The 52,090-nt window shown below is 54.7% G+C and carries 43 protein-coding genes, 1 tRNA gene and 1 pseudogene; 32 read left to right on the top strand and 13 right to left on the bottom strand.

All coding sequences use genetic code 11. From position 1 onward, the window contains the following. The 3 genes from HQL76_12920 to HQL76_12910 form a co-directional block, all read left to right on the top strand. The coding region (locus HQL76_12920; GenBank protein MBF0110066.1) for a PD-(D/E)XK nuclease family transposase at positions 1-752 on the top strand (752 nt) is incomplete at its 5' end. A 556-nt stretch (positions 753-1,308) separates the two neighbouring features. Next, positions 1,309-1,722, top strand: a complete 414-nt coding sequence (locus HQL76_12915) for a nucleotidyltransferase substrate binding protein (protein MBF0110065.1) — start codon at positions 1,309-1,311, stop codon at positions 1,720-1,722. Further along, a complete protein-coding gene (locus HQL76_12910; GenBank protein ID MBF0110064.1) occupies positions 1,719-2,033 on the top strand; it encodes a nucleotidyltransferase domain-containing protein in 315 nt (104 codons plus the stop codon). The genes HQL76_12915 and HQL76_12910 overlap by 4 nt, the downstream gene beginning before the upstream one ends. A 22-nt stretch (positions 2,034-2,055) precedes the next feature. On the opposite strand, the gene HQL76_12905 is transcribed toward HQL76_12910, so the two are convergent. Then, positions 2,056-2,352: a YciI family protein gene (locus tag HQL76_12905; protein ID MBF0110063.1), complete on the bottom strand. Its 297-nt coding sequence runs from the start codon at positions 2,350-2,352 to the stop codon at positions 2,056-2,058. Positions 2,353-2,516: 164 nt separating this feature from the next. Here HQL76_12905 and prfB point away from each other — a divergent pair. The 7 genes from prfB (at position 2,517) to HQL76_12870 (ending at position 9,861) form a co-directional block, all read left to right on the top strand. Beyond that, positions 2,517-3,618, top strand: a protein-coding gene (prfB, locus tag HQL76_12900) for a peptide chain release factor 2 (protein ID MBF0110062.1) whose coding sequence is annotated in 2 segments (ribosomal slippage) — positions 2,517-2,585 and positions 2,587-3,618 — 1,101 coding nt in all. Because the reading frame shifts where the segments join, the coding sequence is not laid out codon by codon here. A gap of 51 nt (positions 3,619-3,669) precedes the next feature. Further along, positions 3,670-5,163, top strand: coding sequence for a lysine--tRNA ligase (gene lysS / locus HQL76_12895; protein ID MBF0110061.1), 1,494 nt, complete (start codon positions 3,670-3,672; stop codon positions 5,161-5,163). 5 nt (positions 5,164-5,168) lie between these two features. Then, on the top strand, positions 5,169-6,416 hold the full coding sequence (locus tag HQL76_12890) for a lipoprotein-releasing ABC transporter permease subunit (protein MBF0110060.1): 1,248 nt from the start codon (positions 5,169-5,171) through the stop codon (positions 6,414-6,416). Continuing rightward, the gene (locus HQL76_12885; protein ID MBF0110059.1) at positions 6,409-7,125 is read left to right on the top strand and encodes an ABC transporter ATP-binding protein; all 717 of its coding nucleotides are present in this window, start codon (positions 6,409-6,411) and stop codon (positions 7,123-7,125) included. The genes HQL76_12890 and HQL76_12885 overlap by 8 nt, the downstream gene beginning before the upstream one ends. 29 nt (positions 7,126-7,154) lie before the next feature. Then, positions 7,155-7,829, top strand: a complete 675-nt coding sequence (locus HQL76_12880; protein ID MBF0110058.1) for a site-2 protease family protein — start codon at positions 7,155-7,157, stop codon at positions 7,827-7,829. 157 nt (positions 7,830-7,986) lie between these two features. Beyond that, a tRNA-Val gene (locus HQL76_12875) sits at positions 7,987-8,061 on the top strand. 174 nt (positions 8,062-8,235) lie between these two features. Next, a complete protein-coding gene (locus HQL76_12870) occupies positions 8,236-9,861 on the top strand; it encodes a glycosyltransferase family 39 protein (protein MBF0110057.1) in 1,626 nt (541 codons plus the stop codon). A 66-nt stretch (positions 9,862-9,927) separates the two neighbouring features. Here the strand turns inward: HQL76_12870 and HQL76_12865 are convergent, their stop codons facing one another. The 9 genes and pseudogenes from HQL76_12865 to HQL76_12825 all read right to left on the bottom strand — a co-directional run bounded on the left by HQL76_12865 (position 9,928) and on the right by HQL76_12825 (position 16,339). Next, positions 9,928-10,665 carry an SDR family oxidoreductase gene (locus HQL76_12865; GenBank protein MBF0110056.1) on the bottom strand — a complete coding sequence of 246 codons (738 nt, stop codon included), beginning with the start codon at positions 10,663-10,665 and terminating at the stop codon, positions 9,928-9,930. Beyond that, a complete protein-coding gene (locus tag HQL76_12860) occupies positions 10,662-12,104 on the bottom strand; it encodes an FAD-binding oxidoreductase (protein ID MBF0110055.1) in 1,443 nt (480 codons plus the stop codon). The genes HQL76_12865 and HQL76_12860 overlap by 4 nt, the downstream gene beginning before the upstream one ends. Continuing rightward, complete coding sequence (locus HQL76_12855; protein MBF0110054.1) at positions 12,038-13,522, bottom strand: glycosyltransferase; 1,485 nt, start codon at positions 13,520-13,522, stop codon at positions 12,038-12,040. The genes HQL76_12860 and HQL76_12855 overlap by 67 nt, the downstream gene beginning before the upstream one ends. 163 nt (positions 13,523-13,685) lie before the next feature. Beyond that, a complete protein-coding gene (locus HQL76_12850) occupies positions 13,686-14,015 on the bottom strand; it encodes a type II toxin-antitoxin system HicB family antitoxin (protein ID MBF0110053.1) in 330 nt (109 codons plus the stop codon). 219 nt (positions 14,016-14,234) lie between these two features. Next, positions 14,235-14,480 (bottom strand): hypothetical protein, encoded by a 246-nt coding sequence (locus HQL76_12845; protein MBF0110052.1) that lies wholly within the window; start codon positions 14,478-14,480, stop codon positions 14,235-14,237. Between the two features lie 61 nt (positions 14,481-14,541). Beyond that, a complete protein-coding gene (locus tag HQL76_12840) occupies positions 14,542-14,622 on the bottom strand; it encodes a type II toxin-antitoxin system HicA family toxin (GenBank protein MBF0110051.1) in 81 nt (26 codons plus the stop codon). A 167-nt stretch (positions 14,623-14,789) separates the two neighbouring features. Further along, a complete protein-coding gene (locus tag HQL76_12835; protein ID MBF0110050.1) occupies positions 14,790-15,056 on the bottom strand; it encodes a helix-turn-helix domain-containing protein in 267 nt (88 codons plus the stop codon). Beyond that, a pseudogene (locus HQL76_12830) lies at positions 15,053-15,364 on the bottom strand (transcriptional regulator). Before HQL76_12830 ends, HQL76_12835 begins: the two are co-directional and overlap by 4 nt. 258 nt (positions 15,365-15,622) lie before the next feature. Beyond that, positions 15,623-16,339, bottom strand: a complete 717-nt coding sequence (locus tag HQL76_12825; protein ID MBF0110049.1) for an N-acetylmuramoyl-L-alanine amidase — start codon at positions 16,337-16,339, stop codon at positions 15,623-15,625. A 149-nt stretch (positions 16,340-16,488) separates the two neighbouring features. On the opposite strand from HQL76_12825, the gene HQL76_12820 reads away from it, so the two are divergent. From HQL76_12820 to leuD, 8 genes are all read left to right on the top strand, one after another. Further along, positions 16,489-18,177, top strand: a complete 1,689-nt coding sequence (locus HQL76_12820; GenBank protein MBF0110048.1) for a cyclic nucleotide-binding domain-containing protein — start codon at positions 16,489-16,491, stop codon at positions 18,175-18,177. A 195-nt stretch (positions 18,178-18,372) separates the two neighbouring features. Beyond that, a complete protein-coding gene (locus HQL76_12815) occupies positions 18,373-18,882 on the top strand; it encodes a cyclic nucleotide-binding domain-containing protein (GenBank protein ID MBF0110047.1) in 510 nt (169 codons plus the stop codon). Between the two features lie 10 nt (positions 18,883-18,892). Then, on the top strand, positions 18,893-20,788 hold the full coding sequence (tadA, locus tag HQL76_12810) for a Flp pilus assembly complex ATPase component TadA (GenBank protein MBF0110046.1): 1,896 nt from the start codon (positions 18,893-18,895) through the stop codon (positions 20,786-20,788). A gap of 103 nt (positions 20,789-20,891) precedes the next feature. Next, complete coding sequence (locus HQL76_12805) at positions 20,892-21,320, top strand: DUF1640 domain-containing protein (GenBank protein MBF0110045.1); 429 nt, start codon at positions 20,892-20,894, stop codon at positions 21,318-21,320. A gap of 75 nt (positions 21,321-21,395) precedes the next feature. Then, the gene (locus HQL76_12800; GenBank protein ID MBF0110044.1) at positions 21,396-23,273 is read left to right on the top strand and encodes a propionate--CoA ligase; all 1,878 of its coding nucleotides are present in this window, start codon (positions 21,396-21,398) and stop codon (positions 23,271-23,273) included. A 223-nt stretch (positions 23,274-23,496) separates the two neighbouring features. Further along, positions 23,497-24,750: a 3-isopropylmalate dehydratase large subunit gene (locus HQL76_12795; protein ID MBF0110043.1), complete on the top strand. Its 1,254-nt coding sequence runs from the start codon at positions 23,497-23,499 to the stop codon at positions 24,748-24,750. Between the two features lie 55 nt (positions 24,751-24,805). Continuing rightward, the gene (locus HQL76_12790) at positions 24,806-26,050 is read left to right on the top strand and encodes a 3-isopropylmalate dehydratase large subunit (protein ID MBF0110042.1); all 1,245 of its coding nucleotides are present in this window, start codon (positions 24,806-24,808) and stop codon (positions 26,048-26,050) included. Next, positions 26,050-26,526 carry a 3-isopropylmalate dehydratase small subunit gene (gene leuD / locus HQL76_12785; GenBank protein MBF0110041.1) on the top strand — a complete coding sequence of 159 codons (477 nt, stop codon included), beginning with the start codon at positions 26,050-26,052 and terminating at the stop codon, positions 26,524-26,526. Before HQL76_12790 ends, leuD begins: the two co-directional genes overlap by 1 nt. Before the next feature lie 385 nt (positions 26,527-26,911). Here leuD and HQL76_12780 read toward each other — a convergent pair whose 3' ends face one another. The 3 genes from HQL76_12780 to HQL76_12770 all read right to left on the bottom strand — a co-directional run bounded on the left by HQL76_12780 (position 26,912) and on the right by HQL76_12770 (position 32,923). Then, positions 26,912-28,060 (bottom strand): IS4 family transposase, encoded by a 1,149-nt coding sequence (locus HQL76_12780; GenBank protein MBF0110040.1) that lies wholly within the window; start codon positions 28,058-28,060, stop codon positions 26,912-26,914. A gap of 618 nt (positions 28,061-28,678) precedes the next feature. Then, positions 28,679-31,456, bottom strand: coding sequence for a hypothetical protein (locus HQL76_12775; protein MBF0110039.1), 2,778 nt, complete (start codon positions 31,454-31,456; stop codon positions 28,679-28,681). A gap of 54 nt (positions 31,457-31,510) precedes the next feature. Then, on the bottom strand, positions 31,511-32,923 hold the full coding sequence (locus HQL76_12770) for a phenylacetate--CoA ligase family protein (GenBank protein ID MBF0110038.1): 1,413 nt from the start codon (positions 32,921-32,923) through the stop codon (positions 31,511-31,513). Positions 32,924-33,210: 287 nt separating this feature from the next. On the opposite strand from HQL76_12770, the gene HQL76_12765 reads away from it, so the two are divergent. The 14 genes from HQL76_12765 (at position 33,211) to HQL76_12700 (ending at position 51,931) form a co-directional block, all read left to right on the top strand. Then, entirely contained in the window at positions 33,211-34,626 is a 1,416-nt protein-coding gene (locus tag HQL76_12765; protein MBF0110037.1) for a UDP-N-acetylmuramate--L-alanine ligase, read from the top strand. Positions 34,627-34,629: 3 nt separating this feature from the next. Then, a complete protein-coding gene (murB, locus tag HQL76_12760; protein ID MBF0110036.1) occupies positions 34,630-35,568 on the top strand; it encodes a UDP-N-acetylmuramate dehydrogenase in 939 nt (312 codons plus the stop codon). 46 nt (positions 35,569-35,614) lie between these two features. Beyond that, entirely contained in the window at positions 35,615-36,601 is a 987-nt protein-coding gene (locus tag HQL76_12755; protein MBF0110035.1) for a D-alanine--D-alanine ligase, read from the top strand. After that, positions 36,583-37,272 (top strand): FtsQ-type POTRA domain-containing protein, encoded by a 690-nt coding sequence (locus tag HQL76_12750; GenBank protein ID MBF0110034.1) that lies wholly within the window; start codon positions 36,583-36,585, stop codon positions 37,270-37,272. The genes HQL76_12755 and HQL76_12750 overlap by 19 nt, the downstream gene beginning before the upstream one ends. 180 nt (positions 37,273-37,452) lie before the next feature. Then, entirely contained in the window at positions 37,453-38,691 is a 1,239-nt protein-coding gene (gene ftsA / locus HQL76_12745) for a cell division protein FtsA (protein ID MBF0110033.1), read from the top strand. Positions 38,692-38,739: 48 nt separating this feature from the next. Then, a complete protein-coding gene (gene ftsZ, locus HQL76_12740; GenBank protein MBF0110032.1) occupies positions 38,740-39,960 on the top strand; it encodes a cell division protein FtsZ in 1,221 nt (406 codons plus the stop codon). 426 nt (positions 39,961-40,386) lie between these two features. Continuing rightward, the gene (locus HQL76_12735) at positions 40,387-41,322 is read left to right on the top strand and encodes a UDP-3-O-acyl-N-acetylglucosamine deacetylase (protein MBF0110031.1); all 936 of its coding nucleotides are present in this window, start codon (positions 40,387-40,389) and stop codon (positions 41,320-41,322) included. Between the two features lie 135 nt (positions 41,323-41,457). Continuing rightward, positions 41,458-42,030 carry a DUF4390 domain-containing protein gene (locus HQL76_12730; GenBank protein ID MBF0110030.1) on the top strand — a complete coding sequence of 191 codons (573 nt, stop codon included), beginning with the start codon at positions 41,458-41,460 and terminating at the stop codon, positions 42,028-42,030. Continuing rightward, positions 42,027-44,273 carry a HAMP domain-containing protein gene (locus tag HQL76_12725; GenBank protein MBF0110029.1) on the top strand — a complete coding sequence of 749 codons (2,247 nt, stop codon included), beginning with the start codon at positions 42,027-42,029 and terminating at the stop codon, positions 44,271-44,273. Before HQL76_12730 ends, HQL76_12725 begins: the two co-directional genes overlap by 4 nt. Further along, on the top strand, positions 44,270-45,646 hold the full coding sequence (locus HQL76_12720) for a sigma-54-dependent Fis family transcriptional regulator (protein MBF0110028.1): 1,377 nt from the start codon (positions 44,270-44,272) through the stop codon (positions 45,644-45,646). The genes HQL76_12725 and HQL76_12720 overlap by 4 nt, the downstream gene beginning before the upstream one ends. A 43-nt stretch (positions 45,647-45,689) precedes the next feature. Next, positions 45,690-46,532, top strand: coding sequence for a UTP--glucose-1-phosphate uridylyltransferase GalU (galU, locus tag HQL76_12715; GenBank protein MBF0110027.1), 843 nt, complete (start codon positions 45,690-45,692; stop codon positions 46,530-46,532). Positions 46,533-46,738: 206 nt separating this feature from the next. Next, positions 46,739-50,245 (top strand): PAS domain S-box protein, encoded by a 3,507-nt coding sequence (locus HQL76_12710; protein ID MBF0110026.1) that lies wholly within the window; start codon positions 46,739-46,741, stop codon positions 50,243-50,245. Positions 50,246-50,327: 82 nt separating this feature from the next. Next, positions 50,328-50,681, top strand: coding sequence for an Hpt domain-containing protein (locus HQL76_12705; protein ID MBF0110025.1), 354 nt, complete (start codon positions 50,328-50,330; stop codon positions 50,679-50,681). Continuing rightward, on the top strand, positions 50,678-51,931 hold the full coding sequence (locus HQL76_12700) for a DUF1015 domain-containing protein (GenBank protein ID MBF0110024.1): 1,254 nt from the start codon (positions 50,678-50,680) through the stop codon (positions 51,929-51,931). Before HQL76_12705 ends, HQL76_12700 begins: the two co-directional genes overlap by 4 nt. The last annotated feature ends 159 nt before the right edge of the window (positions 51,932-52,090 follow it).

Here is a 52,090-nt window from a genome sequence, read left to right as displayed (position 1 = left end):
ATCTCAAGATCAAAAACACCCGGGATGAGATTGTCATCGTTGAATTGCAATATGAACGTGAGTGGGACTATCTACAGAGGTTACTCTTCAGCACCGCCAAGGCCATCACCGAACACATGACGGAAGGAAAACCTTACGCCAGTGTCATCAAGGTCATCACCATCAGCATTCTCTATTTTGATCTGGGGCACGGCAGCGATTATGTTTATGTAGGCAACACTTCTTTCAGGGGGTTGCACACCCAGGAAGAACTGGCTTTGGACGAGGGGCAGAAGGCATTGTTTCAACGCCCTTCGGTAGCCGCTATTTTCCCAGAGCACTATTTGATCAAGGTGAGAAATTTTGATGATGTCGCCCGCGACACCCTGGACGAGTGGGTCTATTTTTTGAAAAATTCCGATATCCGTGATGATTTTACGGCTCGTGGACTGAAAAAAGCAAAAGAAAAACTTGACATCCTGCAATTGCCAGAGACAGAGCGCAAGGCCTACGAACGTTATCAGGAAGAACTGCATGACCAGGCAAGCTTTGTACTCTCCACCTATGGTGCTGGTCAATGGGAAGGACGGCAGGAAGGACGGCAGGAAGGCGAGGCCAAAATATTAACTCGCCAGCTACAACGCCGCTTTGGCGATCTGCCCGCATGGGCTAACGAAAAAATAGCCATGGCCGAACCGCCTTTATTGGAGGAATGGAGCCTTCGTATCTTCGATGCCCAGTCCTTGGGCGATGTTTTCTCGGACAAGACGTGACAACGTTTTCCAAGAAAAGTTTGCGCAGATTTCCGGTAACCAATCGATACAAGGCGAACCTTATCTTCCTTGGCCCTGGACATGGTTCTGACCATATCGGAAAATATTTTTTATTATCAATGTCGTGAACATTTCCAACACGCTCAATCGACAACCGAAACGGATTCGGAATTTTTCCATGCTGCACTACAACATAAATGGAGAATGTTCCGTTTTCGGTATCATTTGCTCCGGGGAAACGATGAAGGACTGAATTGAGTATGGTGTCCATGGAATCCAGATTGCGGTAGGAAAATGAATATACTGTCCCCGGGATTCCGGTTGTCCCCGGGATTCCGTCGTCGGCGGGTTGGTCCTTTCCCAATGGCTGACCCTGTACATCACCCCGGTGATTTTTCTCTATCTCGAAAAAATCCGTCCCTACATTGATCCCAGATTGCGCATCGGGGACAATCGGACGGATACTGCAACATCATGAAAACTCATTCCATACCGGAACATTTCCCGGTAACACCCAAAAAACAATGCCCGGTTACATGGCCAATGGGAAAGGCACATGGAAGACATCCGTTGGAAACAGCGTTTCGACAACTTTGACCGTGCCTTCGTATTGTTGCGGGAGGTACAGGACCGGGGCATGGCATCACTTTCGCGACTCGAAAAAGAGGGAGCGATCCAACGCTTCGAGTTCGCTTTCGAGTTGGCATGGAAAACCCTTAAGGATTATCTGGAAAGCCAGGGAGTCGTGATCAAGGAGGCGACACCCCGCAAGGTGCTCAAGGAAGCGTTTTCCGTGGGTATTCTGGATGACGCCCAGGTGTGGATGGACATCCTGCACCATCGAAATTTGCTTTCCCACACGTATGATTTCCAGATTTTCGACGAAGCCCTGACACAGGTTTCCGAACGTTATTTCGTGGCGTTCGACCATCTGCATGAGTTTTTCCTGATGCGGTCGGTGGCGTCATGACCGACACAGGCTTGAGCGTGCGGGAGATTGCCTTGATGCGCACGGTGTTCCGGCAAGTGCCGGAGATTCGAGAGGTGATTGTTTTTGGCTCCCGCGCCAAGGGCAACTTTCGACCCCATTCGGATGTGGATCTGGCCCTGGTGGGTATGGCGGACGGGCTCAGTGCCGAAGCGGTGGCCGAAGCCCTGGACCAGCTGCCCATTCCCTACACGTTCGATGTCAAAGCCTTCGATGGCATACGTTATCCGCCACTTCTGGAACACATTCGTCGGGTTGGCGTGCCCATCTACCGGCAAGAGGAACACGGATGATCCACGGAACGGATCCGTCCCCTCATCCAGCTGCGGGACCGAAAACCTTCTTGAATGGTTTGACCGCGACAGAGGAATAGACCCCGGCTTGAATATAGGGATCGGCGTCGGCCCATCGTTGCGCCTCCTCCAGAGAAGAAAAATCGGCGACGATCAAACTTCCCGTGAACCCCTCCCCCGCCTCGCGGGGAAACGGTCCCGCCACAAGCAGCCGCCCCGCCCGCTGCAACGATTCAAGCCGCTCCAGATGGGCCGGACGTACCGAAAGACGCTTTTGCAGACTGTCGGGAACATCCTCTCCGATGATGGCATACAGCATCTTGATGACTCCTTTCGTAATGGCTCGTAAAATGGAGTGTAGGGATGGCGTTCCTTTTTTTCAAGAGCGCAGGATGACGAAACACGGCAAGAAATGATAGACTCCGTCACGCACAATGGTAGGAGGTCAAGATTGGCTCATGTCAAGACGAAACGGCGATCATCATGGATGAAAATATTGAAAAAATCTTCGACGCCATCCAGGAGAAGCTGGTTCTCCTAAGGGGGCATCTTTGACTACGAAAACGGAAAGAAACGGCTTGAAGAGGTCCAGGCACTGAGCGAAGACCCGTCGTTGTGGAACAAACCCGATCAGGCACGCATCCTGATGCAGGAAAAAAGCCGCCTTGAAAAAACCATCGGCGAATGGGAAAGCCTGGGACGGGAACTCGCCGACAACCGGGAACTTTTCACCCTCGCCAGCGCCGAATCGGACCAGTCGGTCCAGGAGGAAATCCATCAAGCGGCCCGAGACCTTCTCGCCCGGGTGGAAAACCTTGAACTGAAACGAATGCTTTCCGAAGAGGCGGACATCAACAATGCCTTTCTGGAAATCCATCCCGGAGCGGGTGGCACCGAATCCCAGGACTGGGCCGAGATGCTCCTGCGCATGTACCTGCGCTGGTGCGAAACGCATGGATATGCCACGGAGATCCAGGATTATCAGGCAGGAGAGGAAGCGGGATGCAAATCGGTCAGTGTCCGCATCGAAGGTGAGTTCGCCTATGGCTATCTGAAGACCGAGGGTGGCGTTCACCGCCTGGTTCGGATCAGCCCATTTGATGCCGCCGCCCGGCGCCATACCTCCTTCTGCTCGGTGTACGTCTATCCCGAAATCGATGATTCCATCACCGTGGAGCTTTTCGACAAGGATATGCGCATCGACACCTTCCGCGCCTCGGGAGCGGGAGGACAGCATGTCAACAAGACCTCCTCCGCCATCCGCATCACCCATTATCCCACCGGCATCGTCGTTCAATGTCAAAGCGGTCGGTCGCAGCATCGCAACAAGGACGAGGCCATGAAAATGCTCCGGGCGCGGCTGTATCAACTGGAACTGGACAAACGTCAGGCCGAGGCCCAGGCGATCAATGATGCCAAGAGCGACATCGGCTGGGGCCATCAGATCCGCTCCTACGTCCTGCATCCCTACCGGATGGTCAAGGATCTCAGGACCAACGTCGAAAAAAGCAATGCCGACGCCGTTCTGGATGGCAACCTTGATGAGTTTATCCGTGCCGCACTGGCGCAAAGGATCTCCGGCTGATCCGTCCAACCCCGATCAAGCGGACCGATTTATTTTACAAAAGGGAAGTCCATGTCCAAGGAAGAAAACGCCCAGATTCTCGTGCGCCGGGAAAAACTCGCGACGCTTGTTCAGATGGGCATCGAACCCTATCCCAACGAATTCCGGCCACAACAATCACTGGCCGAGGTCCTGTCCCGGCATGGTCCGGAGCAAAACAGCGAAACCCTGGCCGCCACCCAGGTCCGTGTCGCCGGACGGATCATCCTTTATCGTCATTTTGGCAAACTGGTCTTCGCCACACTGCGCGATGCCACCGCCGACATGCAGGTCGCTGTACAGCGCGACGAAGTGGGAGAACAACTGTATGCCCAGGTCTTCCGCAAATTCGATGTCGGCGATTGGATCGGGGTCGAAGGGGCGATGTTTCGCACCAAAACCGGTGAATTGACGGTACGGGTGGCCCGATTTCAACTGTTGGCCAAGGGACTGCGGCCACTGCCCGAAAAATGGCATGGCCTTGAAGACATCGAAACCCGCTACCGCCAACGCTATCTGGACCTGATCGTCAATCCCGAAGTCCGGACCCTGTTCAAGAAACGTTCCCGCATCATGCGCATCCTGCGCGACCGCATGGAAGAACAAGGGTTTCTGGAGGTCGAAACACCCATGATGCACCCCATCCCGGGAGGTGCCGTGGCAAGGCCGTTCGTCACCCATCACAATGCCCTCGACCGCAACCTGTACCTGAGGATCGCCCCCGAACTGTATCTGAAAAGGCTGATCGTCGGTGGATTCGACAAGGTGTTCGAAATCAACCGCAACTTTCGCAATGAAGGTCTATCGACCCGGCACAATCCTGAATTCACCATGATGGAATTCTACCAGGCCTTCACCGATTATGATGAACTGATGTCCTTCATCGAACGTTTGATTGGCCAGGTTGTCGCCGAGGTCAATGATTCAAGCCTTGTGGTCGAACATCAGGGGCGCCGAATCGATTTCACCCCTCCCTGGCCGCGGCTGACCCTGGGCGAAGCATTGGTGCGCCACGCGGGCGTCAGCGCCGATCAGGTCACAAGCCGCGACGGTTTGATGGAATTGGCGGCCCGATTCGGTCTGGATACGACGAAGGAATGGGACGAGGGCGTTCTTCTGTTGGAACTGTTCGAGGAAGCCGTCGAGGAAAAACTGATTCAACCGACCTTCATCAAGGATTACCCGGTTTCCGTGTCCCCCCTGTCGCGGCGCTCCGTGCATAACCCCCTGGTCGCGGAACGATTCGAACTGTTCATCGGTGGCTGGGAGATTGCCAACGCCTTCTCGGAATTGAACGATCCCCAGGACCAGGCGGAACGTTTCCATTCCCAGGTGCGCGCCAAGGATGCGGGCGATCTGGAGGCCATGCACTTCGATGATGATTACATCCGCGCCCTGGAATACGGAATGCCCCCGACCGGCGGCGCGGGGATTGGGATCGATCGCCTGGTGATGCTCCTGACCGATTCCGCCGCGATTCGCGATGTCATCCTGTTTCCGCAGATGCGCTCCAGGGATTCAGGGTAGATGCCATGCGTATTCATCGTTATGAATGGTTCATTGGGCTACGCTATCTCCGGGCCAAACGGTCGCAGCACTTCATTTCGGTCATCACCTTTCTTTCCATGGGAGGGATCGCCCTGGGCGTCGCGGCATTGATCGTGGTATTGGCGGTGATGACCGGATTTCGGGAAGAATTGCAAAAACAGATTCTTGGTGTGACGGGACAAATCAATATCCGTTCCTATTCGGGATCGATCACCCGCTATCCCCCCCTTCTGGAAAAGGTCCGCGCCCATCCACGAATCACCGGAGCGGCGCCATTCATCGCCGCTCATGCCATGATTCAAGGGGCGAGAACCTCCCTGGGAGCGGCCCTGAGAGGGATCGATCCCACTTTTGAAAAAAATGTTTCCGCCCTCCACCGCAACCTGATCCATGGCCGACTGGAAGATCTGGCCGCGTTCGGAATCATACTCGGCAAGAACCTGGCATTGAATCTTGGCGTCGAACCGGGAGACCACGTCGCCGTCATCACCTCCGCGGGCAATGTCACCGCCATGGGCACTCTGCCACGAATGAAGCGGTTCAAGGTGGTGGGATTGTTCGATTCGGGAATGCATGAATACGATTCGTCCCTGGCCTACATCCATCTCGAAGATGCCCAAACCCTCATGAGGATGCAATCCGATGAGGTCAGCGGCATCGACCTCATGACCCCCGACGCCAATCTGGCTTTCGAAATCGGCCATGAATTGTCCCGTCAACTGGATCCAACCTTCGTCGTGCAGGATTGGATGCAGATGAACCGCAACTTCTTCAAGGCATTACAGGTCGAAAAGGCCACCATGTTCACCATCCTGTTTCTTGTCGTGGTCGTTGCCGCCTTCAACATCATTTCCTCCCTGATCATGGTGGTGATGGAAAAAGGAAAAGAGATTGCCATTCTGAAAACCATGGGGGCGACCTCGGCGGGCATCATCGCCATTTTCCTGATCAACGGCGGGGTCATCGGGATTACCGGAACCTTGTCGGGAATGGGATTGGGATTGCTTCTGGCCTTCAATCTGGAGGCGGTTTTGGGACAGATCGAAAAAATATTTTCGATCCAAATCCTTCATGGCGATGTCTACTACATCGATCATGTCCCCTCGGTCGTTCTGTGGAATGATGTCGGCTGGATCGTCGCCATCAGCCTGCTCTTGAGCCTCGGCGCCGCCTTGTATCCCGCGTGGCGCGCGGCGGGGGTCGATCCGGTGGAGTCCTTGCGCTATGAATGATCATCCCCTCCTGGAGGCCCAGGGATTGACCAAAAGCTTTTCCTCGGGATCACGTCTGACCGAGGTGTTGAAAGGAGTGGACCTGACACTTCATTCCGGAGAGATGTCTGCCCTGTTGGGGGTTTCGGGTTCGGGAAAAAGCACCTTGATTCAAATTCTCGGATCCCTTGATCGTCCCACAAGTGGTCACGTTTTTCTCGATGGCGTGGATGTGTTCTCCCTGGGATCCAGGGAATTGTCACGACACCGCAATCGAAAAATCGGCTTCATCTATCAATTTCACCGACTGCTGCCCGAGTTTTCCGCCATCGAAAATGTCGCCATGCCGTTGTTGATCGGACGCCTGCCCCGGAACCAGTCCCTGGCGCGGGCGGAAGAATCCCTTTCCCAGGTGGGACTCACCCACCGACTGCACCATCGTCCGGGTCAACTCTCCGGTGGGGAGCAGCAACGGGTCGCCATCGCCCGAGCCATCGTCACCAACCCCGTGCTGTTGCTGGCGGACGAACCGACGGGCAATCTGGATCAGGCAACGGCAACGCAGGTCTTCTCACTCTTGAAGACCCTCAACCGGACCATGAGCCTGACCTGCCTCATGGTAACGCACAATGGTGATCTGGCCAAACAGTCGGACCGTTGTTTCCATCTTGAAAACGGTAACCTGGTCATCGACCGCGACAAGATTCCCGCAAACATTCCCGACCGGTAATGGTTCGAAGTTTCTCGGAGAACTGCATCATGATGACCACCAGCCAGATCATCACGGGAATCATCACCTGGGCCCCAGGGATCGTCCTTGCCGTAACCCTCCACGAATGGGCCCACGGCTTCGCCGCCACCCGATTCGGCGACCCGACCCCTGCCGCCTATGGACGTTTGACCCTCAATCCACTACCCCACATCGATTGGCTCTGGAGCATCGTCATTCCGGTCGTCATGCTGGTCACGACACTGGCAACGACCGGGCATCCGATCGTCTTTGGCGGGGCCAAACCGGTCCCGATCAATCCGGGAAACTTTTCCCCGAACTCCTTCCGTCTCGCCCTTCTCTCGGTGGCAATTGCGGGACCGGTCATGAATGTCCTCCTGGCGACCATCTGTGCCCTCCTGTTTCGGATGGTCTTTTTCCTCCCCCCCTTCATGATCGATCCCCTCGCCTCGATGCTGATGGCGGCCATTCAAATGAATGTGCTGCTCGCTGTTTTCAACATGCTTCCCGTCCCCCCCCTCGATGGTGGCCGGGTGACCACGGCGATCCTTCCCTTTCCGCTCAACCGCAAGCTGGCCCGGATGGAAAAATTCGGCCTGCCGATCATCATCATTCTTGCGTTTTCGGGCAGCCTTGGCCCCCTCCTCCAAACCCCCATGCACTGGTCCCTGACCTTCTTCTACTGGCTCGCCGGACTGGACTGAACAATGAACATCAAACTTCCTCGCGCCCGGATCACGTTTTTCCATTGACTTTAAGACCTGAAACGTTAGAATCTGTGCGGATAACGGCGTTCGGATACCATGGCAATTCATGCTGCGACAGAGTCTGATTCGACCCATGCTTCGGGCGGATCACAGCGGGCGGTTAGCTCAGTGGGAGAGCACTACCTTGACACGGTAGGGGTCAGAAGTTCAACTCTTCTACCGCCCACCATCTTGTCCTGGAAATTGCGTCAAATACCTTCTTCGTTAAGCTCCGTCACTCCAGATTTTCTGCCGCCAACATAGCCATATGGACATCCGGAAATTGTATATGCCCTGGTGGATTGGTTTGCGGTCACATGCCTGAATCATTCCTGGTCGTCAATCATATTGGAGCAGGCCATTAATGAGCCTTCGAAAGATCATTTTTTTCGCTGTATTTTCGGGGTTGTTTTGCTTATCGACAGCCATAAAATTTATCGGAATCGATGATCCTTTTTTTGGGGCCCACCAATTCAGGCAACTTCATACGCTATCCAATATCGATTCCTATGAAGATCATGATGTTGATTTTCTTAAGTACAAAATAAATTATGAACCGTGGCCTTCCAACAAACTTTACGAGGCACCCCTGTTTCAATATTCCATGTTCTTGCTGTCGAAGTATACTGGCGAAACGCTGATCACCTCACGAACGGTTAATATATTCTTTGGGATTATTACATCATTATTTGTCTTTTATATCGGAAGAATCTTATTTAATACTGTGGTGGGATTATATGGCACATTATTTTACTTGGTGTCGCCAATCAGCCTGTTATTCCATCCATCGGTTCTCCCGGACATCTTATCGGCACTCTGTGGGACGGTCGCTTTCTTTCTTCTTGTCCAGATTACTCGCGGTGACAACCATAAAGTAACAGTCTTTCTGTATATATTGACAGGTTCCATGGCAGCAATGATCAAGGCTGTCTATTTGTTTCCTGTCACGTTATTCTTTCTTTTTCATTTTTTCCAGTCTATCAAGAGGGACAATTTTCTTGGATCGGTTGTGGATTATTTTAAATACAATTATTTGGTTGTATTATACACATCTATTATTTTTCTTTCTCTCGTTGCATGGATTGCCGTGACCATCCTCCATGATGGGAATTCCATGGTCCTCCTCCACGCTGGAAAAATCGAGCCCAATGCCCTCAAATTAATCAAGACACTCCTTTCCAGGATCCTGCTGGATCTCGGAAATCCCTTCGTATTCCTATTATATTCAATTGGGATTCTATCACTCATCAAGATAAAGAAATCCCCTGAGAATCTTGTTCTTCTGACCATTGTACCAGTGTATTACTTCATGTTTCCAATAAACTACCCCCATGAATACTACTCCGTTATCCTCGTACCCTTTTTTGCCACGGTTGCCGGGTGTGGTGCGCACGATGTCGAAAGACTTCTGGAAACGAATCATCTAATCAAGAGCGGCTCAAATATTCGTGTTATTTTTGTCACGATGGCGGCGTTTGTTTCCTTCTTCCTGTTTTTCAAAGACAACATATTTAGCATTTTTTCTTCATCAAAAAGATACCATGAAATATCCCAGAAGGTAGGGAATATCCTTGAGAAGCATCAGTACGCCTATCTTTTTATGAATAGCGATGCAAAATTTCCCGATGACGACCCGTTTTACAAAGCCACGGATTTCATGGCCCGAATTACCAAGAGGAAGTTTCTATCCAGTGAATGGAACCTGGATTCCAATAAAGAAGCGCGGAAAGAAATTTTGATACAGAATTATTATGGAAGGGAACCGGCGATCATGTATGCCCTTGGACAGTATGGTGGGGTTAATGTCGTTGAGGAAGCCGGAGTTGGAAATGCCCTTGATGTCCTGGGAGATGAACTCTATGCCCATTATAGATATATCATCTTTTATAAATTTGATCGTTCCGCAACCATGGAAAAATTTCTTAAACAAAATTGCTGCAAGCGTATTATCGAGTCAGACGACTGGTTGGTTTACGATACAAAATCCTGATTTCACTTGTTGACCCGAAGCAATTCCAAACACATCCTGGATTCGGATCCATCTCATGGGTGAAAATTATAGGGAAAGGCGTTTGAACAGCCACTCTGGAAGATGCTGAATCACCCACATAATCCAGCGCCAAAACCATGGGGTATAACAAATCTCCCTCTTCGAGACAACCGCTTCATGGATGTCCCGGGCGACCTGTTCGGGTTGGGCCCACAACAGCCCCTTACTGTAGGAAGCTGTCATGGGTGTATCCACAAAACCCGGTTTGATCGTAACCACCGTAACCCCCGAGGCGTGCAACCGATTGCGTAAACCTTGGAGAAAAGTCGAAACCATCGCCTTGGCAGCGCCGTAAACATAATTGCTCTGCCGACCCCTGTCTCCAGCAACTGACGAAATGACGGCAATGGTACCATGTCCTTGGGCTTCAAAATGGTTTGCGCCATGTGTGAGCAGAGAGAGAATACTCAAGGCATTGGTTTCCAAGGCCTGACGTGTCGCTGTCCACGAAGCCTGGCACTGCTTCTGATCTGGAAGCAGTCCATGGGCCACCAATAGCGTATCCAGCCCACCCAATGCCTGAGCAGCCTGTTTGACCAATGCCGCATGACCTTCCGTGGCGTTGGCATCCTGAACGACGGTTATCACACGTCCCGCACCTCGAAGTGCCAAATCTGCGGATATGCTTTCCAGTTTTTCCCTGTTGCGTGCCACCAGGAACAGATAGTCCCCATCCTGAGCAAACAATCGGTTTGTTGCTTGGGCAATGGCCGATGTAGCTCCCATGACCAGTATCTTCCTCATGGATTCCCCCCACGGATGCGCCGCCAAAATTGCGATGAAAATCGGGGATCGATAAATTCCCGAAATCGATCCGTTTTCGGATAGTAGTCGTGAAAAGCCTCAGGACTCATGCGGGCATCCTTGGCCGGATAGACCGCTCCACCAGCCTGTCTGACGATTCCATCCAGTTTGGATAGAAGCTCCAATGTTCGCGGTCCAGGATTAGGAAAATCAATGGCAAGGGTAACACCCGGACGGGGAAAAGAAAGCAGCCCCACAGAGGAAACCGCGCCGAAAATCTTGAGAACTGCAATCAGGGAACCCAACCGCGTTGCCGCAATACGAGATAAAATCTCCTTCATGGCATCGCGACCATGTGCAGTTGGAACAACACATTGGTATTGCAGAAACCCACCACGACCATAAACACGGTTCCAATGCAAAATACCGTCCAACGGATAAAAGAAAGGGCGATAATGAATTGTTGAATAGCCATCCTTGCGAATGGGCTTATGGTAATAAAATTTGTTGAATAACGATACGGTCCATGGATTAACCAATGAAAATGGTAACGTTACCGGAAAACTGGGTTGCAGCGCGGGTTGCGCAACCTGGCGATGGGAATCGGTGAAAAAACCTGCATGATTTCCCCGAGTCAGAACACCCCGTCCCAGATTTGCTCCCGTTGCATGCCCATCGACCCAGGCCAGAGTATATTCATAATCCTGATCGGAATCGACAGAGATGGCAAAGAAGTCATCCAGATGGGAAAAACGGATGACTTGCTGATGAATCAAGGGATTGGCTATGGGGCGGAGACGCAGTTCGGCCCATAATATCAACCCTGTAAGCCCCAGACCACCAATAGTTGCCTCAAACCAGGAACGATTTTCCGTTGGCGAACAGATCAATCTCTGACCATCGGAACGCAACAGTTCCAAGCGCAGCACCTGATTGCCAAAACTTCCTGCCCGGTGATGGTTTTTCCCATGGACATCATTGGCGATGGCTCCACCGATGGTGATGAACCGGGTCCCCGGGGTAACGATGGGAAACCAGCCTCTGGGCACGGTCATCTCCATCAGCTCCCCAAGCAACACCCCCGATTCGCAAATAATGGTCCCCTGGAGATGGTCGAAGTGAAGAAACCGATCCATGGACCGGGTACCCACAAGAATTCCCCCGCCATTGAGACACACGTCCCCCTGGGAACGACCGTTACCAAAAGGAAGCACCTTTGATTCCGGATACCTTGCCAATTGTACAAGAAGGTCTTGGCCCCAATACAGGGGAACACCCGTCTGAGGGGTAGAGGGGTAGCCACCCCAGCTTTTATAGTGCAACAACCTTGACGATCTCCTGGTAATTGATAAACCTCGTTTGACTTGAAAGTTTATGGATAGACCGTTCCGAAAGCTCTGGAAAACCGCTTCCTCAGCGTCAGCACCAACATGCGCCATGCGGTTTTTGATACCCCCAGGATTCCTCGCGAGTGCTTTGATTCGCCGGAGACCCGGCGAAAGTAACTGACCGGAATCTCGATAACTCTTTTATTATTTCTAATAAATTCGATCATCATCTCTGGAGAAAATTCCGGCCCCTGACCGACAAAATTATGTTTGATTTCCTCATAACGATTTCTCCAAAAAGTGCGATAGGTACATCCCACATCCGTAATGCGGGGTTCGCCATTGAACCACCACAGAAACTCAATCCCTTTGGCGGCCAGCACGTTGCCAAAACGCAGCCAACCATTCATGTTGGCCCCCTGGCAGATCATCTGGCGTGTTGTGCGCGTCCCGAGAACCATGTCACAGTCTTTAATATATTCGTACATTTTTGACAGGTCCTGGGATCGGAATGTAGCATCGGCCTCCACAAAGGTCACAATATGGCCCGTGCTTGCCTCCACTCCCTGTCGCAAAGCATCGCCATAGCCACGAAACGGTCCTCTCAACAGGATCAGTGCGCAGGCACAGCGATCGCGAAATCCTTCAACTTTTTCCACCGTACCATCGGAACTGCCACCATCCGCTACGACAATCTCATCGACACACTCATGGAAATTGTTCAACACGAAGAGAATGGACTCGTTTTCGTTATACGTTGGGATAACCAGACTCTTTCTGGTTTCGTCGAAAACATGGCGGCGGGCAAGAAACTGAGCAAAATGCCAATCATCGGTTGTATTGATATTGACGTACAAGCCTGTCAACATATGGCCAATGACGTGCCTCTCCTGAGCGAAAAAAGAAATCGCGTCAATAAATTCGCGGTTTCCAGTGCGTTCATTGACATGTACATTTCTGAAATATTCGAATATTTCTTTGCTGAGCACGAATGTTCCCAAACCCAGCATGTCATTGTTGACAGTTTGTGGTTTTTCTACCAGATAAGAGACCCGGTTGCCATTCGGGGCCAGATTGATGGAGAAGGAACTGGATATGTCCTCATGGCTGTAATGGTGGATGTAGGTAACCACGCCATCAATCGTTGCGTAGTCCAGAGGCAAAAGGGTTTCATGATTGCAGTTCAGGTAAAACCCATCACTCAACAGCAGGACAAAATGGCCTCTGACGTGTGGCTCGGCGAGCAATAGCGCTTCCACCAACCCCTTGTCCACATCGGTATAGAGATATTCAATCCTGACGCCGAAAGGTTCGCCATCTCCAAGAAACTTTTGGACTTCATCTCCATGATGCCCGATAATGATGATGATTCGGCGAATTCCCAGGCGATCCCGGACAATCTCGATATTTTCCTGAAGAACCGGTTTTCCATCGATGGGCAGAAGAACCTTGATCAGATTCCGGTCCTTGCGTTTTGCCGTGACACGAGAACCCCTCCCACCCGCAGGAATCACGGCGCAATCGATCATAATCACTATCTCCTGTCCGTCGATTTCTGTCCATCCACAAGGTGTCGGCGAATATGTCGGCTTCTTGTTCTTCCCTGCAAGAACCCAAAAAACTGCCCACAGGTCCGAGAGTGTTTTTTGTACCTCTCATTACCATGCCTGGTCAAGAGTTTCGCTTCCATATTCAGCGCATGGCTTGCAGCGCTGCCCTCGTCAGAAAACTGGAACGGGTTTCCCCGTGGGTCCGGGCATACTGGTCGATGCGCACCAGGGCCGGTTCCGGGATGGTGATGTTGACCCGTCTGACCCTGCCCGAAATTTTGCCCATGTCCACCGACACCAGCACCCACACGGCCCCCGCAAAATCCGGGTTGGCCTGATGCTCTTCCAAAGAACGGGGATCGGGGAGGACCGCGCCATCCAGCAATAAGCCTTCCACATGGGTTTGAATGGCCTCCACAGCCATGGTGGCGGCTTCGTCCAGGGTCAATCCGGCGGAAAAACATCCGGGCAGGTGGGAACGGTCACTCCGTAGTCGGAGTCCGAATCCTTGTGATCCGATAGTCCCCAGCGCGAATGCGCCAAGTGTCGGGCAGTCCTGATAGTTTCTTGGCTCCCTGTGGACGAGGATTTGATTCCAGGCTTACCGCCTTTTTGATAACCCGTTTCCGTGTTGTCGGGTCCAGATTGCGCAGTTGCCGACGGGCAATGTCATCCCAAACCACCGCGTAGGTCATGGCAACTCTTCCCTGGCCAAACCATATTCTTTCAATATTTCATCCATGGTAACTGCCGTGCCAGGATTGCGACGGTATTCCTCTAATGCCTTCCGTGCGTCTTCGGTGTCCTGTCGGTCTTCCAGTTCCTCCAAGTAACGCCGGATGGTCACAATGACGCATTCAGGCAAGGTTTTTCCGTTCGCCTCAGCCATCAACCGGAACTCTTCCGCCAAGTCATCGGGCAGGGTGATGGTCAACATGGTTCAACCTCCTTGGTTGGCGTAAATTTTAGGCAACGATACGACCTCAACCTTTGGAAGTTCATGGCTTGATCCCCGCATGTTTCCAAATTGAACGCACCGTGCCCGCAGGCAGATCATGCCTGGGATGCGTCACCGTCACCTTTCCGGATTTTGTTGATCACCTGCCAGCCGACCCCCGCCAGCAAAGCATCCGGATGGTGTTCACGGATTTCCTTGCCCCGATACGCCTTTCAGGAGGGCGCCCGGCCAAAGGGTGAAAGGAGTCCCCTTTTCCTGCCGTCGCGGCAGGCCGAACATTCGGTAGGCCTACCCCATCAGGGCATCAGGGTGGCGCTCGGCGATGCGCAGCAGGGATGCGGTCGGGCCGGAAGGGACACGCCGTCTCTGTTCCCAATCTTGAAGAGTGCGGATGCTCACCCCCAGCAGTCCGGCGAATGCGGACTGGGAAAGCCCCATGCGTTCTCGCACCGTGTGCGCATCCGGAATGCACACCGTGACACGCCGCCCCTGGCCATCTTTGATGGCGAGGACTCCATCAAGGAGTTCCTGGCCGATGTTTCGTCCCGTGGTCATGTTTCCTCCAGTTCCTTGCGTAGCTTGTACAACACACCTGCCGGGATGTTCTCGGCTTCATTTTTGGCGTAGAGAGTCAACAACCAGATTTCCCCAGCCGCGTTACGCCAATAATAGATGATGCGAAGGCCGCCCCGTTTCCCTCATCCCATGGCCTTCCATCGCAGTTTGCGCACCCCGCCCGAATCGGGGATGACATCGCCCGACTCCGGATGCAGTGCCAGGGACCATTGAAGTGCCGCATATTCGGTATCATCCAAATAGCAATGAACCAGCCGAGAAAAGATCGGCGCTTCAACGAATGTAATGGTAGGAGTATACGGCATTGCCGGATGTTCTGGAACGATGGAATGACGAATCATGTCCTGCCCCAGGCATGGGACAAGGGAGCAACCATATTCCCATCCGTCAGGGCCACCACGATGGTGCCGGAATGGCCATGATACACACCATACACCTTTGAAACGCCAATTGAAAGCGCGGAATTTCCATGACAAGCAGCGACGAACAGGCGCACCGACTTTACCTCCCGTCACATCAACCGAAGTCAATCCATGGCGTGCAAGTCATCGACGCTTCCCGCCCCATTCCTGGTATTCCCGAAGGCTTAAAACGATGGCCCGTGCCACCTTGTTTCGAGTCTCTTCCCGACTCAGGATCACCTCCTCCTGCCGGTTGATGATCACCCCGACTTCCACAAGGACCGCGGGCATGGAGGCGGTCCGCAATACGACCAGATCATCATAGCAGTAGATACCCAGTCGGGCATTGAACAAGGCATGCCGCTCCCCTGGTATGTCCGCGGCATGATGCAGGGTCGGTTCGAACCCCTCCCGTTTCAGATGCCGACCAATCATCGTCGCCAGTCGCAGGCTTTCTCGGAAACGAGGATTCTTCGTGGAAATCAACAATGAAAATCCCCTGAAGCGGTCACTGAACCGTTGTTTCTTTCCCTCATGGATCCATTCTTCAAGGAACTGGGACTGGGCGGAATCATGATGGAATGAAAGCAGCAGATCCGCTTTCTTTTCATGCGCCATTCGTGTTCTGGCATACAGGCTCTTGGGATTGATGATGGCAAAGGAGCGTTCAAAACCCTGTCGCTGCAATTCCATCAGGACATGCAGTCCCACCGCCCGATTGAAGTAGAATTCCCCCCGACCTCGGGCACTCCGGGCGCCAACGGCAGAGGAGGTATGTCCAATATCGATGGCCACGCCAAGACCCGATTCATTCCCCGCGAAGGCAAAACAGGGATTTGAATAGAGTATCAATAGTGGCATGACGGAACACACAATATGCTTCAAAATATGGATGAAAATAAATTTAATCATTCATGTGCGCCTGATGTAAAGATATTAATTGAAAGATATTGAAAAGATCCAGCGCACCGAAGACAAATTCTTGCTTCGACCGTAAAGAAAACCATAAGATGGCCAGGTCGATTGAGATTATGTTCCACCCACCCTTTTCTGGTACCACCGCCGCGCATATGACCAGTTCTCTCAATGCCCTTCTCGAAAAAATAAACAATTCCGGATGGATCGGACTTAAGGATCTCGAAACGCTCCTGAAAGGAATCCCTGCGGCCACATTCGCCAAATTTGTCGATTACCCTTTTTTGTTCGGCGACAGCGTTGCCGACATCGAAGTCGTTTCGATCGACGGCAAAATAACACTGAATTTTCCCTCCGACCAGGACGCCACCAGCCGAACATCGCTCGACACCATCTTTCCCCTGGTCCAGAAAAATCCGGGCCAGCGAAACTCCGGGGTTTTCTTTCTCGGTTCGGCATCGGGTAATCAGTTTGTCGTCCCCGACTACACGATTTCCAAGAAGCACGCGGTTTTCACCAGAAAACGCAATGGAACCTTTCTCAAGGATCTGCAAAGCGAGTTCGGCAGCTACGTCAACGGCGTCTCCTTCGGTTCCAGGGAGGTTCTTCTCAATGATGGCGATCATCTGGCCTTCGGTCGCTATCAATTTCTCTTCCTCGAACCCAAGACCTGTTTTCTGTTGCTCTCGGGAAAAAAGGAAAAAAATGAACTCATCAGGAAACCCACCCACCCGGATGTCTCTGAAAACCAGTTAAAAGAAAAACTTAACGCAACATCCGCCTATGTCGCCGAATGCATTGAGAAAAAAGAATGCGAGGACCTCGACGACAAGTTGCTGACGATCATTTCATTCATTCCGTTTTTCAATTCCTTTTCGCTTCACGAGAAAAAGCAGATCGTATCATTTCACAACAGGCTTCTATTGGCCCAGCCGGACGAAATGATCGTCCGCGAACATGATGAGAGCAATAATTTTTTCATCATTCTCAAGGGAAAGGTGGACGTCGTCAAGGAAGAAGGCCAGGTGACTCTCAACACCCTTGGCCCAGGCAACAGTTTCGGAGAAATCGCCTTTCTGACCGGAACCCGCCGGTCGGCCAACGTCATCGCCCGCGAACCGACCATCATGTTGACCATCGATCGTGACTTCTATGAAAATGTCGGCATCGAAATTCGGGAGAAGTTCAAGGACCAGATTATTCGGCAAATCTCCGCCAACATCATTCGGCAAAACCGTGAAATTCAAGATCTCAATAGAGATCAGCACCTTGCCAATCCCAGAATTCCGCGGAAAAAAGCACCTCATTCCCCCGGGGACGATCGACACGGACATAAAAAACGGATTGCCGCATTCATCAATGAATCTCCAGTGTTTGCCAAACTGACCAAATATCAAAAAACCGGGTTGTCGGTACTTCTCGATACGATCGAATCTTTTGCCGCAGGCGAGGTCATCGTCAAGGAGAATACACTCCAGGATGGATTGTATTTCATCATCGAAGGATCGGTCGCCATTACCGTCACGAGGCGTGACATCGTTTTGGCCGTTCTTGAGGCCGGAGCCATATTTGGCGAAATATCCACCATCGGCAAGAAAACGACCTCGGCCAATGTGATCGCCAGGGAACAGGTCCGGACAGTGCGGATTACCGCGGAGGATATGAACGTCCTGTCGATCGAGATCAGGGAGAAAATCAAGGACATCATCCTGGACCAGATCCTCACGAGGCAATCCCGACAGAACACCACCATCCTCGACTCCGCCCGCCCCCCTGCCGATTGACTGCCCTTCCCAGTCCCACAGCCCTTCTTCCCACGAACATGATGGCGCTGGAGCGTCTCCAGAAACGATATAACATAATCATATGCCATACAAAACTTATTTTGTAACTTGTCTTTCTTTGAGACGAAACGCTATTCTTGCACCATTGGATGTCGGCGCATCGGAAATCGGGGTGAAGTCGGGGAGATCGGTATCATGTCATTGATGGGGTTGCTGGAAAGCATCACGTTTTTCGAAAGCTTCACCAGTGAGGAAAAATCATCCTTCACACAAACCGAAGACCTTTTCCTGACCCTCAAGCCGGGAGAATTTCTGATCCGGGAGGGACCCGACGCGGATGATTCCTTTTTCATCATCCTGGATGGCCAGGTCAACATCACCAAGGAAAGCCTGCCAGGAAAGGTATTGACCACTCTTGGCTCCGGGGCCATCCTCGGAGAAATGACCTTCCTGACCGGCAACCCCCGTTCGACCAACGTGATCGCCGAGGAAGGGGCGACCGTATTCAAGGTCAATCAGGGGACCATGAACCGCCTGGGGGCGCCGATGCAGGTCAAGATTCTCCGGCAACTGACCGACATTCTGGTCGGACGCCTGGAAAAACTGACCGAAGACATCGTGCAACAAAAAAGAATCAATGAAACCCTGACACTGGCCCTGCGAGAGAAAATTCTTTCCGAAATGGGTGCCCCCAGCCCGTCATGAACGGCGATCCATGATCGATACCGCAAGGCCACCGGAAGATCCCACGGAAAAAGAAAAGTTTGTCCGCGAGGAGGTACTGGCTCCCAGTGATCGAATCCTCAAGGAACATGAACGTTTTCTGCCCCTCAATGACGCGCTGCAACGGGAAGGGATCCTCGCCCCGGGACACCTGATCCGGCTCATGGGATTTGGTCCCGTCGATGATACCACCAATCTGCTGCATTTGTTTCTTTCCGCCGGTCTGATCCGTACCGAAGAGATACAACAGGCCAAGGAGGGAAAAAAAACCGCCTCGGGTATTCCACTCTGGAGGCTCCTGCGCGACCGGGGAATCATCGGCCCGCGGGCGATGGCCATCGGATTGGCCGCAACCCTCGACCTGCCCTATACCGAGATGGATCCGGGACAAATGGATCCAACCGCGGTCCAGCGGATGGATGGCCTCAACGCCACCCGATGGGAGACCGTACCGGTACGGATGGAGGGCGAGACGCTGTTCATGGCCTGTTCCGATCCAAAAAAAGTGGATCTGGAGCGGGCACAACAACTGGCGGGACGATCGATCCGTCTGTGCATTGCGCCACGACCGCTCGTCATGGCCGCCATCGATCATTGGTATGGGAGCGAGGGGCTGTCCCAGGGAGGACATCCGGTCGGACACATCGACCTGCGTGGCGTGACGCCCCTCCCCGGCACCGCCATCAACCCCAATCTGCCCATTCCGGCACTCCTCGACCAACTCATCGTCAATGCCATCGCCAAACGGGCAAGCGACATTCATGTCGTTCCGGACCAACGTTTTCTCCATGTCCATTTTCGCATCGATGGACGGCTGTTCGAGGAGGTCCGCCTGCCGCTGCACCTGAAGAATCCGCTCGTATCGCGCATCAAGGTCATCTCGGGGATGGACATTGCGGAAAAACGGCTGCCCCAGGATGGACATGTCCAGGGACGGCTGGCCGATCGCACCCTCGATATCCGGGTTTCCGACGTGCCGTCGGTACGGGGCGAGACCATCGTCATGAGACTTCTGGACCTTCAGGTCGGTCTGGTTCCCATGGAGCAACTTGGTTTTGCCCAGACCGATCTGGAACGGTTTCGGCGCAACGTCGCCCTTCCCCATGGTCTGATCCTGGTCACCGGTCCCACCGGCAGCGGCAAATCGACCACCCTGCGCGCCGCCCTCGATTATATCGTCCGTCATCAGTTTTGCCATCTCCTGACGATCGAGGATCCCGTCGAGGTGCGAATGGACGGAGTCACCCAGGTGCAGGTCAACACCCGCATCGGCTTTACCTTTCCCCGGGCACTGCGACAATTCCTGCGTCATGATCCCGATGTCATCATGGTTGGGGAAATCCGTGACGCCGAAACCGCCAAGATTTCAGTCCAGGCAGCCCTGACGGGTCACCGGGTCTTTTCCACCCTGCATACCAACGATGCCCCGGGGGCGATCACACGACTGGTGGACATGGGGGTGGAACCCTTTCTCGTCTCCTCGGCGATCAGCCTCGTCGTCGCGCAACGACTGGTTCGCCGTTTGTGTCCCGGATGCCGTGTCGGTCGTCCCGCCACGCCCCGGGAAGAACGGATCCTTGCCGCCATGGGATTGTCCCTCCCCGCAACGCCGCCCTCTTCCACCGTCACCCTTTTTGAAAGCCCCGGTTGTCCCTCATGCAACCATACAGGGCATGTCGGCAGGACGGTCATCTATGAAATGTTGACGGTCGATGAAGAGATGAAACACCGCATCGCCCGCAATGAAGCCGCCTCGACCCTCCGCCACGCCGCCTTGGGTCGGGGATTTTCTCCCCTGGCATCGAGCGGTCTGGCCAAGGTTATCAAAGGCATCACCGCACTGAACGAGGTTGCCCCCTACCTGGAACCATTCATCGAAACCGGATGAGTCCAGGATGAATCACTCTTGACCTCCGGAGCATCATGGTTGTCATGTTTTCTGATGCGGTATAAGATGGATCGGGGTCGGAATTTTGTGAAAGAGACCATCGATGAACCAGGCAATTGCGTTTGACACTTACGCTTATGTCAAGAAACTGCGGGATGTCGGGGTCGATGAACGGCAGGCGGCCATCCAGGCCGAGGCCCTTGTCACCCTGATCGAGAACCGACTGGCCACCAAACAAGAACTGGCCCAGGTCGAAGCCGTCTTGCGCCGGGACATCGAGTTGGTCCGGGCGGAGTTGAAGCGAGACATCGAGTCGGTTCGAACCGATTTGACACGGGACATCGAGTCGCTCCGGGCGGAGTTGAAGCGGGACATCGAGTCACTCCGGGCGGAGTTGAAGCGGGACATCAAGGAACTGGACACGAAGGTCGAAGTCCGGCTCAAGGAACTGGAACAACGCATGGTAATCAAGCTCGGGAGCCTGATGGTCGTGGCCGTCGGCGCCGTGGCCGCGCTGGTGAAGCTGCTTTGATGGAACAGGGTGGAAATGCCAGTCGCTCACGCACAATCACCAGACCTGCAACGGTCGGGAGAAACCATCGTCATGATGAACAACAGCGAAAGATATCGGTCATTTTATCGGAATTCCATTGACCATCGGGAAGAATTCTGGAAGGAGCAGGCCCGTTTGATCGATTGGGAAACCCCGTTCACCCAGGTTCTGGAATACGAAAATCCTCCGTTTGCCCGCTGGTATCCCGATGGCGCCCTCAACCTGTGCCACAATGCCCTTGACCGTCATCTGGAGGAACGGGGGGACCAGAATGCCTTGATCTGGGTTTCGACCGAGGTCGGGACTTCCATGGAGATCACCTATCGCACCCTGCACGCATGGGTCAATCAAGCCGCCGCCCTTTTCCTGCGGATGGGGGTGCGCCGGGGGGATCGGATCCTGATCTACATGCCGATGATCCCCCAGGCAGTGGTGGCGATGCTTGCCTGTGTCCGCATCGGCGCCGTTCATTCGGTGGTGTTCGGTGGCTTTGCCGCCCACGCCCTCGCCTCCCGGATCAACGATGCCGCGCCCAAACTCATCGTCACCGCCGATGCCGGAATGCGTGGCGGCAAGGTGATCGACTACCGTCCCCTTCTGGCCGAGGCACTGCAACACGTCACCATTGCCCAACCCCGGATCTTGAGGGTCGATCGTGGTCTTGCCTCCTCCTCCGTCCCCGGGAATGCCATCCTGGACTGGGATCAAGAGATGAACCGCGAGAGTGGCGCCAGCATCGCCCCGGTAGCGGTCCCCTCGGACCATCCTTCCTATATCCTGTACACCTCCGGCACCACCGGTTCGCCCAAGGGGGTCCAGAGGGATACCGGAGGCCATGCCGTCTCGATGCGGGCCTCGATGAAACACATCTACGACCTGCAACCCGGCGAGGTCATGCTGACAGGATCCGACATCGGCTGGGTCGTCGGCCATTCCTACATCATCTACGCCCCACTCCTGACCGGGGCAACCACGATACTCTATGAAGGGCTGCCGACACGACCCGATCCAGGCATCTGGTGGTCGATGGTGGAACGGTTCAAGGTCAATGTCATGTTCACTTCACCGACCGCGATCCGATTATTGAAAAAAACCGGTCCCGAATGGATCAAAACCCATGACCTGGGCTCGTTGAAATACCTGTTTCTTGCCGGTGAACCACTGGATCGGGAAACCCATCGCTGGATCTCGGAGCATTTGACAGGACGGGTGATCGACAACTATTGGCAGACCGAAACCGGCTGGCCAATCCTGGCCAATCATGCGGGCCTTGGATTGATGGAAACCAAATTTGGTTCTCCGACCGTTCCCGCCTATGGTTTCGAGTGTCTCCTGGTCGATGAGACGACGGGACAACCGGTCAAGGCCAATGAAAAGGGATCGCTCATGATCAAGCCGCCGCTCCCTCCCGGCTGCATGACCACGGTATGGGGCAACGATCAGCGATTCATCGACACCTATTTTTCCCGCTTCGAAACCTTGCTGTATGCCACCTTCGACTATGCCATGCATGACGAAGAGGGATATTATTTCATCATGGGACGGGATGATGATGTCATCAATGTGGCGGGCCATCGTCTTGGAACGCGGGAAATCGAGGAAATCCTGTGTACCCACCCGACCGTCGCCGAGGCGGCGGCGGTGGGAATCAAGGATGACCTGAAAGGACAGGAGGTGATCGCCTTCGTTGTCGTCGCCAGGGATGGGACGCCGCCAACCGAACAGGAGTTGAAGGACCTGGTCTCCCACCAGATCGGACCCATCGCCCGTCCCCGGACCGTCCACATTGTCCCGGGACTTCCCAAGACCCGGTCGGGAAAGGTCCTGCGCCGTTCGATCCAGGCCCTCGCGGAAGGAAGAGATCCCGGAGACCTTCCGACCATCGACGATCCCACCGTGCTGGATCAGATCCGCAAGGCGGTCAACGAATAGTGAAGGCAATTTGAGTCATTTAGAAATTGACGCGAAATCTTGCAGATAGCGGCATTTTTTCGTGTTTCGGTTCTCAAAATAGGCGATCAAGAGGAAATCCTTTTCGCCCACAAGTGGCTTGGCGGGGTGTTTGTGCCGCTTGACACTTTCGGTCAAGATTTACCCCGGTACATTTTCTCTCCCATTTCCAATCGGCAATGGGCCTCCTTAAGGAATTGAAACAATGGGACAAACGCTTACAGAAAAGATCATCGCCAATAACGCAAGAAAAGTAAAGGTAATTCCTGGTGAAATCGTGACCGTCGCGGTGGACCGGGTTTTCGCCCATGACATTTTTGCGACCACGGTGATCACCGAGTTTGAAAAACTGGGAAAACCTCTGTGGCGTCCAGATGGGGTGGTCCTCATTATCGACCATGATGTCCCTTCAACTTCCAGTAATTCCGGAAACATCTACCAAAGAATGGCCGAATTCTCAAGATCTTGGGGAATTGATAAATTCCACTATGGTGAAGGTATCTGCCATCAACTGATGCCTGAAAAGGGTTATGTCATCCCCGGATCGATCGTCATTGGTACCGATTCCCACACCGTGACCTATGGCGCTCTTGGCGCACTGGCTACCGGCATGGGCAGCACCGAAATGGCCGGCATCTGGAGCAGGGGATCCGTCTGGTTGAAAGTACCTCACTCCATTCAGATTCGTCTGGAAGGTTCTTTGGGTACGGGCGTTACCGCCAAGGATGTCATCTTGCACCTCATCGGACGATTCGGGGCTGATGGCTGCACCTACAAGGCGATAGAATTCACCGGTGAAGGTGTGGCAGCGCTTTCCATGGAACAGAGGTTGACCATAAGCAACATGGTGGTTGAAATGGGTGCAAAAAATGGTATTTTTCCGGTTGATGAAATCACCGAGTCCTACTTGAGTGATCGAGGTATTACGGATTATCAACGTTTCGCCAGTGACCATGATGCCCACTATCAGGATTCAATCACCGTGGACCTGGCCACACTGGTACCGCAACTGGCCGGTCCTGGAAAAGTGGATTCCATCCACCCCGTGGATGAACTGGCTGGAAAAATCATCCATCAAGGATTCATCGGTTCTTGTACCAATGGCCGTCTGAGTGATCTGAGGGAAGCAGCGACCTATCTTCAAGGTCGTCAGGTAGCCCCCTTCGTCAAACTGATCATTACCCCGGCCAGTCGTACCATTTACCAACAGGCCATGGAGGAAGGGTTGATCACCATCTTCCTGGAAGCTGGAGGAGTGGTTACCAATCCCGGCTGTGGTCTGTGTTTTGGCAAGTTGGGAGGCGTGATCGGTCCTACGGAAGTGGCTGTCTGCTCCAACAACCGCAATTTTCCTGGCAGATTGGGCCATCCAAGCGCGGAAATCTACTTGGCCAGCCCGGCTACCGTAGCCGCATCGGTAGTGGCGGGATGCCTGACCAACCCACAATCACGGCACTGAACGACCATCTGGAGTATCAGCGCAACGCATCGAGCGCATCAAGGACCGTACACATATGAACATGACCGAGAAGATCATCGCCAAACATGCTGGCCTTCCAAAGGTGCAAGCAGGAGAAGTTGTGGAAGTGGAGGTGGATTGGTGCATGGCGAATGATGTCACGATTCCCCTGACCGTTTCCCTGTTCAATGATCGGTTCCGCTTCGACCGGGTAGGAATCCGAGAAAAAGTGGTGCTGATCAATGATCATCGCATCCCTGCCGATGATATCAACACCGCCGAAGCGCATCAGATAATACGAAACTTCGCCAAGCAACATGACCTTAGGCTGCACGAACGTGACGGCGTTTGCCATCAGGTCATGTTCGAAAGCTACGTCAAACCCGGTGAATTGGTGGTGGCGGCCGATTCCCATACCTGCAGTTACGGTAGTATCGGCGCAGTTTCGGTGGGAATGGGGTCCACCGACATTACCGCGGTTATCGGTTCCGGTCGGACATGGCTCAAGGTGCCTGAATGCCTGCGCATCGAACTTTCAGGAAGCCTTAAGCCCGGTGTCTATGCCAAAGATGTGATTCTGTATGTCATCAAACATTTGACCGCTTCCGGAGCCACTTATATGGCGGTGGAATTCGGTGGCGATTTGGTAGGCAACCTTTCGATCTCCGAACGATTTACCCTGTGCAACATGGTCATCGAAGCCGGCGGAAAAAGCTCCATGATTTTACCTGATGAAACTACCCGCCGACACTTCGCCAATCGTGACATCAGTTGGGATTTCTTCGAAACGGGGATGAATGCGACATACGCCGAAAGGCGTTCTTTTGATGTTTCCCACCTGGAACCACAGGTGGCCTGCCCTCATCATGTAGACAATGTCAAAGATATTGCCGAAGTTGCAGGGACACCCATCGACCAAGCATTTCTGGGATCCTGCACGAATGGCCGGCTGGACGATCTTGAAATCGCTGCTGCGCAGCTTCGTGGACGCAAGATCCATCCGGAGGTACGTATGTTGGTGACTCCCGCCTCGGTAGCCGTTTATCAGGCAGCGCTTGAGCGCGGTCTGATTGGCCGTTTCATGGAGGCCGGCGCGATTGTCAATCATCCGGGGTGCAGCACCTGTTGGGGCGCTTCACAGGGGTCTCTGGCCAAAGGACAGAAAATGATCTCCACAGCCAATCGCAACTTCAAGGGAAGGGCAGGCAGTGCCCACTCGGAGATCTATCTGGCCAGCCCGGCCACTGTAGCTTTGAGTGCCGTCCATGGAAAAATAACCAGCCCAACTGGAGAAGTTTAATGCGGATACAGGAAAAGACGTGGGTATTCGGAGACGATATTGATACCGATCAGATCATTCCTACCCAATATTTGACCTTGCCCACCATTAAAGAAATGGCTGCTTATACCATGGAGCCCCAGGACCGGGCGTTCGCCACTCAATACCAACCGGGCCAAATTTTAATAGGAGGGAAAAACTTTGGCTGCGGTTCCAGCCGAGAACAGGCACCAGCTGTTCTGGCCGAACTGGGCGTCAAGATCATCCTGGCCCGCAGTTTTGCCCGAATTTTCTTCCGCAATGCAATTAATTTGGGCATTCTTCTCATTGAAATTCAAACTCTTCCAGAGGTGCATACAGGTGATGTACTCACCATCGATACCGATCGATCCACGGTCGATATTGGCGGAACGACGCATACTTTTGTTCCGATCTCTGGTTTTCTGAAGAATATTATCGAGTGTGGAGGTTTGGTGAACTACTTACGCCAAGAATAAATTTGACTCATGCTGTAGCATGTTCCGGGTGTCCAAATCCACATAGATGGATACCCGGCGCGTAAGAATTCTCCTGAATGATATGTCCAACAATTTTCTACATAAATGGCATGTTTTGCGTCATTTAATAATTATTATAATCAATAAAATAGATTTAATAATATTCAATCCTGGATGTGTGTCCTGAAAAAAGTTGAAGAAAGATCTCCCAGCCAAATGAAAGGTAAACAGGAAATACTTATGCTATAAATAATAACAATTCCACTAACAAACAGGTGAGTTCCATGGATACTTTTGATGTCAATACTGCCATTATCGAACTGAAACAATTTTTCATCAACGATCTGTTCGTTGATTTCACTACCGTACACTTTTTAATAACAACTTAAAACGAGAATAATACTATGACTCTCATGCCTCTGTTTATTAAATGCTCCAGAAAACGCAGACCGAGCTGAAACAGACTCAGGTCGCAACGTTTGGTTCTGTGAATAATACCCACCCACCCCTCAGTCTTCGCCACCACCCCTAAAAAAACGATCCAGATGTACGCAAGGCTCACCGCAATGAGCAGTCTTGAAATTCTCTCTGGATCAGATAGATGTGACTTGTGAATGTTGAAACCACGGCTCTTTTTGTCTGAAAAAAGCGTCTCTATCCTGAAACGTAAACGGTATAAGGCGCAAGCCCTCCCAGCCGAATCGATGCTCGTCACAAGGAAAATGGGATCCTTATATCCTTTCCTCCAATAACAGACGACATTAACTGGACCATATCTCTCTTCTGTGAACAATATATCTTTAAAGATTATGTACTTACCAGGCTCTAAACTTTCCGTTGCGTCCCCACATTTAACCTCATGACCATTCCACACTATGGAGATGTTAACTCCAGTACGACAGACATAGTTCCATCCACAACTTTTTACATAATCCTGCAATCTGATCCCATCAAACTCGCCGTCACCCACAATCACAACCTGCTTCCCGTCAGGAACAATATCCTTGAGACTGTTGAGTAGCTCAAGGTGGAAAGACTCTGCCAAGTGACCCTTTTTTCCCCTTACTACAAGCCAAGCAATTGGCAAAGAACGGCCTTGGAAAATTACGCTCGCCATCAAGGTTATGCAACCTCGGCCAACAGTACTTCCATCAATGGCAATAACCAAAATTTCTCCCCCAAGATTGCTGAGCATAGTCTTAACATATGGCAAGAAATATCTTTCAAAATCAATACTTTGATTGTCTATCAATCGACAAAACTTCTTCTCCCGACTGGATGGCTTGTTGCCATCTGGCACCTCCAATGCCACCTTTGGCAGATTCACGCTCTTGCTGCCAACGATACCACTTACCAACCCGGCAAGCGTGTCTAAATGTCGCGCAAAATTTCCCCTCGGTTGGATTGGATGGGCCTTGGCAAGTTGGCTCCTGACGGCACGAAATCTCTTCGCATTATCGCACATGGCCAGATCTCCTGAGGTGGGGTAATTTATAGCCATGAGTTTCATTAATAATTTAGAAAAATCAATCAAATTTAGGAACTTCCACTTTTTTTCCTAAAAAAGTGTCCGGTAGTGAAGTTCGTATTAGGCGGGAAACCTCCAAATATCTTCGTTTCACTTCATGAAATGGAACAATAAATGATTTACAAACCAACAACAGAATCCGTTCAACAGGCAGCTCAATGTATCATACAAGGAGGCGTAGTACTCCTCCCAACTGATACCTCCTACTGCCTTTGTTGCCATGCATTTAATGAAACGTCTGTCGCCCGTATTCGGAGTATCAAGCGCCGCGCTATGGACAAACCTATCGGAATTCTTGTAGACAAAGCTACTGCAATTGATTATGCGGAAATATCACTGTTTGGCCGTCGCTTGATCGACCTATTATGGCCTTCTACCTTGAATATCATTTTCCCCCAAAAAGAATGCATTCCAAAATGGATTTCTGGAAATACCGAAGAAGTAATGATGCTCTCCTATCCCGGTGTTGTTACTTGGTATTTGATTCAAACGCTCTCTTTTCCAATCGCGATCACATCCGCCAATCGTTCCGAGGAACCAAGCATACGAAGGGAAGAAGATCTGGCGCCGTTGATTCCTGAGGTGAACATGACCATAGGAAATGGTCGGATACTGTACCAAGACTCAGGCACGATCGTGAGGATTCGCAATGATCAACTTGAGTTGGTACGCTCTGGTCATTTCCCTTACCACCTCGTTCATTATGTCGCCGAGAAGATAAAGTCGGATCTTGGGCGTATTGACATGCAAAAACTCGAAGGATTGACAATCCGCGATGGTTAATCCATGGCATTGGGTCTGTTCGTCCCTCAAACGATAAACCGCGATGCGGTATTTTCCAGGTCCATCGTCGTGTCGGCGATTTTTTTCGGTTTCGTAGCTCAGGTTGCCGCTGAAGGAACGAATGATCTCCGTCGTTTCCTTCAATTGTTCCATGTCGGTCGCGGTCCGTTCCATGTCGCTGGTCACCATGACCACATTCGCGGCAATGGCATCGCTTGCCATGACGACCCGTCCCAGGTTGGCGGATATGTCACCCGTCTGGCGGACGACATTGGCCACATGCTCCCGGATCTCCGCCACATGGTGCGACAATTCCTGGAATCTTGGATTTTCTCTCGCCAGCGCGGTCGCATGTCCGGTCAGACGTTCCGAGATTTGGTTGAATACCCGAGATTGGCTCCCCACCGATCCCGCCATGGTGGCCATCCGCATGTTGAACTCTTCCAGTGCCTTGAAAATACTGTTGTTTGACCGATCGATCCCGCCCAGACCCGCCATCAATTCGCGAACGAAGGTTTCCAGCTCGGAAAAAATATCGGCGATGCCATCGACATGGCGATCGATCTCGACGGTCGCCTGATGGGTCTTGCGCGACAAATCCTTGACCTCGTTGGCAACGACCGAAAACCCCTTCCCCGACTCACCCGCCCCCGCCGCCTCGATGGCCGCATTCAGAGCCAGCATGTTGGTCTGATCGGCGATGTCGCGGATGGAAGCCATCACCTGACCGATTTCCTGGATCGCCGCCCCAAGCCGATGAATGGAATCCATCCGCTTTTCCGCCTTGGCATGGGCCCCCCGCGCCTGAAGGGTGGCACTCTGACCCAGGGCGTGAATGGTCTGGGAGTTTTTCTCAAGCTCGGTGAAGCCTGTCACCAGGGTTTGCGACGCCACGGCACTCTCTGCCGCATCCCTTTGAATCGCCGACAATTCTTCTGTTCCCGACTCCAGAAGGTGGGTCACCATCCGGATGCCGTCCACCAGTTCTTCCATCCGCTCATGAAGAAAATCGACGCTGCCGCGCGCCGCATCCATGCTCTGATTGGAACAGGTCATCTCCACGTTCATGGCCGTGACCGAACCGGAAATCGCCACCATGGCTTCACTCGAACGACGGGCGACCTGGGCACTGGCCAGCGACAAATCGGCCATCCGATCCACATGCGTCACAAGCGCCGGAGAAAGTTCCGAAAGTTTGACCGAGGCCTCGCGCAACGATTGCACGGTATCGACAATCTGGCGTAAAACCAGAAACAGATTGTCCCTCATTTCCCGAAACTGCCTGTTGATGATCTCCAGCTCGAGAAACCGGGTTCCCATGGTTTCGAAGGCATCCAGATCCAACGCCCCGACCTTGCGGCTGGCGGCGACCAGTTTTTCGATCGGACGGATGATCATGCGTCCAAGCACCATCGCTCCGATTCCCATGACCAAAGACAACAGAAAAGAAATGCCCAGACTGACGCTCAGTTGCGTCCGCGCCTGCCCGAGAAAATCGTCCACCGGAACGACCACGCCGATAAACCACGGCAGTTCATGGCCCGAATCGAGAGATCGGATGAAGACAAACTGTTCTTCTCCGTCCACCGCAATGGTGAACAGTGTTTCCCCCTTGAAATCGGCCATTGTTTTCCCATCGGCGTTCAATTGTTCGCCAAAGGTCGCAAACGCGATGGCCATCGCCCGGTCCCTGGAGTCAACCACCTTGATCCGTTCGATCGATCCATTCTCGTTTTTCGCCACCATTTCGTCATAATTGGCCACCGCCACCAGGCGACCAGCGCCATCGACCATGAACGCCCGTCCATGTTCGGTCACCTTGAGGCCGGAAAAGAAATCGGACATGTCCTTCAGGCCGATGTCAACCCCGACCACCCCCCGCCGTTCTCCCTGGAATTCCATCGGAATCGAGGCGGTGATTCCGATCTGGGTGGTTGTCGTCCCCTGATAATGTTCCGCCCAGGTATAGACATCGGTCCAGAACAACCCACCGCTCCGCTGTGCCCCCTGGTACCAGGGGCGCAGTCGTGGATCAAACGCAAAATAAGGGGCCGTTTCGCTTTCCCTGAGTTGACCCGCATCGTCCTGGGTAAACCATTTTGTTTCAAGGATGGAAGAAATCCGGACCGCAACCTTTTGTTTTTCCTCGTCGGTCACCACCGGCATGGACATCGCCTCGGCGACGATCGCTCGCGAGACTTCCGAATCGTCCAACCGACGCAGAATGCGTGTCCGCAACGTCCCGTCGTGTTCCCGTTTGTTCAACCAGTTGTTTCCATTTCGATCTCCCAGGTAGATCAGGCTGACGTGCGGATGCTCCATCAGGTACCCCCGGGTCACCATGTTGAACCGTTCCCGGGTCAATCCTTCGACATGGTCCCGGACCAGGAGACCGGCGATCAACCGCACCGATCGCGCCGCGGTGTCGAGAAAGTTTTTCGTGTTTCCCGCAGTTTCCCGCCCCACCCGGGTCATGACCGTTGCGGCCATTTTTTCGAAGGAAGGGGTCAGAGCCAGATGATTGAGCGTCGCCACCGTCATCGATACCCCGACGACGGCGGAAAAGAAAATCCAGGGAAGAAATCGCCCCAGAGGAATATTGTTCGTCAATGTTTTCACTTGCTTTCTTGATTCCCACGCTGGACCAGCCATTGACAAAAATGGTACCAAGAATCAGGTACCTGGTTTAAAGGCGGATTCCTCCACAAGAGAAACGAACTCCTCGAATTTGCCCCGTTGCGAGCGGATAAGTTCCTTCCGATATTGGAACTCGATGTCGAACCCGTATCCCAAAGTTTGCACGATTGCCTGCCGCAGCCGGTCCTCGGCAGCCGGACCGGGAGGTTGATCGACCACCAACCGGACTTCGAGTCGGACTGGCGTGTGTTGAACCATCTGAATCTGTTTCAGGGGAAGGATCTCGCGATACAGGCTGGGACGCATCATGGGCCAGCGTCGTTCCCCCGAGGGAAGAACCAGCATGTTGCGGCTGCGCCCCATGATTCGTTCCAGGGTCGGCAAACCGCGGCCACAAGGGCATGGGTCGGAAGGTATGGCCCAATCGCCGGTGTCATAGCGCAGGAGTGGCGAGGAAAAGTTGTTCAGATCGGTGACGATCACCCGTCCTACCGTTCCCGGGACACAGGGGGCGCCCTGTGAATCGACGATTTCCACCCAGACATTCTCCGCCTGGACATGATAGCGCTCATGATCGGGGCATTGCAGGGCGATGTAACCCACTTCATTGGCGCTGTAGGTATCGACAATGGCGACGTCCCAGGCTTCGCGACACAATTTTCGTGTTTCCCCGGTCAGCGTTTCACTCAGAGTGCGCACCTGACGCAGGCGCGGCAGCCGCAACCCCAGATCGATGAATTCCCGGGCGAGGGCATGGGCATTGGTCGGATAGGTCAGAAGATAGTCGGGATTTTCACGCAACAGCCATTCCCTCTGTTGGGCGATGGAGGCGGTCGCGATGTCCAATACCGCCATGGGTCCGCCACGGAACACATGGGCAACCGGGGCCCCCCAGTTGGACAGCAGACTGCCATGAGGGGGACGCCCCAGATCGGGATGGTCCATCTTGCGGATCGTTGCCATCTTTCCGGAAAAATCCCGTCGATGCCACAAATGCTCCCGCAGAGTGATCGCCTGCCAGACAAGGTCCTTGACATTGTTGCGTTGCACCACGACCGGTTGACCGGTGGAGCCCGAGGACTTCATGGGATGGCCCCGATCGTGCCCGGCAGGGCGACGACCGGCGATCATCGCTGTCCCCGCCTGCAACAACCCCTCCCGAGACAGGATGGGCAGCGAAGACCAGTCCTCGACCCGACGCGGCAGGCGGTCCCAGCGCCATCCCTCGCGCACATAACGCTCCCGATAATAAGGGACCTCCTTGAAGGCGAAACGGACCAGAACCGCCAACTGCCGCGACACCCTCTGCCGCAACAACTCGGGAGCCAACCGTTCCCCCTGCTCGAACTGCCACTGCATCGCCAGCAACAAGGCCCCTTCGGGACGGGGGAAGGGAGGCCAGAAGGAATGGATGGGCCCTGGGACCAACTCTGGCGGACCGGTGAACAATACGCACTCCCCGCACCGAAGATGTGGCTCATATTTCTTTATAATCCAATGAATTATATTTAGAAACAACAAACACGCCCAATAATTGGCGCATGATACCAGAACCTCATTACCCCTGTACAGTCCCCCATCGGGGACGCGGGGGAAACACGGGCCATGGGGAGAAAAAATTGATCAACGACAAGCACATCGACCATGAATTGAAAAATAATTGAACAACAACCTGGACGTCTGGATTAAAAAAAGTCAGGATATGGCTTTTACTCTGCCACGGTCTGGTCAGGCACATGTACGAAAAAATTCGCAAACTCCACTTTGTCGGCATTGGTGGCATCGGCATGAGCGGCATCGCCGAACTCATGATCAACCTGGGATATCAGGTCTCGGGATCCGATCCGGCGGGCAACGCCCGGACGCACCGCCTCCAGGAACTCGGGGCGGTCATCCATTCCCGACACGATGCCCGAAACGTCGAGGGCGCCGATGTCGTCATCCATTCATCCGCGATCGGCCAGGAAAATCCGGAAATCCAGGCTGCCAGAAACTACAATATTCCAGTGGCCAAACGGGCCGAAATGCTGGCGGAACTGATGCGGATCAAATATGGCATCGCCATCGCCGGTACCCATGGCAAAACGACGACGACCTCGATGATCGCTTCGCTCCTGGGGGAAGCGGGGATGGACCCGACCATCGTCAATGGAGGAATCGTCAAGGCACTCAACAGCAACGCCCGTTTGGGAAGCGGCGATTTTCTGGTCGCCGAGGCGGACGAAAGCGATGGCACCTTTCTGAAATTGTTTCCCACCATCGCCGTGGTCACCAATATCGAACCGGAACACATGGAACACTATGGCACCGTCGAGGCGCTGAGGAGCGCGTTTCATGGGTTTGTGGAAAAGATTCCCTTCTACGGCCTCGGGGTGCTGTGCCGCGACCATCCGGAAACCCGTGCGCTCTTGTCGCGATTGGCGGACAAGAGAATCATCGGATATGGTTTCGAGGACGGAGCCGATTTGCAGGCGGTGCGGATCGGAAGAAAGGATCATCGCAATACCTTCACCGTGTTGCGCAAAACCCCCGTGACCCGATCCATGACCGAATTGGGCGAACTGCAACTGGCGCAGCCGGGACGGCACAACATACTCAATGCACTGGCGGCGATCTCGGTTGCGCTGGAGCTGGACATCGAATGGCCGGTCATCGTCACGGCGATGAACCATTTCAAGGGGGTTCAAAGACGTTTCGACATCCTTCTGGACCGGCCCGAACGTTCGGTAATCGATGATTATGCCCACCATCCCACCGAAATCATGGCAACGCTCGCGGCGGCCCGGGATGTCTACCCACCCGAACGCCGGATCGTGGCGGTTTTTCAGCCACATCGTTACAGCCGCCTGATGAACCTGTTCGACGAATTTCTGCGCGCCTTCCGTCATGCCGGCCTGGTTCTGGTGGATCGGGTCCATTCCGCCGGGGAACGTCCGCCACCCGAGTTTTTCCCTGAGGGAGAACGAACCCCGCTGATCGAGGGGATCCAGGAACACAGCGGCATTCCGGCGCTGGCCCTGCCCGGAGGGGAAAACTGGCGCGAGGCGATGGAAGGTTTGCTCGATTCGGGCGATGTCGTCGTCTTCCTCGGGGCCGGATCCATTACCCACCGCGCCCGGGATTACGCCGGATCCTGGATCCGGGAGCGCTGAGTCATGCCATCCCCCGTGCCACCGCCACCCGGACGGAGCGGACACATGCGCGAACAGGTCGCGCTGGCGGACCGGACAACCCTGAAAATCGGGGGACCGGCGCGTTGGCTCGTTTCGTTTCGCGACATCGAGGAGCTGAGTTCCTTCTGGCGGACGCTGCATCCGGAAACCCCGCGATTCATTCTCGGAGGAGGCAGCAATCTGTTGGTCGGTGATTCCGGATTCCAGGGGGTGATCCTGGATATGACCCGAGGGTTCGCCCGCATCCAATTGGAACGTCCATCCCGAACCGACGCCCCCGAGGCCGTTGTGACCGCCCTGTCGGGGACATCGACCCGTGCTCTGGCCCACGCCGCCCGTCGGCTGGGACTGGGAGGGGCCGAGTTCCTGGCGGGGATCCCCGGATCGGTGGGCGGGGCCCTGGTGATGAATGCCGGCGCCCATGGACACGAACTCAAGGATATTCTCATCGACGCCCTTCTGCTGGATCCCGATGGCGAGCGGCATCTCATGACGCCCGCCGACCTTGACATGAGCTATCGGCATACCGCGCTCCCTCAAGGATGGATCTTTGTTTCGGCCCGCTTCCGTCTTCGTCCCGAAGATCCCGATACCATCCGCCAAACCATGCGTCATCACAATCACCAACGCCGCCGCGCCCAACCCCTGAACCTTCCATCCGCCGGCAGCACCTTCAAGAACCCACCCGATGGCCCCGCGGCCTGGAAACTCATCGATGCCGCCGGCATGCGCGGTGTCGCCATCGGCGATGCCCGGGTCGCCGAGAAACACTGCAATTTCCTGGTCAATACCGGCAAAGCCACCGCCACCGACATGGTCGCCCTGATCCAAAAGGTTCGCAACGCCGTTTTCGCCCATTCGGGCATTCGCCTCGATACCGAAATCGGATTTCTCGGCCCCACCGGACCCGAACCCCTCTGACCTTGAAGGACGCCGATCCACCACCAACCGAAAACACGAGAGATCCATGGAGCACAACCATTCATCCCCGCCCCAGGGCAACATTGCCGTTCTCATGGGAGGCCGTTCCCGGGAACGGGAAATCAGCCTGAAAAGCGGCAGAAATCTGGTCGCCAGTTATCAACGCCTGGGAATTCCGGTCATTCCCATTGAAATCGATTCCTGGAAAGCCTTGGCACGAACACTGCTGGAGAGGAATATTCAAACTGCGGTGTTGGCCCTCCATGGACCTGGCGGCGAGGATGGGGCAGTCCAGGGACTTCTGGAAACCCTGGAAATCCCGTACACCGGTTCGGGAATCGCGGCATCGGCCATCTGCATGGACAAGGTTTTGTGCAAAAGACTGCTGCGCGACGCCGGTCTGCCGACTCCGGACTGGATGCTTGCACGGGTCGGCGGCGGCAAGATCGACACGATCGAAGGGCAGAAAAAACCCCTGGAAGCCCCACTCTTCGTCAAACCGGTCGGATCGGGATCGTCGGTTGGCGTTTTTTTTCTTAAAACACTTGAAAATCTGGAGGAAATACTGTTTAAATCCGCGCAAATGGGAGAAGGTGGCGTGGATGCGTCGGCGATTCTGGTCGAAAACGCGGTGGTTGGCGCCGAATTGACCCTCGCCATCCTCGATGATCAGCCCCTGCCGGTCATCGAGGTCAAACCTGAAAAAGGGTTCTACAGTTACGACAACAAGTACACGGCGGGACGCACCCGTTATCTGATTCCCCCGGAAAGCGTCGGCCCGGAGGTCCTGGAAACGGTGACGCGGTTGGGACGCGAAGCGGGACGGACCGTGGGTTGCCGGGGGTTGTACCGGGTCGATTTCATGGTGGATCACCAAATGCGCCCCTGGATTCTCGAAATCAATACCACTCCGGGCATGACCGCCACCAGTCTTGCCCCCAAAGCGGCCCTGGCCGCGGGAATGGATATGGATACCCTGGCGTCTCGAATCCTCGCCGGTGCCCGGTTGGACCGATGCTGCACCGGTTGTTGATCCTGGGAGGACTCCTCCTTGCCGCCGCGAGTTTCTACCTGGGATGGTGGATCGCCAACCAACCCGGGCGCTTCGTGTTGACGAAGATTCAGATGGACGGGCTCATCCGCAGCAAAATGCCCGAGGCCCTGGAGCAGATTCGTATCGACAAGGATTCCAATCTTCTCTGGGTCGATCCGCGAACCATCAAGGACCGCCTCGAAATGATGCCGTGGATTCGTTCGGCCTGGGTGCGACGCATTTTCCCGGATACCTTGACGGTGCAGATCAAGGAAAAGATTCCCGTCTGCATGGGAGTGATCGGGGAAAGGCTTTTCATTCTCGACGAATACGGCCAACCCATCAAACCGTTCGTCGCCGGCGACCCGATTCTGCTGCCGGTCGTTCGCCCCGCGACCAACAAGGACTCGGCACGGGAAATCGTGTGGATGATCAACCTTCTCGACCGCTTTCCCGGACTCAAGGAGACGATTTCCGAGGCGGTCGGTTTTTCGGGCCGGCGTTGGGCCTTGCATACGACCCGGGGCATCAAACTCTTGATTTCGGAAAACGCGGAACAGGAACTTGGACTGTTGATGAAGATGCAAAAAAAATACAATATATTGGATCGGAAAATCAAACAGGTGGAATTGCGAATTCCCGGAAAAGTAGCGGTACGTCTTGCTCCGTAACCACCGCACGATCCGGTGCATTCGGGGGAGCGATCCATCCTATATCCGGTTTTCAGTGGATATTTCAGCCAAATTGAGGCAGAATCGACCGTCGTTCACCATGGGGGCGCCGAAGTTTCACGGTCTTGACGCATCACCTTCGGTCTTCAAAGTACATCTACGTCACGAGCGGAATACACTATGCCCAAACAGGACCAGAACCTGATTGTCGGCCTTGACATCGGCACCACGAAAATCTGCTGTGTCGTTGCCGATCTCCAACCGGATGGCCGCCTGGACATCATCGGAATCGGTACCCATTCTTCCAGAGGACTGCGAAAAGGGGTGGTCATCGACATCGATTCCACCGTCGAAAGCATGCGCATGGCGGTGGAAGAGGCGGAAATGATGGCGGGGGTGGAAATCAACATGGTCTACGCCGGCATCGCCGGCGGACACATCAAGAGCGGCAACTCCAACGGCGTCGTGGCGACCAAGAACAACGAAGTCACCGCCGCCGACATCCAGCGCGTCCTCGATGCCGCCCGCGCCCAGAACGTCCCGCTCGATCGGGAGATCATTCACGTCATTCCCCAGGAATTCATTCTCGACGGTCAGGACGGCATCAAGGAACCCCTGGGGATGTCCGGGGTGCGACTGGAGGCCCGGGTCCATATCGTCACCGGCGCCGTCGCCTCGGCGCAGAACATCATCAAATGCATCAACCGCTGCGGGCTGGATGTGGGCGACATCATCCTCGAACAACTCGCCTCCGCCGAGACCGTCCTGACCGCCGATGAAAAAGAACTCGGCGTCTGCCTGTTGGACATCGGTGGCGGAACCACCGACATCGCCATCTTTTCCGAAGGACATATCAAGCATACCGCAGTCCTCGCCATCGGCGGCGATCATATCACCAACGACATCGCCGTCGGACTGCGCACCCCGACCCGCGAGGCGGAAACCCTCAAACGCAAATATGGTTGCGCCCTGGCCTCGCTTGTCGATCCCGAGGATACCATCGATGTCCCAAGCATCGGCGAACGCAAGCCACGCACCATTCCCCGCCACATCCTGGCTGAAATCATCGAACCGCGCGTCGAGGAACTCTTCACCCTGGTCAGCCGCGAGGTCGCCCGTTCCGGATTCGAGGAACAGATCACCGCCGGCGTCGTCCTCACCGGCGGTTCCGCCATCACCGAAGGGATGGTGGAACTGGCGGAGGAAGTGTTCAACAAACCGGTTCGTCGCGGATTGCCCCAGGGAATCGGTGGGTTGACCGACGTTGTGTCAAGCCCCATTTACTCGACCGCCGTGGGACTGGTACAATTCGCCAGTCTTAATGAAAGAGAGATGTCCCATCATTTCGCCCCCACCGAAAACAGGGTGAATCGAGGTGTCTTCCAGCGCCTTGTCGATGGGATAAAAAACGCTTTTTAATCCAGCGGTTTTCCTGGGATTTCCCCCGGGACATGGGAGTCAGGTCAGATGGCAATCGAATTTGAAACCAAAGAGACGATGGATGCGCGCATCAGGGTTGTGGGTGTGGGTGGCGGCGGGGGCAACGCCATCAACAACATGATCGACTCCGGTTTGGACGGAGTGGAGTTCATCGTTGCCAACACCGACGCCCAGGCCCTGGCACGAAGCAAAGCCGCCATTCGGATCCAGATCGGCGAAAACGTGACCCGGGGTCTTGGGGCCGGAGCCAAGCCGGAGGTCGGCATGAAGGCTGCCGAGGAAAGTCGCGATCAGATTCGGGATGTGCTCCAAGGATCGGACATGGTGTTCATCACCGCCGGAATGGGCGGCGGAACCGGGACCGGGGCCGCCCCGATCATCGCCTCGATCGCCAAGGAAATGGGGGTCCTGACCGTCGCCGTGGTCACCAAGCCGTTCGGTTTCGAAGGAAAACGCCGTCTCCGATTCGCCGAGGATGGACTGGCCGAGTTGAGACGCCACGTCGATACCGTCATCACCATTCCCAACCAGAAACTGCTCTCCGTCGTCGGCAAGAACACCACCATTCTTGATGCCTTCCGCAAGGCGGACGACGTCCTGCAACAGGCGGTTCGCGGCATCACCGACCTGATCACGGTACCCGGTCTGATCAACGTCGATTTTGCCGATGTCCGCACCATCATGGATGAGATGGGACAGGCGATGATGGGGGCAGCCCAGGGTTCTGGAGACAAGCGGGCCGCCGATGCCGCCACCAACGCCATTTCCAGCCCCCTTCTGGATGATGTCTCCATCCATGGGGCACGCGGAGTGCTGATCAACATCACCGGAGGTTACAACCTGACCTTGCAGGAGGTGGACGATGCCGCCTCGATCGTCCGCGACATGGCCCATGAGGATGCCAACATTGTTTTTGGCGCGGTCCTCGATGATTCCATGGAGGACACGGTCCGGGTGACGGTCGTCGCCACCGGCATCGGTGGCGCGGAAGAGGTCGAATCGACAAAACAACACGTCAAGGAAACGGTCGTCAAGAAACTACAGCCGGTTCGAAGCGCCGGACTCCATCCCCAGGCCTCCAACGACATGCCCCACGACCTTCACGAACGCCCCCCCGCGCCCCGTCCCGGAGTCGTCAAACGGCGCACTCTGGTCGATCGGGAAGAGTTCAACCGCAGTCTCGACCAGATCAACAACGAAGATGCCTTCGATGTCCCGACCTATATCAGGCGACAACAGCCCGATTAAAAATGAACCCTTGACTTATCCTGTTCGTCAATGTCATTTAGTGAGAAAATGGTAACTTGATGACAGACAAGTCTGTCAAAATTAAGGCCATTGACAAATTCTTGACGAAATAGAAGTCAACTTTCGCGCAATCTTCAGGCACCTGATGGTTTTCCGTCGTGCTTTACCGGCTCTGCTTCGGGTGAAGGATCGGGATGATCGCCTGGATGGCATTGTTTTGACAGTATTGATTGCCGATGGGTTCAAATAAAGAGTTTTTCCTGACTTGGCATAATGAGTGCAACAGAAGGGACATACGGGGCCACAAGACTGGGCTTGGGTGACAACCTTTCGATTGGAAGTGAACGACGCAGTCGGAATGTTGACGGCCTCACTGGGAAACCGGTTCCACGTTCCTGGAATCGTTTTTTTTAAGGAAAACACCGCATGTACTTTCAAAGAACGCTCAAGAATTCCATTCGCTGCACGGGAATCGGACTTCACGGGGGAAAAAAGGTCTATCTGTCGTTGCGCCCGGCGCCGGAAAACACGGGAATCGTTTTTCACCGCACCGATATGAAAGGCGCCCTGATTCCGGCCCTGGTCAAGAATGTCACCGACACCCGCTTGTGCTCTACCATCGCCAACGCCGACGGCGTTCAGGTGTCCACGGTCGAGCACCTGTTGGCCGCCTTCGTCGGGTTGGGGGTGGACAACGCCTATGTCGATCTGGATGGACCCGAGGTCCCGATCATGGATGGCAGCGCCGCTCCGTTCGTCTTCCTGATTCAATGCGCCGGCGTTGTGGAACAGTCTCTTCCCAAAAAATGGATTCGCATCAAGCGCCCCATTTCCGTCTCATCGCAGGAGAAGAAGGTTTCCTTCGAACCGTGTGACCATTTCCGGGTCAGTTTCACGATCGATTTCGAACATCCGCTTCTGTCCAAGCAGGGGGTGAGCCTCGACATCACCGAAACAACCTTCATCAAGGATGTCAGCCGCGCCCGCACCTTCGGTTTCCTCAAGGATCTTGAAACCTTGCGCGCCAATGGTCTGGCCAAGGGAGGATCCCTCGACAATGCCATCGTCATCGGTGATTTTCGCATTCTCAACGATGGCGGGCTGCGTTATGAAAAAGAATTTGTTCGCCATAAGATCATTGATGCCATCGGCGATCTGTACCTGTTGGGTCATCCCATCATGGGACACTTCAAGGGGGTTCGTTCGGGCCATGCCATGAATAATCATTTGTTGAAAAAACTGCTGCAACGGAAGGATGCCTGGGAGTTTGTCGAGGCGCACCCCGGAAAGAAAGTAGCGGACCCACTCCCCTACCCCATCGCCCCTTCCGCCGAACAGCCCGCCTTTGCCCTGACGGCATGAGAACATGACGGCGGATGGTACATACTCCGGACATTCCGGGGCTTGCCCGGGAACCCACCCGGGAAGGGCCGTTCCCTTCCCGGGTGGGGCTCTGGACGTTTTTCCGAACATCCCTTCGATCACCCTGTGCATTTCATGATCCAGGGCTTTGTTGTCGCCGCCTTCGTCGGGCTGATTTTTCTCCACGGCTGTAATTTTGTCTCCACCGAAAGCACTGCGGACAACCCCATCGCCGAGGCCAGCGTTTTCCAGCAGGGGAACGCGCTTTATGCCACCATTCGCCTGCAACCGGAATACCTCGACCAACTGCTTCGGGAAATGGATCATGGAGAGCCGGTTCAAGCCACCTACCGGATCGAATTTTATCGCGCCCAGGATTGGTTTTTCGATCGGCGGCTGAGCCAGCAGGTCGTTCACCGGCGACTGCGGTTGCGGCTCATCACCCAACGCTTCGAAATGACGGAATTGCCACAGAAACGTTTGCAGTATACCGCCGATGAGGATGAGGCCATGAGTTTCATCGGATTCCCCCGATATATTTTCATCGGGTCCACGGTTGGTCTTCCCAGGGACCATCGATATTATCTAAACGTTGGTTTTTCGGTGGAGCATCAAGGAATGTCCTGGGTTCTGGGCGTCCTGAACCGGATATTGACCATGAGTCCCCCTGTCATTCATGAAAAAATAGCCTGGTTTCAAGCGCCATGAAGTCATCCGCGGAAAAAGGGAGAAAACGCTGGGTCTGGAGCCTGTTGCTGTTGGTGGTCATCGCCATCACCATGGTCACGGCCCAGGGACTGCGTGGGTCGGCGACGGTTGCCGGGGAATACAGTCTTTTTTTTCTGGTGCTGTTGTATCTGAATTTGTTTCTGGCACTGGTGTTGGGCGTATTGGTGTTTCGCAAGGTGTTCCGGTTGTGGCAGGATCATTATCAACGTCGTGCCGGCTCGAAACTGCGCCTGAGGATGGTTTCGATGTTTGTGCTGCTGTCGCTGTTGCCGACCCTGGTGATTGCGATTCTTTCGCTCAATTTTCTCAACCGCGGCGTCGATTCCTGGTTTTCCGACCGCATTTCACTGGCCCTGGAAAGTTCGCTGGAAGTTGCGCGGGCCTATTATCATGAAAACCAGCGCACCGTCCGCCATGATGCCGAATCCATCGTCCGCAATCGTCGGGTAACGACATCGTTATCGCTGGGGGGCGCGGAAGCGGCGGTGGCGCAGCTTGAGATCGAACGTCAGGCCCGAGGTCTGGACGAAATCGCCATTCTTCGTGCCGACGGCGCCCGACTGGCCCGGGCGGGGGAACTGCCCTTCGACCCCATCCCCGACCTGTCGTCGCTCAGTGAAGGGTCAAACAAAGCGCTCATGACGACCAATGACGTGGGAGACCGGGTACGCGCCTTCGTGCCGCTGGGAGAGGAATTGTTCCTCTCCACCGGACACTGGATCGATCGCCAGATTCTGGGTCAAATGGAGACGATCGAATCGACCTATACTCATTACAAACAATTGCGGGCGACCCATGAGTTGCTCAAGGCCAACCACACCGTCACGCTGGTATTGATCACGATGCTGCTGTTGCTGGCCGCCATCTGGTCGGGCTTTGGCATTGCCAACAGTTTGACCGACCCCATCACCGAGCTGGTCATCGGGACGCGAAAAGTGGCCCAGGGAGATTTGTCGGTCAATCTGGCCATCGGTGGCGACGACGAATTGGCCACCCTGATGACCGCGTTCAACGCGATGATCCGCAAACTGAGTGAAAACAGGGATGAACTCCAGAATACCAACGCACTCCTGGAAGAGCGACGCCGGTTCATGGCCGCCATCGTCCACAACATTTCCTCCGGGGTGATCAGCGTCGATCAACACCACAAGGTGACACTGATGAACCCGACCGCGGCCAAACTGCTGGCCGTGGATCCCGTGGAGGCGATCGGTCGCGCCTTGGATGAAGTCATGCCCGAGGCCTTCCTGGAGCCATTGCATCGATTCCTGAAAGAACAGAAGGACCGTTCGATCCCCCTTCCCCCACCCGTTCCCGGAGAACCGAGCCTTCCGGGAATCCAGATCGCCATCCAGGGAGAGAACAAACCGATGACCCTTCTGGCCCGGATCACCCTGCTCGAAGATCATCTGGGTGAAAGCCGGGGATTCATCACCACCTTTGACGACATCACCGATGTCCTGGTCGCGCAGCGCACCTCGGCCTGGAGCGAAGTCGCCCGCCGCATCGCCCACGAAATCAAGAACCCCCTGACCCCGATTCAACTCTGGGCGCAGAGGATTCGCAGGAAATACATGAAAAATCCTGGTTCGACCGAAATCGATTTGAAAATCCTGGACGAGGGCACCAACACCATCATCCAGCAGGTCGAGGAGCTTCGGGTGTTGGTCAACGAATTTTCCACGTTTTCCAGGCTGCCCCGCCCGCGCCTGCATGACCATGAGATTCACGCATCCATAAGAGAGGCATTGATTTTGCATGCCGAAGCGCTGACAGCGATGGAAGTGCGTATTTCCTTCGATGAACGCATCAACCGGATTCCCCATGATCCAGGGCAGATCAAACAGGTGGTCACCAATCTGATCGCCAACGCCATTGCCGCCACCCGTGAAGGGACGTCACCACCCATTCTGTCCCTGTCCACCCATCTGTTGGAGCGCAGCGGGCGGATTTCGCTGGAGATTGCCGACAATGGCATTGGAATCCCCGCCCAGGACCGGGATCGGGTCTTCGAACCCTATTTTACCACCAAGAAAAAGGGAACGGGGTTGGGGTTGGCCATTGTCAGGAAGATCATCGAAGACCATGGTGGAACGATCCGCCTGAAGGAATCGGAATGGCACGGAGTTCTGGTCGAAATCAAGCTGCCGCTCGATCATGCCGGACCCGGAGCACCCCAGGAGGCCAAACCTGAAACGATCGAGGCAAGACAGGCGACATGAGCCATAGAATTCTAATCGTCGATGACGAACAACCGATTCGCATCAGCCTCAAGGGAATCCTGGAGGATGAAAATTATCAGGTCTTCGAGGCGGAATCGGGGGAACAAGGGTTGGAGGTGATCGCCCGGGAACCTTTGTCGGCAGTTCTTCTGGACATCTGGATGGATGGCATCGATGGTATCCAAACCCTTCGGCGGATCCGTTCGCAACCGATCATCGATGGAGTGAATGGCGGAATTCCTGTCATCATGATGTCGGGCCATGGCACCATCGATACCGCGGTGAGCGCCACCAAGGAAGGGGCCTATGATTTTCTGGAAAAACCGCTGTCACTGGATCGGGTTTTGCTGCTGTTGGACCGGGCGATTCGGGAGTGGGAACTGGTACGGGAAAACCGCGATCTCAAGGCGCGGATGAAGACTGTCCCGCCACTGTTGGGAAAATCCCGTGGGATGGAGTTGCTTCGGGATCAGATCAAGCGTCTGGCGCCTACCGATGGCTGGGTATTGATCACGGGGGAGAATGGCGTTGGCAAGGAGGTCGCGGCACGTCAGATCCATGGACAATCCCGGAGGCATCAGGGACCCTTCATACCGCTCAATTCCGCGGCCATTCCCGAGGAGCGGATTGAGGTCGAGCTTTTTGGACAGGAAGAAGGAGGACTTGCCCAACCGCCCAACATTCGGCCCGGTCGATTCGAACAGGCCCATGGCGGTACCCTGTTTCTGGATGCCATCGGCGACATGTCGCCGAGGACCCAATCGAAGATTGTCCGGGTTCTTCAGGAGCAGAGGTTTCACCGCGTCGATGGACGCCATCCCATTGACGTCGATGTCCGGGTGATCACGGCATCGAACAAGGACCTGGAAGTGGAGATTGCCGAAGGGCGTTTCCGCCAGGATCTGTACTATCGACTCGATGTCATCCCTCTGTTCATCCCCCCCCTTCGCGAACGGCTGGAAGACGTGCCACTGTTGGTCGATCATTTCATGCAGCAGCAGAGGGAAAGCCTGCCCCGGGATCGAGCCTTCTCGGAGGCGTCCCTGAAGTGTCTGATGGGGTATCACTGGCCGGGGAATGTTCGTGAGTTGAAAAATCTGGTGGAACGATTGATGATCATGGCCCCCGGTTCGATCATCGAACCCGAGGATCTGCCGGAATTCATCCACAAGCGAAGCGTTTCACCCGCATCGACGCCCTGGGAGGCGCTTCTGGAAATCGGTTCCCTGCGCGAGGCGCGCCAGGGATTCGAGCGGATCTACCTGAAGACCCATCTGGAGCGCAACGAAAACAACATATCCCGGACTGCCGAGGCGATCGGCATGGAGCGTTCCGCCTTGCACCGGAAGTTCAAGAACATCGGTCTGGGATAGTCCAGGCCGAGCCCCTCCCGAAGATTGTAACTCAAGGTGTACCATGATCGAAAAATGTCTTTTTCCCGTCGCCGGATACGGTACCCGTTTTCTTCCGGCAACCAAGGCGATGCCCAAGGAAATGATGCCGATCGTCAACAAGCCCTTGATTCAATACGGGGTACAGGAGGCGATGGAGGCGGGAATGCGACAGATCGCCTTCGTGACCGGACGCAGCAAACGGGCGATCGAGGATCATTTTGACCGGACCTACGAACTCGAAGATCAGATCAGCGGCACCAAGGCCGAGGAAAACCTCAAGGAAATCAGGAAACTGATGCAAACCTGCACCTTTTCCTATACCCGTCAGATACAGATGCGCGGTCTGGGTGACGCCATCCTGACCGGAGAAACCCTGATTGGTACGCAACCGTTTGGTGTCATTCTGGCGGATGATCTTTGCATCGGCGAAGACAAACCTGTTCTTTCACAGATGCTTGATGTGTTCCTCAAGTACCAGTGTTCCATCGTTGCCGTCGAGGAGGTCCCCCCCGAAGAAACCGAAAAATACGGAATCATTTCGGGCAAACAGTTGGAAGAGGGCCTGTTCATTGTGGAATCGATGGTCGAAAAACCCCCCGCCAATGAAAGTCCATCCAATCATGCCATCATTGGCCGTTACATTCTGACACCCGACATCTTCGATAACCTGCGCACCATACCTCCGGGACGAAACGGCGAGATACAAATCACCGATGCCCTCAACGTTCAGGCCAAGAAAAAAATGGTCCTGGGTTATCAGTTCAAGGGACAGCGCTTCGACTGCGGCAGCCTGGAAGGATTCGCGGCGGCGACGAATCATTTTTTTCAACGGATGCGGCAGGAGGCTTCGATGGAGGAGCGATGATCCTGTTGTCGCTCCTGAAAAAGAATGAATCAGGTCTGTACTTCGGAGGGTCGGGTGTTTTATGGTGTCGCTTTCGGGAATTCGCTTCGCCTGAATGCCACCATTCATGAAGGGGTGAATCGTTGTGGCAAACGAGGTCGGTCCCACTGCCGATCCCAGGGTCTGGGATTTGAGGCATCCACTCCAATTCAGGTTTGATGGCACCGATGGATAAAGCCCTGTCGGTTCAAATCGGCTACCAGGCACGCAGTGGTTTTGCCCTGCTCGGTGAAGACGACACCCTCGCCTTTGCCGGCGGCGCCATGAACGAACTGACCGAGGCCTGGGGTGGACTGCAATCCTGGTGGTCCAGGTTCGGCAGTCGCATTCCCCCCTTTCCGGTAACCCTCTGCCCCACCTGTGGTCTGGGGCAACAACTGGGTTCCATCGAGGTTTCCCTTCCCATGCCCAAGGGTGACCCCGACACCAAACGCCGCGTATTCGTCATCGATTTTTCCGGGCACCCCCATCTGTTCAAAGCCGATACCCGCGATACCCTCATCCTGGTCCGTGATGTCACCCTGGAACGGCTTCACACCGAATCGGTTCAACGTGACATCCTGCACTATGAATCGATCTGCACGTTTATCGAGGATGTCTATTATCGCATGGATACACGCGGGCACCTTGAATTCATCAGCCCATCATGTACCAAACTCCTGGGAATGAGCCCCGCCGAAGTCAAGGCCCGCGGGCTCGAAGGTCTGTGCGCCTCCGGAGATTATTTCCGGGAACTTCTTGAACTCCTGGACAAGACCGACCAGGTCAACGATTTTGGCCTGGTCCTGGTGTGCAACAAGGGAAAACAGATTCCCGTCTCCATGACCGCCAAGGTGGTCCGAAACAAAAAGGGACGCAAAACCGCCATCGAGGGCATCCTGCGCGACATCACCGAAAGAGAGCGCATGGGAAACCTGATGGCGGAAAAAACCCGTTCCTATCAGGAATCGCTCGCCCGCCTGGAACAGGTCCAGATCGGTCTGGACGCTCATAACCTGGTCATTGTCACCCAGTCGGACGGCTTGATCGCCCGGGTCAACCACAAAACCTGCGAGACGACCCTCTATTCCGCGGAGGAATTGGTCGGAAAACACCCCAAAATCCTTGATTCGGGACTGCAACCGAAAGCCTTTTTCCAGGAGATGTGGCGCAACATCGCTCAGGGAAAGATCTGGCGTGGAGAAATTCGTGGACGCAACAAGAATGGGGGGCACTTCTGGCTCGATGGCACCGTCGTTCCGTTGTTGACGGAGTCGGGTCGGCCCTATCAATTCATCCTTGTGGCCACCGACATCACCCAACGGGTCCTTGAGAGCGAACGAATCCAGACAAGCCGCGACTTTCTGCGACAGATTTTCCAATGCATGGGTGAAGGCGTCTACGCCATGGATCGGGATGCCCGATTGATCCTGATGAATCGGGAGGCGGAAAAACTCCTGGGCTGGAAGGAGGAAGAACTGATCAACCGCTTCGTCCATGAGGTCATTCATTCGAGAAAACCGGATGGCACCCATTTGCGCAGTGAGGATTGCCCGGTCCATCAAGGACTTCTGGGACGGCCTTTCCGTCGCGACGATGATCATTTCATCAAAAAGGACAACACCTTTCTTCCCGTGTCCCATGTCACCTCTCCGCTCAGACGCAACGACGATGTCGTTGGCGCGGTCTGCGTGTTCCGCGACCACACCCTGACACGACAGGCCCAGTCGTCGCTCGAACAACACCGCAAGGAGGCGATGGAAAGTTCGCGCATGAAGTCGGTCTTTCTGGCAAACATGAGCCATGAAATCCGTACCCCGATGAATGCCATCGTCGGCATGAACGATCTTCTGATGGATACCCCGCTCAACAGCGAACAATACGAATTCGCCTCGATCGTCCGGGAATCGTCCAAATCGCTCTTGTCACTGATCAACGACATTCTGGATTTCTCCAAGATCGAGGCGGGAAAGATCGATATCGAGGAGATCGATTTTTCGCCAGTGACCGTCATCGAGGGGTCGGCGGAATTGATGGCGGGGCAGACAGGTCAGAAGGGTTTGGTCCTGGAAACCTTCGTTTCGCCAAAAATTCCCCAAACGCTCCGAGGCGATCCGGGGCGGTTGCGGCAGATGCTGCTGAACCTGATCTCCAACGCCGTCAAGTTTACCGAGAAGGGGAGCATCACCGTCAAGGCGCGCATGGAAACCGATTCTCCCGACCGGGCGGTGGTCCGTTTCATGGTCGAGGATACCGGCATTGGTCTTTCCAAGCAGGGACGGGACCGGCTGTTCGAGCCGTTCATTCAGGCGGATGGCGATACGACGCGCAAATACGGAGGAACCGGCCTTGGGCTTGCCATCAGCAAGCGGCTGACGGAATTGATGTCGGGAACCATCGGCGTCGAAAGTGAAGAAGGAAAAGGATCGACCTTCTGGATTCGCATCCCCTTCAAACTGTCCGATCCCGAAGCCATGGGGAAAGCGGGCCAGTTGAATCTTGCCCCTCTTCGCGGCGCCCGGGCGGTTGTCATTTCCGATGTTCCCACCGATCAGGAATTTTTGAAAGAATACTTTTCCTCCTGGGGCATTCGTGTCACACTGAAACAGACGTGGCGGGAAGGGTTCCAGGCCATTCGCCAGGAAATGGCCCAGGAAACGCCATTGGATTTTGTCATCGTCTCGTCACGCCTGAGCGACATCGATCCACGCGCCATTCCACACCATTTGGCCGAGGAACATTATGCCACGATGCCCCATCTGATCGGGCTCCTCCACGGAGATGATCGGGAATTCAAGGTGTCATTGCTGGATGCCGGATTCGAATCGGTCATGAGCAAGCCGGTCAGGAAGTCCGATTGGGTCGATGAGCTGGTGGAGCTGCGCAACCCCTCCGCCGCCAAACCACGCATCCTCGCCGTCGCCGACAATGAGCCGTCCGAAAAACATTCCGAGGAAACCGATACCCTGGAAGAGATCGAATCGGGAAAACTGATTCTTCTTGCCGAGGACAATATCGTCAACCAGAAGGTGACCCTGCTACAACTGAAAAAACTGGGTTATGCCGCTCATGCGGTCACCAATGGCAAGGATGCGGTCGAAGCGGTGACCCGTGCCCCTTATGCCCTGATTCTCATGGATTGTCAGATGCCGGTCATGGATGGCTTCGAGGCCACCCATGCCATCCGTCGCCTGGACCGGTCGAATTCCGGCCACGTTCCGATCATCGCCATGACCGCCAACGCCATGAAGGGTGATCGGGAACGTTGTCTGAACGCGGGGATGGACGATTACATGAGCAAGCCCGTCTCCCCCAGCACGCTGCGGGAGAAACTCAAGTTCTGGATTCCCAAGGGGCCCCAGGTCGCGCCCGCCGTTGATATCAACCATCTGCGACAACTGATGGGACCCAACGATCAGGCGATCCGCGAACTGTTGCATGAATTTCTCCCTGCCGCCACTGCCCTGATCGGTCGTCTGCGCGAGGCATCGCGTTCCAAGAGCGTCGCCGCCTTGACCGAGGCGGCGGAGGAGTTGCGCGAGGCAAGTTCCAACATGGGGGCGAATTCCCTGGCGCAATTGTCGCGCGTGGCGGAAAATGCTGCCCAGGTTCCCGATTGGGCCAAGGTGATGGAAACCACCAACCGGCTGGAGCGTTCCTTCCGCAAGGTGGAAGCCTTCATCAAACATTTCTGATCCCGGGCCTGGACCCGGTGAAAAACGCCATTGCCGTTTTCTGGCTACCGTTCATGAACGATCCCGTGCAAGGATGGAAACGATGACGATCTTGCAACATCTGTTGGCGACCGTTGAAGGTGATTGGCAGCTCCTGGAGGAAGTCACGGATCTGTATTTCACCGATGCGCCGCAACAGTTGCAACGAATCCATCACGGCATCGAACGCATCGATCCCCTGGAAGTTCGCGAAGCGTCACACAGTCTCAAGGGAGCGACGGGCGCCTTTGGCAAGGACAACGAGGTCTATCAACTGGCCTTCACCCTGGAACAAATCGGGCAATCGGGCCAACTGGGCCCGGCAAGGGAACGGTTTTTACAATTGACGGCGGCACTTGAAAAGATGGAACAATCTCTGCGGGATGCCATCGCCAGGCAAAAGGAGGGCAAGCGGTGAAACTCATTCAACCTTTTTCCGGCCTGCGACCGCCGCCAGCGCTTGCCGCAACCCTGTCCGCCCCCCCCTATGATGTCATCAACCGCAAGGAAGCCCAGGCCCTGGCCGCCGGGCATCCCCATTCGATCCTTCATGTCACCAAGGCGGAAATCAATCTTCCTGATGAGGTAGAAACCGGTGATCCCCGGGTCTATCAAGAAGCCCGGCGTCGTCTGGATCGGATGATCTCCTCCGGTCTGCTCCTGCGGGAGGAAACGCCGTCCCTGTACCTTTACCGGCTCCGGATGGCTGGACGGGAACAGTTGGGATTGGTGGCGGCGGCATCGGTGGCAGCCTATCGTTCGGGGCGCATCAAGAAACATGAATTCACCCGCCCCGACAAGGAGGAAGACCGAACCCGTCTGGCCGAGGCCCTCAAGGCGCATACCGGGCCGGTGTTTCTGATCCATCGTCCGCAGCCGGTCGTGGGGAAAGCGATTGCATCGGCCCTGGCGACGGCGGAACTTTTGTATGATTTCACGGCGGCGGATGGAATCGGGCATGCCTTCTGGCGGGTTTTCGACCCGCAACGCATCCTGGACCTGGTGACTGCGTTCGAAACCCTCGATCCGGTCTACATCGCCGATGGCCACCACCGTTCTGCCGCTGCGGCCCGGGTTTGTCAAAGTGCCCACAATAACAACCCCAATCCCCCCCCCGACGAGGCCCCGGTCAACCGATTCCTTTCCGTCCTGTTTCCCTCCGACCAGGTTCGGATCATGGATTACAACCGGGTTGTTCGCGATCTTAACGGGCATTCACCCGAGCGCTTTCTTGAAACCATCAGCCAGCAATTCCGCGTTCGTCCGGCCCCTTCACCGGTCAGGCCCGTAGCCAAGGCAACCTTTGGACTGTATCTGCGACAGCGAGGTTGGTTTCATCTTAAACTCGACTCCGCATTCCGCCCTGCCGCCGATATTCCCCCCCAGGATCGCCTTGACGTTTCTCTGCTCAGCCGTTTTCTCCTGGAACCCGTCCTGGGCATTCATGATCCGCGGCGGGACCCGCGCATCGATTTTGTCGGGGGAATCCGTGGCATGGATGGACTGGTGGCCCATGTCGAAGCCAATGCAATGGCCGCCGGTTTTTCCCTCTTTCCGACTTCCCTGGAAGAATTGATGCAGGTCGCCGATGCCAATGAGGTCATGCCACCCAAATCGACCTGGTTCGAACCCAAATTGCGCGATGGCCTCGTGATCCAGCCCATTTGAGCGTCCCCCCCCCCCCTGGAAAATTATTGAAAGAAAAAAGGGGTCTGGGGATTGCCCCCAGGGTTTTGATTTTGATTTTGAATTTAAACCGCAACCATCACGGGACACGTAGTTTTCGGGCTTCAAATGTGGCATGATCGGCATGTAACTTTCCTTAAT

This window comes from Magnetococcales bacterium, from assembly GCA_015228815.1.
GTDB lineage: Bacteria > Pseudomonadota > Magnetococcia > Magnetococcales > UBA8363 > UBA8363.
The sequence above is the reverse complement of the archived record's forward strand: the minus strand, read 5'-3'. Positions and strand labels throughout refer to the sequence as shown.

Bases quoted from the DNA above. Each gene is read 5' to 3' on its own strand.
- HQL76_12865 (MBF0110056.1), bottom strand. From the start codon at position 10,665: ATGAGGAAGATACTGGTCATGGGAGCTACATCGGCCATTGCCCAAGCA.
- HQL76_12915 (MBF0110065.1), top strand. From the start codon at position 1,309: ATGGAAGACATCCGTTGGAAACAGCGTTTCGACAACTTTGACCGTGCC.
- HQL76_12710 (MBF0110026.1), top strand. From the start codon at position 46,739: ATGGATAAAGCCCTGTCGGTTCAAATCGGCTACCAGGCACGCAGTGGT.
- HQL76_12880 (MBF0110058.1), top strand. From the start codon at position 7,155: ATGATGACCACCAGCCAGATCATCACGGGAATCATCACCTGGGCCCCA.
- murB (MBF0110036.1), top strand. From the start codon at position 34,630: ATGCCATCCCCCGTGCCACCGCCACCCGGACGGAGCGGACACATGCGC.
- HQL76_12765 (MBF0110037.1), top strand. From the start codon at position 33,211: ATGTACGAAAAAATTCGCAAACTCCACTTTGTCGGCATTGGTGGCATC.
- tadA (MBF0110046.1), top strand. From the start codon at position 18,893: ATGATCGATACCGCAAGGCCACCGGAAGATCCCACGGAAAAAGAAAAG.
- HQL76_12750 (MBF0110034.1), top strand. From the start codon at position 36,583: ATGCTGCACCGGTTGTTGATCCTGGGAGGACTCCTCCTTGCCGCCGCG.
- HQL76_12910 (MBF0110064.1), top strand. From the start codon at position 1,719: ATGACCGACACAGGCTTGAGCGTGCGGGAGATTGCCTTGATGCGCACG.
- HQL76_12725 (MBF0110029.1), top strand. From the start codon at position 42,027: ATGAAGTCATCCGCGGAAAAAGGGAGAAAACGCTGGGTCTGGAGCCTG.
- HQL76_12735 (MBF0110031.1), top strand. From the start codon at position 40,387: ATGTACTTTCAAAGAACGCTCAAGAATTCCATTCGCTGCACGGGAATC.
- HQL76_12755 (MBF0110035.1), top strand. From the start codon at position 35,615: ATGGAGCACAACCATTCATCCCCGCCCCAGGGCAACATTGCCGTTCTC.
- HQL76_12835 (MBF0110050.1), bottom strand. From the start codon at position 15,056: ATGACCACGGGACGAAACATCGGCCAGGAACTCCTTGATGGAGTCCTC.
- HQL76_12825 (MBF0110049.1), bottom strand. From the start codon at position 16,339: ATGCCACTATTGATACTCTATTCAAATCCCTGTTTTGCCTTCGCGGGG.
- HQL76_12905 (MBF0110063.1), bottom strand. From the start codon at position 2,352: ATGCTGTATGCCATCATCGGAGAGGATGTTCCCGACAGTCTGCAAAAG.
- HQL76_12860 (MBF0110055.1), bottom strand. From the start codon at position 12,104: ATGGCGCATGTTGGTGCTGACGCTGAGGAAGCGGTTTTCCAGAGCTTT.
- HQL76_12870 (MBF0110057.1), top strand. From the start codon at position 8,236: ATGAGCCTTCGAAAGATCATTTTTTTCGCTGTATTTTCGGGGTTGTTT.
- HQL76_12795 (MBF0110043.1), top strand. From the start codon at position 23,497: ATGGGACAAACGCTTACAGAAAAGATCATCGCCAATAACGCAAGAAAA.
- HQL76_12855 (MBF0110054.1), bottom strand. From the start codon at position 13,522: ATGATCGATTGCGCCGTGATTCCTGCGGGTGGGAGGGGTTCTCGTGTC.
- HQL76_12815 (MBF0110047.1), top strand. From the start codon at position 18,373: ATGTCATTGATGGGGTTGCTGGAAAGCATCACGTTTTTCGAAAGCTTC.
- ftsA (MBF0110033.1), top strand. From the start codon at position 37,453: ATGCCCAAACAGGACCAGAACCTGATTGTCGGCCTTGACATCGGCACC.
- leuD (MBF0110041.1), top strand. From the start codon at position 26,050: ATGCGGATACAGGAAAAGACGTGGGTATTCGGAGACGATATTGATACC.
- HQL76_12805 (MBF0110045.1), top strand. From the start codon at position 20,892: ATGAACCAGGCAATTGCGTTTGACACTTACGCTTATGTCAAGAAACTG.
- HQL76_12885 (MBF0110059.1), top strand. From the start codon at position 6,409: ATGAATGATCATCCCCTCCTGGAGGCCCAGGGATTGACCAAAAGCTTT.
- HQL76_12790 (MBF0110042.1), top strand. From the start codon at position 24,806: ATGAACATGACCGAGAAGATCATCGCCAAACATGCTGGCCTTCCAAAG.
- HQL76_12800 (MBF0110044.1), top strand. From the start codon at position 21,396: ATGAACAACAGCGAAAGATATCGGTCATTTTATCGGAATTCCATTGAC.
- lysS (MBF0110061.1), top strand. From the start codon at position 3,670: ATGTCCAAGGAAGAAAACGCCCAGATTCTCGTGCGCCGGGAAAAACTC.
- HQL76_12820 (MBF0110048.1), top strand. From the start codon at position 16,489: ATGGCCAGGTCGATTGAGATTATGTTCCACCCACCCTTTTCTGGTACC.
- galU (MBF0110027.1), top strand. From the start codon at position 45,690: ATGATCGAAAAATGTCTTTTTCCCGTCGCCGGATACGGTACCCGTTTT.
- HQL76_12720 (MBF0110028.1), top strand. From the start codon at position 44,270: ATGAGCCATAGAATTCTAATCGTCGATGACGAACAACCGATTCGCATC.
- HQL76_12705 (MBF0110025.1), top strand. From the start codon at position 50,328: ATGACGATCTTGCAACATCTGTTGGCGACCGTTGAAGGTGATTGGCAG.
- ftsZ (MBF0110032.1), top strand. From the start codon at position 38,740: ATGGCAATCGAATTTGAAACCAAAGAGACGATGGATGCGCGCATCAGG.
- HQL76_12890 (MBF0110060.1), top strand. From the start codon at position 5,169: ATGCGTATTCATCGTTATGAATGGTTCATTGGGCTACGCTATCTCCGG.
- HQL76_12730 (MBF0110030.1), top strand. From the start codon at position 41,458: ATGATCCAGGGCTTTGTTGTCGCCGCCTTCGTCGGGCTGATTTTTCTC.
- HQL76_12845 (MBF0110052.1), bottom strand. From the start codon at position 14,480: ATGTTGACCATCACCCTGCCCGATGACTTGGCGGAAGAGTTCCGGTTG.